The following is a 57,671-nucleotide window of genomic DNA, read 5'->3' as shown; positions in this document are numbered from 1 at the left end:
ATGCGCACCACCTTGTAGGGCGCGAGAAAGCCATCATCGATGCCCTGGCGTAGCGAATATGTGTAAATGGGTTCGCCAAAATAGTCGATATTGGAAACCTCCTTCGTTTCCTTGGGTGTCGCGGTTAGGCCGATTTGCGTGGCGGAATGGAAATAATCCAAAATCTCGCGCCAGGCAGAGTCCGCTGCGGCGCTGCCGCGATGACATTCGTCAATAACGATCAGGTCGAAGAATTCAGGGCTGAACTGTTTGTATATGTTCCGTTCTTCTTCTGAACCGGTGACAGCTTGATAGAGCGACAAGTAAATCTCATACGACTTATTGGCCTGCCGCTTCTGGATCTTGGTCATCGCCGCGCCGAACGGCTTGAAGTCGTTGGTCATGGTTTGATCGACCAAGATGTTGCGGTCAGCCAGGAACAGAATGCGTTTCTTGGCACGCGACTTCCACAAACGCCAGATAATCTGGAAGGCGGTATAGGTTTTGCCCGTGCCTGTGGCCATTACCAGCAGGATTCGTTTCTGCTCCTTGGCAATCGCCTCGATGGTGTTGTTGATGGCGAGCAACTGGTAATAGCGAGGCGTCTTATTGCTGCCGTCGCTATAGTAGTCCTGCGCAACCAAGGCCTGTTGCTGCGTACTCAGCCCCTGATGCTCTGCCCACCATTGCCATAGCGTATCAACGCAAGGGAACTCATCCAGGCTCAATTCGCGCTCGATGACACCGTCCTTGGCGATCTTGTTGTGGAACAGGAAGCCATCGCCATTACTGCTGAACACGAAAGGCACCTGCAGCATTTCGGCATAACCCAGGGCCTGTTGCATGCCCGAGCCGATAGTATGCTTGTTGTCTTTGGCCTCGATGACGGCGATGGGCAGATTGGGTTTGTAAAATAGCACATAGTCGGCGCGCTTGTGCTGGCCACGCGTATGCAGTTTGCCGCGCACGATGATACGCCCCTTGGTCAGCAGAAACTCTTCGCGTACTTGAGTCAAAACGTCCCATCCGGCCTTTTCCAGAGCGGGCGTGATGAACTTGGTGCAAATATCACGTTCGCTGAATGTCAGCTTATCCATAGGATCTAATTCCTTCCATGCTAGCCTGCTGTCGTTCAACGCTTGACCGTGTTGCCCTCGCAGCGATGTTATTCTCTGCATCCATGACACTCAATCCAGCACGACCAGAAATTCGGTCGCCAGCGCGGTCGGCTGAACATCCCGGACATTGCGATGTAGTGAAACCAATCCGTAATCCGCCATCATCCGTAGGGGGCGCGATAAGTTCGGCACCTTGCGCCCGCTGAGTTCAGCCAGCTCTGTCAGAGATTTGGGTTGCTTGTCATGAATTAGGCGCAGCAGGCGGCGATTATCATCCGACAACACCGCTGCCAGTGATGCCAATGAAGGAAACCAAATACTGGGGGTTTCGCTTGCCTGCCCCGGCGAGCCCTCTGGCTGTCGGATACCAACAATGCAGCGCTTCATAATCGGGAAATCCAATGATACGTTAACTTACAATTATATCAGTGTCTGATAATCATCGACGATCACAATTGCCTGCCGCCAAGGAAAAAAACAAGAGGATGGTACTCAAGGAACAACGGCCCTCTCCCAAAAAGAGAAGAGCATCCTACGCTAGGACGGGCTCATACCACTCAATGGTTTTTCTCATAAGTGTCGCCTCACTTCCCAATACAAAAATTCGAAAATATCTCGCCCAGCAAATCATCGCTGGAAAACTGGCCGGTAATACTCCACAGCGACTCGTGTGCAAGCCGCAATTCTTCGGCAAAAAGGTCCAGCACGCGATCATTTTGCGCAGCGTGTTCCTTGGCATTAAGCAAATGTTGCGCTGCTTTTTGCAATGCTTCCAGATGCCGTTCGCGCGCCAGCCAGGGTGATTCGGCGCCGGGGTTCCAGCCCGCAATCTGCAGCAGTTTGCTGCGCAGCACATCCAGGCCGGTTTCATGAACCGCAGAGATCAGAATGCGCGAGACCTCGTGTGTACTGGCTGTATTGCCATTTGCCGGGGGTCTCGCAATTAGTGCCTTCAGGGCTGCCTCATCGAGCAGATCGATTTTATTGAATACTTCCAGTACCGGCGTGCGTTGCGGCAGCCGACGTGTAATACCGACATCCAGCTCGTCGTTTGGCGTACGCGCGTCCTGCAAGTGAATAATCACATTTGCCTTGGCAATTTCCGCCCAGCTGCGCGCGATGCCAATACTTTCCACGGTATCGTCAGTGTCGCGCAGGCCTGCTGTATCCACGATATGAATGGGCACGCCTTCAATGTGGATCTGCTGCGTGACCTTATCGCGCGTGGTGCCGGCAATCGGAGTGACAATTGCAATATCGTCACCTGCCAGGGCATTAAGCAGACTGGATTTACCGACATTGGGCTGGCCCGCCAGCACAACGTGCAAGCCTTCGCGCAGAATCAAGCCCTGACGCGCCTGACGCACCAGTTCTGCCATGTCGCCGAGAATCCCGCCCAGCGTTTCGCGCGCCTGGTATTTTTCCAGAAATTCGATTTCTTCTTCGGGAAAGTCCAGCGTGGCCTCTACCAACATGCGCAGATGAATAATTTGATCTGCCAGATTGTTCACTTGTGCAGAAAAAGAACCGCTTAAAGAGGCCATGGCGCTGCGCGCGGCTGCTTCTGAGGAAGCGTCGATCAGATCGGCCACGGCTTCGGCCTGTGCCAGATCCAGCCGGTTGTTCAGAAAAGCGCGCTGAGTAAATTCACCGGGCTCGGCGTGCCGCATGCGTAATGGTACGCCTACCTGCAGACAACGATCGAGTATTCTTTTCAATACCGCCGGACCGCCGTGCCCCTGCAATTCCAGCACATCTTCGCCGGTGTACGAATGCGGCGCGCGAAAGTAGATGGCGATGCCTTCGTCAATGGACTCGCCCTTGCTGTCGCAAAATGGCAGAAAATAGGCATGGCGCGCCGCCAGTTCCCGCCCAAACAGCTGTGAGATCAGACCGGTTAGATCGGGTCCCGAAATACGGATGACGCCTATACCGCCGCGCCCCGGCGCGGTTGCGATAGCTGCAATAGGATCGTTGGCAGGTGCGGACATAGGCGAAACATCAGTGAAGTTAGCCTATTATATCGGTTATTTCAGGACTGATCCGCAAACTTGAAGGCCGTAGCGGCTCTCGTGCAGCGCCGCAAGCTGCGCAAATCAAGCCACTTGTGCCCAGGAGGTCCAGCCCCGGTTCCCATTTGAGTTATATCCAAACGCAGTGAACTACGCAATCGCTACAGGACAGGCACTGCGAGGCAAGCACACTGGACGACACGGCGCCTCGCCCGATGCGCGGCCATGCTCAGAAATATATTTAAAACATGAAACCATGGACTTTTTTGCAAATGGTGATAGAATTAAATTTCAGCCACTTGCCCGCACATTGTGCGGGCATTTTTTTCGCCTGTATTCGGTTCAGAAACGTGTCGCAGGCTGCAGCGCCTCTCGTGCGCTGTTTAAACCTGTTGTTTACAACATAACTGCAGCATGGATTTTCTGCGGTACCAGAGGGTCGGCACAGCAGGATTTACAACGGCTCATTTGTCATTGCTGCGAATGCTGCAGCGGCGACGCCGCCCATAAGACGCCTTCCCGTAATGCCTCTGTCCCCTTCCTTCCCTTCAAGCGCTTTGATACTACAGGCCAAGCCTACACGCCGACATGTCCCGGCCCGTCGCCGGGATTCAATTTTTTACTTGGCAAACAACTGGCTCATATCCCTGAAGGCCTTGAATTCCAGTGCGTTACCACAGGGGTCAAACAGAAACATGGTGGCCTGTTCACCAACCTGACCTTTGAAGCGAATACCCGGTTCTATCACAAACTTGGTATTGCGCGCTCTCAGGCGCTCCGATAGCGCTTCCCACTGGTTCCACTCAAGCACGACGCCAAAGTGCGGCACAGGCACGTTATGGCCGTCTACGGCGTTGGTATGCGCCTGCTGCTGGCTCGCCGTTTGCGGATGTTCGTGAATCACCAGTTGGTGTCCGTAAAAATCAAAGTCCACCCATTGCTCGCTGGAACGTCCTTCGGCCAGGCCGAACACTTCGCCATAAAAATTGCGGGCAGCCGCCAGATCGTAGACGGGAATGGCTAGATGAAAAGGTGACAGACTCATTGGTTTTCCTGGTTGGTATAAGTGGTATGGGTTTAGCAAAATCCCTACTGACAACGCTTATTGCAAATGCCATTGCCTTGGGGAAGTGCCAGCGTGTCCGGCACGGTAATGATATTTTTTATTGTAGGCCCGACGTTAAAAAAATAAAATCAATATATATTTGTAATATACACAAATATTATTTATACATTGAGAATGCAATGATCCGGGAACTCAAAACATTTATTGCGGTGTCCCGCGAGGGCACGTTTGCCAGCGCCGCGCAAAAAATAGGCCTTACTCAGGCAGCCGTCAGCGCCCAGATGCAGCGCCTGGAGGCTGAGTTGGGATTTGCGCTGTTTGACCGGCAGGGGCGATCGGCAAGGATCAATGCAAAGGGGCAACAGTTGCTTTTGCAGGCGCAGGAATTGATCCAGCTATACAGCAATCTGGGTGCCACGCCTGTCGCTGACGCCAAAGCCATGCATATCAACGTGGGTGCCATCGCAACGCTGCAACGAACTGTCTTGCCCGATGCGCTGGCGAACTTTCACAGCACCCGTCCAGGTTGCCATACCCGCATCATTCCCGGCGTATCCATGGACATGGTGAACCTGGTCGATGCTGGTGACGTAGACATGGCGGCTATTATTCGTCCGCCATTTCATCTGCAAAGCGAATTGCAGTGGCAAACACTGGCACGCGAACCCTTCAGGCTTATTGTTCCTTCTTATGCTGCCGGTAGCGATTGGGCTCAATTGCTGTCTGAGCAGCCATTTATCCGCTACGATCGTACTTCCTTCGGTGGACGGCTGGTTGATCGTTTCCTGCGGCAAATGCATATTGGCCTGCACGAAATCTGCGAATGTGATGAACTTGAAACGATCGTCAAGCTCGTGGCAAACGGTGCAGGCGTCGCCCTGTTTCCGCAAACCGCCGCTTTCACGCGCTGGCCTGCCAAAGTTCGTGCCATTGATTTGGGCGTCCATACCTTCTATCGCGAGACAGGATTGCTTCATCGACAGGAACAAAGCCTGGCCGAACCGGTTCGCCAGCTTATCCAGTTCATCATGAAGTGTGCACCCGGCCAGCAAGTCATGAGCGCGTCCCCGCCCACACCCAAATGATCAATTTGATTGGCCACTAAACCGCCGCAAGCCAATGCCATAGACTCAACACGAACAGCATCAGCACAAGGCAATGTCACGACACTATCCATAAAAGACTATGAATGCCATCGCAGAAATCGTTAACGCTACCGGAATTGACGTTGCCCGGACATTGATAGATGTCGCAGCGCATGCCACTTTGTTGCCCTAAGACCACCTGATGGTCCTGGGCGCGCAAATATTGGCATCGAGCATGAAGCGGATCCAGGCTCGCCCTGGCGCAGCGGACCAAACCTGCGTGGTGGTGTATTCGTTGAACGCATTCATCGGGCATATTCATTTTGCGCACTCGTTGGGCGTAATTACTGGACATATTTACTGAACCAGGCGGATCCGGTTACAGACAGCCGCGTTCATGGCGTGTAAACGACATTATGGATCAGGTCTTATATAAGACTTTTAAATATAAACAGTTTTCCTTCGCATTTTTTCTTTTGAAAACGTACAATGAATGCCTAAAGTATGTCAATTGTCTTCGGAATATGATGCAGCGCTATTTAGCCGGATTTCTGTTCGCACTTGCTGGCGCTTTGCTGGCGAACTGGCTGCATCTGCCCTTGCCGTGGATGATCGGGCCACTGCTTATCACCGCGATAAGCAAGTTGCGCGGCGCACGCACACAATCGCATGTGGCCTTCCGCAGTATGGGCCAGTGGGTGATCGGCACCTCCCTGGGTCTGTATTTCACCGAAGAAGTCCTGCACATTGTTCTGGATAACACAGTTGCTATTGTGCTGGGCATGCTGTTCGCCCTGTTTCTGGGCAGCGCAGGCGCGTTTGTCCTGCGCCGCTGGGCCGATGTGGATTTCAAAACGGCCTGGTTTGCCTCGGCTATCGGTGGCGCCAGCGAAATGGCCAATCTTGCCGAACGCAATAATGCGCGTATAGACAGAGTGGCTTCCGCCCATAGTCTGCGTGTATTGCTCGTCGTGATAACCATTCCATTTGTGTATAAGTTTCTTGGGCTACACGGCCTGACTGTGAACACAACGGCTGCGATCGCGTTTTCCTACAGCGGCTTTTTTCAAATGATCGCCATTACCTGCGCGTTTGGTTTTGCGTTCGGCAAACTGCGTATTCCCAATCCCTGGGTGCTTGGTCCACTGTTTATCATGACTGTGCTGACAAGCAATCATATTGAGCTGTCTGTCATTCCCCCGGAAGTTCAACATGCCGGGCAGATGTTCATCGGCTGGTCGTTGGGTGACAAATTCGGGCCGGATTTTTTCAGGCGCGCACCAAAATACCTGGGCGTGGTGGCGCTGGTCTGCATCGGATCGCTCTGTCTGGCACTGGTTTTTTGCGCCCTGCTGACACTGATTTCCGATATTCCGCTGGCAACGCTGTATCTGGCAAATAGTCCGGGGGGCATCGCAGAAATGACCATTACGGCAAAAGTGCTACAACTGGGTCCACCGGTTGTCACGGCCTTCCATGTATCACGAATGGTATTTGTGCTACTCGTTACCGGGCCGCTATATCGGTTACTTTCGAAAAAATATCAACTCACATGAAAAGCCACGCTCCCGTCCAGCAAGATATCGCCGTCAAATTAATACCATTTATCGTCGGCTGCGCGTTGTTCATGCAAATGCTCGACGCAACTGTGGTGGCTACCGCCCTTCCCATGATGGCCGTGTCGCTGCAGTCCACACCGGTTCGCATGAACGTGGCCATTACCTCCTATTTGCTGGCGGTAGCGGTATTTGTTCCGATCTGCGGCTGGGCTGCCGACCGGTTCGGGGCAAAGCGCCTGTTTCTCTTCGCCATTACCCTATTTGCGCTAACTTCACTGACCTGCGCATTGTCATGGGATCTGACTTCCCTGACGGTGTCCCGGTTTATTCAGGGTATTGCAGGTGCAATGATGGTACCGGTAGGCCGTATTATCATGCTGCGTACGATTCCACGTAACCAGATCCTGAAAGCGACATCATTTCTCTCCATTCCCGCTCTGCTCGGCCCGATTCTTGGCCCGCCTCTGGGCGGCTTTCTGGTGACCTATGCCTCCTGGCACTGGATATTTCTCATCAATATTCCAATCGCCATTATCGGTATTACACTTGTGCTCAGGTATGTGCTTGAGTATCGCAGCGAAAAAAAGCCCCGGCTGGACTGGCTCGGTTTTCTGCTCAGCGGCGTAGGTATGGCGACGTTTGTTATTGGCATCGAAGCCATCGGCAACCACACCCATGGGTATCTGTATCCGCTGTTGCTGCTGACCACCGGGCTAATATGCACACTGCTGTACATACGCCACGCCCGGCGCCACCCAGAACCCATCATAGATCTGTCGCTTCTAAAAATTCCCACTTTTTCGGCTGCGGTGATTGGCGGCAATATGACGCGCCTGTCGGTTGGCGCAATGCCCTTTCTGCTCACCCTTCTGTTCCAGGTCGGTTTTGGCTACTCGGCGCTGGCCAGCGGCATGATCACCTTTTCCATGGCCATAGGATCGCTGATGATGAAATTTATCGCGACAGCGGTATTTGGACGGTGGGGCTTTCGCAAGGTGCTTTTGATAAACGGCACACTTACCGGGTTAATGACAATCACAAATGCATTTTTCATTGAGAGTACGCCGGTGCTGCTTATGGGCACCGTGCTTTTGGTGGGTGGTTTTTTCCGCTCATTGCAATTCACCGGTGTAAATAGCCTTGCCTTCGCAGACATTGAGCCGGAACAGATGAGCCAGGCAAGCTCATTTTCTGCCACCGCGCAGCAGATCGGCATCAGCCTGGGCATGGGTATTGCCACCGTTACGCTGGACCTGAGCATGCAATTTAGAGGCGCCAGCCACGTTTCAATTGACGATATCCATACCGGGTTCTGGGTAATCGGACTGCTGTCCATTGTCGCCGCCTACTGGTTTTATAAACTGGACCCCAAGGCTGGCGAAGGGATTACCGTTCACAAGGAAAGGAAAAACCGGGTCAGGTTCAAACGCCGGCGTAAATCGGTCACGATATCGGATCGCCAATCACAAGCGAAACCAGCACGGACCGGTAACATAAAGCTGTAGACGCAATAGACAAGCGCGTGGGAACAGGTGCCAGGCGTTCAATCAACTAGAACTTCGCTCAGCCCGCCAGTTGGTTTCCTCACTCATCATTGCAGCCCGTTGTTCATTCGTTCGTTCAGGGAACAGGACTGGCAAGCCGTGCGACCATTTCCAGAATATTTCAATTGAAATATTTTAGTAAAATCCAAAGCAACCTTCCTGCAGCCCTGAGGGTCTTTACTACATATCCAACATTGTCAGGAACAAATGCGTCAAAGCGCAGCAGGACCAGGCTCAAGGCGGATACACTGATGACAAACCTCCTGATTCTGGATCAGTGAGCCGAACATATCCTGCCCAAGTATACAGACCAATTTAAAGTACGCTATCAACTGCCCGGTGTCGTCTCTTATGAACAGCATTCTTTCGTTGCCCAGACCTTTCCTTCTTTGCGTGCTCGCCTGCCTGCTGGCAGGCTGCTCTTTGCCGTCCCTGGACAGTAGAACAGGCAGCAAGGCATTGAACGAAGCGCAGGTCAGCAATACGGCCTTAGGGCGAGCCCTATTGCCCCTGGTCCAGGCACATCCAGGCAAAAGCGGTATATATGCACTAGCCGACGCCCATGAGGCTTTCGCCGCACGCACGCTGCTGGCACGTGCCGCACAAAAATCGCTGGATGTGCAGTATTACATTTGGCATGACGACATCACAGGAACTCTGCTTCTTGAAGAACTGCGCACAGCAGCCGACAGAGGCGTCCGTGTCCGCCTGCTGCTTGACGACAACGGCACGGCAGGTCTGGATGAAGCGCTTGCTGCCCTGAATAATCATCCGAATATCGAAATTCGGCTGTTCAATCCGTTTATCGTACGCTGGCCAAAATCCACAGGCTTTGTTACCGACTTTATGCGTGCAAATCGCCGCATGCACAACAAATCGTTTACCGCAGACAACCAGGCAACAATTATTGGCGGGCGCAATGTGGGTGATGAATATTTCGGGGCGGGTGAATCCGTTTTGTTTGCCGATCTGGATGTTCTGGCTATCGGCAAAGCTACAGGCGACGTTTCCACCGATTTCGATCGTTACTGGGCAAGCAAGTCATCTTATCCTGTCGACTTGATCTTGCCGCAGGTCGACGCAACAATCCTGCCACAGCTCAAAGCCAGGGCCGAAAGCCTGCTAAAGTCCCAGGCGGCCGCCCAATATACGCAAGCGATCAGAACCTCGCCGTTTATCTCGAAGATGCTAACGGGCAATCTAAGTTTCGAGTGGGCCGATGTTCGGATGGTCAGCGATGATCCAGCCAAAGGCCTTGGCAAGGCAACATCAGACGGCTTGCTGATCTATCAACTGGCTGACGTGCTTGGGCGCCCAACCCGTACCATTGATCTGATATCGCCGTACTTTGTACCCACTGCCGCCGGCGTCGAGGTATTTACAAAAATGGCCCAGGGCGGTGTAAAACTACGAGTTTTGACCAATTCACTGGATGCCACGGACGTTTCTGCCGTCCACGCTGGCTACGCCAAACGGCGTAAAGATCTCCTGGCTGCCGGTATCAAACTCTATGAGTTGCAACGCGTATCCACCACCGACAAGCGCAATGATAGCGCCGGGCCTTTAGGCAGTTCCGGATCCAGTCTTCACGCAAAAACATTTGCCGTTGACCATAAGCGCGTATTTGTCGGATCGTTCAACTTCGACCCCCGATCAACTCATCTTAATACCGAAATGGGTTTTGTCATTGAGAGCCCCAACCTGGCATTGCAGATGGAAAGCTACTTTGATAAAGAGATCGCCAAAACATCGTACGAAGTTCGCCTATCTGAAGCGGGTGACGTGTATTGGATAGAGCACCGGGACGGCAAACTGATCCGCTACAACTCGGAACCCGAGACCAGCCTGCTCAAACGCGGCATTGTCTGGTTTCTGTCGATACTGCCCATTGAGTGGCTATTGTAATAGCGAGAGATTATGAAATTTTAAGATCTATAGCTCTGACCAGAATGATCTTGTCGGGTCAGATGATGGATTTAATGAAGGGTTCTACCCGATCTACAGTATTGTCGTGCAAGCATTGCCCCGACCGTACAATTGAATGCCGGGGCCGGACAAATTACTTAATGGCTGCAGCAATTTGCCGGGCAAGTGCTGCTATCTCGTCCATATCCCCTTTTACACGACCATGACGTTCCACTGTTTGCCCAATATACCGGGGGACCAGGTGAAAATGCACGTGGTCAACGGTTTGTCCGGCGATCTCCTTATTGAACTGTGACAGGATAAAGCCGTCAGCTTTGGTCACTTCCAGCAGCGCTGGCGCGATTTTTTTTGCAGTGGCCACACATGCCTGAGCACCTTCCAACGACAAATCGAGTAGCGTTTCTGCCTCTTCCTTGGTCAGAATAAGCAAGTGTCCTCGCGTTTGCGGCATGATGTCCATCATGGCGTATGTCTTGTCGTCTTCATAGATTTTGAAGGACGGCGCCTCCTCCCGAAGAATTTTCGCGAAAATATTCTGACTATCGTAGGCCATGTTTGCTCCTCTATCGCCTGGTTGAAAACGGATATGGTCCCGTCAATGGGGTCCTGGGCATTGCTGCAACGCGGCACAATATGCACTCACGCTGGATTATCTCGAATTATAAGCAGGAATTGTGAACAACGTGATTGAAGCTATTGGGAAACCGTAATTTTCCGCCAAAGAGAGATAGACCTCTGATGTACAAGGTCCTGGTGAATCGACGTGCTGAGTGAAGATACGCTGGAGTCGGCTTCATTGGCCGCGAGAATAAAGATAAAACGTGATTTTCTCCAACGCTGCCACGGCGTCAGATTGTTTGTTTTCAAGCGGTTGGTTAAACGTCTCCCTGTTTTTCTGGCAGCACCCCTCCGCTCGTTACGCCAGCACGCTCTATTTCGCGCGATCAGATCTGTTTCTTCCGTAAATGGCGTACCGTCTGCGCTCATCTTGCCTGCTTTGCCCCTTCTTTGGGATATTGCCAGTGTACGCCAGCTGGCGTGGACCACCGCCTGCCCTCCCCCGTTTGGGACATAGAGAACTTAATTAGTTCCCCGCTGACGCCAGTCAGACTTCCCTACCCGACCATCCTTCAGTGAGGCTTTCTCCTATACACCGCTCGAACGACGCAAATTTTATTCAGAAGGCCTTTATACCCGCTAACGATTTTTCCGTGCGGCACAACCCGGAGGGGTCCCTATCCCGTCTATATTCCCAGGGGAAATTTCGCTATTTGTACCGATCAGGCGAGCAAAACCGCGGGCAAAAGACCGGTTAAAAATTATCCAAAACCGTGTTTTTTTCAGATATTTGCCTGTGGATAAGCTCTGGGCGAGTCATTGTGAATAACTTATGTATCAAAACTTGATAAATAGCGGGAAACTGCAAGGTGCCCAAGTTGTTCATTTTTATACACCGGACAAAAGCCAGGTATTCACCAGCCAAATTTCCCGCTAAGTTCATGAATAAACGCGTAAATTCATCCGTTTCAACATATCCACAGAGTATCTATCTCTTAATCTTTTATATATTCAAACAGTTTAATAACTAGAGGTGCTTAAGCACCGAAAGTGCCTGTTGCAGGGTTTCCTGTTTTTTTGCAAAACAGAAACGAACCAGGTTATGGTTTGATCCAACATCATCGGGATTTCGGTAAAAAGCAGACACTGGAATCAAAGTCACTTTCTTTTCCTGAGTCAACCATTTTGCGAAAGCAAGTTCATTGTCCTGAGAGATTGCCGAATAATCGGCCAGAAGAAAAAAGGTTCCCTGGCTACGTATCGGTTTAAACCGGGTATTTTTCAGACCTTCATAGAGAAAATCGTGTTTTTCCTGGTAAAAAGCAGGCAATGTCAGATAGGTTGACGGATCAGCTGTATAAACACCCAGCGCAACTTGCATGGGAGAGCTCACTGTAAACACCATGAACTGATGCACTTTTCGTAATTCAGCAGTCATAACTGCAGGCGCACAGCAATACCCTATTTTCCAGCCAGTCGTATGATAGGTTTTGCCAAATGAAGATATGTGAAAGGTTCGTGCTGCCAAAGCGGGACGGCAACTCAGGCTCAGAAATGGTTTTTCGTCAAAAACAATATGCTCATAGACTTCGTCGGCCAACAAAAGCACGTTAGTGTCAGCAATAATGGTTTCCAGCGCATCCAGGTCGCTAGTAGCCAGTGTAATACCGGTAGGATTGTGAGGGAAATTCAGTATCATCAATCTTGTTTTGGGGGTAATGGCCTCCCCTACCCTGTCCCAATCCACTGAATAACTGCTGTGTTCATCCCCAGGCGCCACAAGTGGTACAAAAACCGGGACTCCACCGGCAAGACGGATTGCTGGTACATAGGAGTCGTAACTTGGCTCCAGCACAATTACTTCGTCTCCAGAATTGACCACGGCAAGAATTGCTGCCATGAGCGCTTCGGTTGCACCACTGGTAACGGTAACTTCGGTATTCTCGTCATATTGGTGGCCATATAGTGTCGCGACTTTTTTTGCGATATTGCTGCGCAACAACTGGTCACCAGGCATATACGGATACTGATTGTGGCCAGTTTTCATTGCCTGGGTCACCAGATCAGTGAGTTTTGGGTCAGGATCGAAGTCCGGGAAGCCTTGACCAAGGTTTGTTGCCTTGAAATCGGCAGCCATTTTGGTCATAACGGTAAAAATTGTGGTTCCAACTGCGGGAAGTTTTGAGGAAATGCTTGTAATCACTTTTTGCGTCTCTTACTGTATTAATTTTATTAACAGGGCTATAATTCTTATTATGCCTGAATGTCGATGATCTTATACACAAACTATACCTATATATTCACAGCATATTCACCGCGTTATCAACATACTTATCCACAATTGTTCCACGTGGAACAATTTAGATAATGTCTTTTATGTGCTATTGCGTTTAAAATAGCATTCCATAGAATTCCTTTTAATGTTCCACGTGGAACATTTCGCTATTCCTACGATTGAAAGAACAAAATGAACTACCCAGACGAATTTGACGTCATTGTTGTTGGTGGAGGCCACGCCGGTACTGAAGCGGCGCTCGCTGCTGCGCGTTCCGGATCCAAAACTCTCTTATTGACCCATAATATTGAAACTTTGGGGCAAATGTCCTGCAATCCTTCAATTGGCGGAATAGGGAAGGGGCATTTGGTTAAAGAAATTGATGCCTTGGGCGGTGTCATGGCCATTGCTGCGGACGAGGCAGGGATTCAATTCAGAATCCTGAATAGTTCAAAAGGCCCGGCAGTACGGGCGACGCGTGTGCAGGCTGATAGGGTGCTCTATAAACAGGCGATTCGTTCTCGATTGGAAAATCAGCAGAATTTGTGGCTTTTTCAACAAGCGGTAGATGATCTTGTTCTTGAAGGGGATAGGGTGATTGGCGCCAAAACTCAGATTGGGGTGGTGTTTCATTCAAAAACCGTTGTCTTGACCGCCGGAACCTTTCTGAATGGCTTAATCCACGTGGGATTGAATAATTATTCAGCGGGCAGGGCGGGAGATCCCCCTGCGATTAGTCTTGGGCAACGTCTTAAAGAAATGAATCTGCCGCAGGGTCGGCTTAAGACCGGCACGCCACCACGTATCGATGCTCGCAGTATTGATTTCAGTAAATTGGAAGAGCAGCCTGGCGATATAGACCCTGTTCCGGTATTTTCTTATATGGGGTCGGTGCAGATGCATCCGCGCCAGGTGTCGTGCTGGATTACGCACACCAATAGCCGAACGCACGATATTATCCGCAATGGGTTGGATCGTTCCCCCATGTATACGGGCGTGATCGACGGGATAGGGCCAAGGTATTGCCCGTCTATTGAAGATAAAATAAACCGTTTTGCCGACAAAGACTCTCATCAGATATTTCTGGAGCCAGAGGGTCTGCTTACCAATGAAATTTATCCCAACGGGATTTCGACCAGTTTGCCCTTTGATGTGCAGCTGGAATTGATTCACACCCTGCCAGGCCTGGAGCACGCGCACGTGCTGCGCCCTGGCTATGCCATCGAGTATGACTACTTTGATCCACGTGGACTCAAACGCAGTCTTGAAACGAAAGTGATTTCTGGTCTGTTCTTCGCAGGGCAGATAAATGGCACTACCGGCTATGAAGAGGCTGCCGCGCAAGGCTTGCTTGCCGGGCTTAATGCGTCCAGGCAGGCAAAAGGGCTTGAATCGTGGACACCGAAACGCGATGAGGCTTATTTGGGGGTGTTGGTAGACGATTTGGTGACGCGAGGCGTGACCGAGCCGTACCGGATGTTTACCTCACGGGCAGAATATAGACTAAGCCTGCGCGAAGATAATGCGGATTTTCGTTTAACGGAAATAGGGCGGCAGTTAGGGCTGGTCGATGATGCCCGTTGGGACTTCTTCAGTAATAAGCGTGATGCCGTTCAACGGGAGGTCTCCAGGCTGGCTGGCACTCGCGTATCTCCCAGGACATTCAACGCTGATCTATCCGAAAAGCTGCTTGGTACGCGCCTGGAACGGGATTATTCGCTTGCGGATTTGTTGAAACGTCCATCGGTGACCTATGACACTCTGACGAATGCAGCTACCGAAGATGGTTCGGTGCTGGCGCCTGCAGATAACTTGTCTGACGCGGTTAAAGAGCAGGTCGAGATACAGGTGAAGTATGCCGGTTATATTGCCCGTCAGCAGGAAGAAGTAAAGCGTCAGAGTCATCTTGAAGAACAGAAAATCCCCGCTGACCTGGACTACGATGCAGTGGCCAGCCTGTCATTTGAAGTGCGGCAGAAACTGAAAGACACACGCCCCGAGACCGTAGGTCAGGCGCGCAGGATTTCAGGGGTAACCCCGGCCGCTATTTCCATTCTGCTGATCAATCTGAAACGTTTGCAGCTGTCGACAAAAACGCTGCGCAAAACAGCACCCGTGGCAGTTGAAGAATGAGCAGGTGGGCATGAGCGAGCATGACAGAGCAGGGCGGCAAGACCGCATTGCAGATGCAGCCACCAGCCTGGGGCTGTTCATTACCGATACGCAGATCCAGCAGTTGATTGGCTATCAGGATCAGTTATTGCGCTGGAATAAAGTGTATAACCTGACTGCCCTGAGGGACCCGGATAAAGTGCTGATTCAGCATGTTTTTGACAGTTTGTCAGTGATCGGTCCCCTGAGTGACAAGTTTGCCCCAAAGCGGACAATTTCTGTACTGGATGTGGGTTCCGGTGGTGGTCTGCCGGGGGCTGTCATGGCTATAATGAGACCTGACTGGCAGGTATGCTGCGTAGATGCCGTTGAAAAGAAAACGGCCTTTATCCGGCAGGCTGCCGGCGTACTCAAATTGCCCAATCTGGTATCTGAACATGTCCGTATTGAACGAAAGCCATCGGCCCAGGTCGACTTGGTTATTTCGCGGGCGTTTGCCTCACTGGTCGATTTCAGTGAGTGGTCAGGCATGCATGTGGGTAGCGGCGGGCACCTGGTAGCAATGAAAGGGCGGCTGGCATCTGAAGAAGTGTCACAGCTGGAAGAAAAGGGCGCGTGGTCGGTTGCGCAGGTTCAGAAACTGAATGTGCCGGAACTGGATGCTGAGCGTTGTCTTGTATGGTTGCAGCAAGTAGGAAAATATGACAAATGAAATAAAATCACCTCGCGTATTCTGTATTGCAAACCAGAAAGGAGGGGTAGGTAAAACGACGACGGCCATTAATCTGGCTGCCAGTCTGGCATTACACAAAAAGCGGGTGTTGCTGGTGGATCTGGATCCGCAGGGCAATGCAACCATGGGCAGCGGCATTGATAAAAATAGTTTAAGCTTAAACATTTATCAAGTGCTGATCGGCGAGGCCAGCATCGCTGATGTACGTGTACGCTCGGAAACCGGCGGCTACGATGTGTTGCCAGGCAACCGCGAACTGTCGGGCGCAGACTTCGATCTGTTTGAACTGGACAATCGCGAGCATCAGCTGAAAAATGCGATTGTCCAGGTCGCTCAAGATTATGATTACGTTCTGATCGATTGTCCGCCCACGCTGTCGTTGCTGACCCTGAACGGGCTGGCATGCTCAAATGGCGTCATCATTCCGATGCAGTGCGAATACTTTGCGCTGGAAGGGCTTTCGGACCTGGTCAACACCATCAAGCGGGTGCACAAGAACATTAACCCGGATCTGAAAATGATCTGGTTATTGCGCGTGATGTATGATTCCCGCGTGACATTGCAGCAGCAGGTATCGGAACAGCTGATGGAGCACTTTGGCGACAATGTGTTCAAAGCTGTCATCCCGCGCAATGTACGGCTGGCCGAAGCGCCCAGTCATGGCGTACCCGGCGTCCTGTACGATAAGTCGTCACGCGGCGCCAAGGCCTATCGGGAATTCGGGCTCGAAGTCATCAAGCGCGTCAAAGCAATGGATAAGGAATAACAGAGGAAATCATGGCAACAGCGTCATCGAAAACGGCCAGCAAAACAGCAGCCAAAAGCACCACCAAAACGCCCGCAAAATCAGCTGCAAAAACGGTATCCCGGGCAGCGCCTGCAGCGGCAAAGAAGGCCAAGGGCCTGGGCCGCGGATTGTCTGCGTTATTGGGCAATGATATCAATGTCATCGAGGACCTGTCCCGTGACGAGGACAAGGGGCCGGAGTTGCCCTCTAGCGTGCCGTTGAATCAGATTCGTGCCGGTAAATACCAGCCCAGAACGCAAATGGACGAGACGGCGCTGAACGAACTGGCCGAATCAGTGCGCAGTCAGGGCATCATGCAGCCGATCCTGATTCGTCCTATTGCCGGCGACCAGCCGGAGAAATACGAAATCATCGCCGGCGAGCGGCGCTTCCGGGCAGCCAAACTGGCCGGCCTTGCCGAAGTGCCGGTGCTGGTGCGCGAGGTAGCCGACGAAAATGCGGCTGTCATGGCGCTGATTGAGAATATTCAGCGCGAAGACCTGAACCCGCTTGAAGAAGCCCAGGGGGTAAAACGGCTGATCGACGACTTTCAGTTCACCCATGAGCAGGCGGCTCAGGCAATTGGACGTTCTCGCTCGCTGACCAGCAACCTGCTGCGTCTGTTGAATCTGGCTCAGCCGGTCCAGAACTTCCTGTTGCAGGGCCAGCTTGACATGGGCCACGCACGGGCGCTGCTGGCCGTGGATTCGGCCACCCAGATCATTCTGGCCAATCAGGTCGTGGCGCGCAAGCTTTCCGTGCGAGAAACCGAGAGGTTGGTCAACAGCGCAGGGCAGAGTAAGGCGCAGCCCAAGCCCAAAGCGGCGAACCGGGATGTGGAACGCCTTGAAGAGGCCCTGTCGGACCACCTGGGTACTCGTGTCAGCCTGAAAATGGGCAGCAAGGACAAGGGCCAGTTGCTGATCGACTTTCATGGCTGGGAGCATCTGAACTCGTTGCTGGAAAAGCAGGGATTGAGCAATATTCTGGAAAGTTGAGGGCGCTGATTTTGCGGACCGATTGCGGCAATTTTCCGACAGTTTGGAAAAAAATTGCGGTAAATCGGGTTAATCATCGCTTTGGTCATAATTAGTACTTGACAGCAAATCGCAAGTACTACATAATCCGTAGTTCTCTTGGTGGAGTGCCCGAGTGGCTAAAGGGGGCAGACTGTAAATCTGTTGGCTTACGCCTACGTTGGTTCGAATCCAACCTCCACCACCAGCCGAATTTGTTCTTTGTGAAGGCTTTTGTTAGTCATTGGCTGCCGGAGTGAGTGATTTGCCCAGATTTGCTGTTTTGCATCTGTGGCAACGGGTCACCCTCCTGCTGTAACAGTGGTGATACTGGTATACGAATATTACCGCCTCAACAATAACAAATTGCGAATGCAGGGAACGTTCCAGGATCCTGCGGGTGTAGCACAATGGTAGTGCAACAGCCTTCCAAGCTGATGATGAGGGTTCGATTCCCTTCACCCGCTCCATCCCGCACCGGTTTCCTAATGTTCAGGCCATATGTACGTTAATTTTTATATGGCCGGGACAAGTTGTTAGAAAGAATTTGCCCATGTGGCTCAGTGGTAGAGCACTCCCTTGGTAAGGGAGAGGTCGCGGGTCCGATTCCCGCCATGGGCACCACAAGCGTTTTAATTATTTATCCAGCCCCAATCTTCAGGAGTCGGTAATGGCAAAAGGTAAGTTTGAACGTACCAAACCACACGTAAACGTAGGTACGATTGGTCACGTTGACCATGGCAAAACAACGCTGACAGCGGCGATTACAACGGTATTGTCTCTGCACTTTGGCGGCGAAGCCAAAGGTTACGACCAGATTGACGCGGCGCCTGAAGAAAAAGCGCGTGGTATCACGATCAACACGTCTCACGTTGAGTACGAAACCGAAGCCCGTCACTACGCACACGTAGACTGCCCAGGCCACGCCGACTATGTTAAAAACATGATCACTGGTGCCGCGCAGATGGACGGCGCGATCCTGGTGTGTTCGGCCGCTGACGGCCCGATGCCTCAGACACGTGAGCACATTCTGCTGTCACGTCAGGTTGGCGTGCCTTACATCGTTGTGTTCCTGAACAAAGCGGACATGGTTGACGATGAAGAGTTGCTGGAATTGGTCGAAATGGAAGTGCGCGAGCTGCTGTCCAAATACGACTTCCCAGGCGACGACACACCGGTCATCAAGGGTTCAGCCAAACTGGCGCTGGAAGGCGACGAAGGTCCGCTGGGCAAGCAAGCTATTATGGCGCTGGCCAATGCACTGGATACGTATATTCCTACACCAGAGCGTGCGATTGACGGCACATTCCTGATGCCAGTAGAAGACGTATTCTCAATCTCCGGTCGTGGTACTGTGGTTACAGGCCGTATCGAGCGCGGTATCGTCAAAGTAGGCGAAGAGATTGAAATCGTGGGTATCAAAGACACGGTCAAAACTACTTGCACGGGCGTGGAAATGTTCCGCAAGCTGCTGGACGAAGGTCGTGCGGGCGATAACGTAGGTATTTTGCTGCGTGGCACCAAGCGTGAAGACGTCGAGCGCGGTCAGGTTCTGGCCAAGCCCGGTTCAATCAAACCGCACACCGGCTTTGCAGCCGAGGTGTATATTCTGTCTAAAGACGAAGGTGGTCGTCACACACCATTCTTCCAGGGCTATCGTCCTCAGTTTTACTTCCGTACAACGGACGTAACCGGTACGATCAAGCTGCCAGAAGACAAAGAAATGGTTCTGCCTGGCGATAACGTCTCAATGGACGTAGAGCTGATTGCACCGATCGCCATGGAAGAAGGTCTGCGCTTCGCGATTCGCGAAGGTGGCCGTACCGTCGGCGCCGGCGTGGTTGCCAAAATTACGAAGTAATTGCAGTAATCGCCATTGCAGTACAACGCGGTGCCTGGGTAGTGTATAGTAGTACATGCATTACCCTCCGCTTCTGAACCGCGCAGAAGACAGGTTTACAGGGGTATAGCTCAATTGGCAGAGCGTCGGTCTCCAAAACCGAAGGTTGTAGGTTCGATTCCTACTGCCCCTGCCACCCATTTGTGGGGCTGTAAACAGCTCAATTTAACATGTCAAATAGCAGTGTAGAAACCGTAACAACACCGTCAGACAAGTATAAGATCGTACTGGCGGTGGTAATTATTGCCGCCGGCATTTTTGCGTATTCATATTTTTCCGATATGAATATCTATGCGCGTGTCGGCATGTTTGTCGGTAGTCTGGTTGTTGCTGCTTTGATTTTCTGGTTCAGCGAGTCAGGCCGTCGCTCAGTCGATTTTGCGACCGGGGCCTATTCGGAGCTCAAGCGGGTGGTTTGGCCAACACGTGCCGAAACCATCCAAATGACCGGAATCGTATTTGCCTTTGTCATTGTCATGGCCATTTTCCTCTGGCTTGTTGACAAACTGATTGAATGGATCATCTACGGCGTGTTTTTAGGCTGGAATTAAAGGACAGGCGATGAGTAAACGTTGGTACGTTGTGCATGTCTTTTCTGGCATGGAAAAAAGTGTTCATAAGGCCCTGCTTGAGCGTATCGAGCGGGCTGGCCTGCAGACCTCATTTGGGCGCATTCTGGTTCCTTCCGAGGAAGTGATCGAAATGCGTGGCGGGCAAAAAGCCATTACTGAACGTCGGATCTTTCCTGGCTATGTGCTGGTTGAAATGGATCTGACAGACGAAACCTGGCATCTGGTCAAAAACACCAATCGTGTGACCGGTTTCCTGGGTGGATCGGGCAATCGTCCGGCGCCTATCTCTGAAAAAGAAGTGGAAAAAATTCTTTCTCAGATCGAAGAAGGCGTTGAGAAGCCCCGTCCGAAAATCCTCTTTGAAGTGGGCGAAATGCTGCGCGTCAAGGAAGGTCCGTTTGCCGATTTCAATGGCAACGTGGAAGAAGTCAATTACGAGAAAAGCAAGGTGCGTGTCAATGTGACCATTTTTGGTCGTGCCACCCCTGTTGAGCTGGATTTCAGCCAGGTCGAAAAAACCTGAGCGGTTCTTTTTCATTAACCCCGGGGAGCAGCACAAGCTGCGATTGAACCCGTAAGGAGCATAGCATGGCGAAGAAAATCGTCGGCTTTATTAAACTGCAGGTACCTGCAGGGAAAGCCAACCCATCACCCCCAATCGGTCCTGCGCTGGGTCAGCGCGGCCTGAATATCATGGAATTTTGCAAGGCCTTCAATGCCAAAACCCAAGGCATGGAACCCGGTCTGCCAATTCCTGTTGTAATTACTGCGTTTGCTGATAAATCTTTCACATTTATCATGAAAACGCCGCCGGCTACGATTCTGATCAAGAAAGCCACCGGTGTCCAGAAAGGTTCAGCACGTCCGCACGCGGACAAAGTTGGCACGCTGACACGTGCTCAGGCTGAAGAGATCGCAAAAACAAAAGAACCTGACCTGACCGCTGCCGATCTTGACGCAGCAGTACGTACGATTGCCGGCAGTGCCCGCAGCATGGGTATTACGGTTGAAGGAGTGAACTAATGGCTAAAGTATCCAAACGCGCGGCGGCTATTGCTTCCAAAATCGATCGTAACAAGCTGTACCCTGTTGCACAAGCCCTGACACTGGTCAAGGAAACAGCAACTGCCAAGTTCGATGAGTCTATCGACGTGGCCGTTCAGCTGGGTATTGATCCCAAGAAATCCGACCAACTGGTTCGCGGCTCTGTTGTGCTGCCTGCTGGCACCGGTAAATCCGTTCGTGTGGCTGTATTTGCCCAGGGCGAGAAAGCCGAAGCCGCCAAGGCTGCCGGCGCCGATATCGTTGGCATGGAAGACCTGGCAGACCAGATCAAGGCTGGCCAGTTCAACTTTGATATCGTGATTGCGTCTCCTGACACAATGCGTATTGTCGGTACCCTGGGTCAGATCCTGGGCCCACGTGGCCTGATGCCTAACCCTAAAGTAGGCACCGTGACGCCAGACGTCGTAACGGCAGTGAAAAACGCCAAGGCCGGTCAGGTTCAGTACCGTACCGACAAGGCAGGTATCATTCACGCCACGATCGGTCGCGCATCTTTCGACATCGACAAGCTTCAGTCAAACCTGGCTGCACTGGTTGACGCCCTGAACAAAGCCCGTCCGGCTACGTCAAAAGGCGTTTACCTGCGTAAGCTGGCCGTTTCATCCACAATGGGTGGCGGAGCGAAAATCGAGGTTGCCTCTCTGGCAGCCTGATAACAGAACTTTGGGCTGTGCCTGATCGCGCATCAGGCATTGCTGTCAAAGACCGCTGGAGCGGCCTGCTCGTCACTCTGTGATGTCCCAGGCTGCTTAAAACCGGAGTAATTTATCCGGATCCTGCGTAGACGGCGTCCCATGGAAGAATTCTTAGCAGAGCTCGACCAGAGGTACGCCGCATATGGTTGACGCAATTGGGAACTGTTCCCAGCCGCGTCTTTAGATGGAGTGTTCAAACCGTGAGTCTCAATCGTAATGAGAAAGCGGCAGTAATCGAGGAAGTATCCGCTCAGGTAGCGAATGCACAATCCATTATTGTTGCTGAGTACCGTGGTATTGACGTTGCTTCTGTCACCGTATTGCGCAAATCTGCACGTGAATCAGGTGTTTATCTGCGTGTTCTGAAGAACACGCTGGCCCGTCGCGCGATCAATGGCACGCCTTTCGAAGGCTTGTCCGATCAACTGACTGGTCCATTGATCTATGCAATCAGTGAAGATCCTGTTTCTGCATCAAAGGTACTTTCTACATTCGCTAAAACGAATGACAAGATCGTACTCAAAGGTGGTGCCCTTCCAGGCAGCATCCTTGATACCAACGGCGTCAAAGCCCTGGCCACCATGCCTTCTCGAGAAGAGCTGTTGTCCAAACTGTTGGGTACCATGCAGGCACCTGTTACACAATTTGTGCGTACGCTTAATGAAGTTCCAACCAAATTCGTTCGTGGCCTTGCTGCCGTGCGCGATCAGAAGGAAGCCGCTTAAGGCGCCCGTTGGTTCTTTCTTAAAGACTAAGCGATACAAAACCCTGGCAATTATTTAAATTTATTCGGAGTTCTAAAATGGCTTTAAACAAAGCAGAAATCCTCGACGCTATCGCCGGCATGACTGTGCTGGAACTGTCTGAGCTGATCAAAGAAATGGAAGAAAAATTCGGCGTGTCAGCTGCTGCTGCCGCTGTTGCTGTTGCTGCTCCTGCAGCCGGTGGCGAAGCTGCTGCTGCCGCTGAACAAACTGAGTTCACAGTCGTTCTGACTGAAACCGGTGCTCAGAAAGTGAACGTCATTAAAGCCGTTCGCGAACTGACAGGTCTTGGCCTGAAAGAAGCGAAAGATCTGGTTGACGGTGCACCAAAACCAGTTAAAGAAGGCGTTTCCAAAGCTGAAGCTGAAGAAGCGAAGAAAAAACTTGAAGACGCTGGCGCTAAAGCTGAACTCAAGTAATCATCTAACGATGATACCCGGAGTGGCTTTAGCCACCTCCGGGTTTTTGCGTTTCTAGGAAAGACGACCTTTTCACTGTCTTGTTGGCAGAATAAATTGAAAGAAGGCGTTTTTCGTGGAGTCGTAAAACCCCATGGATTATGGACAACCCCATAATTCTTACAACCCTCTCGAGTCGGAGTGCTCATGCCTTACTCGTACACAGAACGAAAGCGTATCCGTAAAAGCTTCGCAAAACGCGAAGATGTCCAGGACGTACCTTATCTGTTAGCTACACAATTACATTCCTACCGTACTTTTCTGCAACAGTCGGTTTTTTCAAGCCAGCGCAAGGACGAAGGTCTGCAGGCGGCGTTTAAATCCATTTTCCCTATCGTCAGCCACAATGGCATGGCGAGGCTGGAGTTCGACAGCTATATGCTGGGCGAGCCGGTGTTTGATGTCAAAGAGTGTCAGTTGCGTGGACTGACCTTTGCCTCACCACTGCGTGCCAAAGTCAAATTGGTTCTGATGGACCGTGAAGTCAGCAAACCTACCGTCAAAGAGATCAAGGAACAGGAAGTCTACATGGGTGAAATTCCCCTGATGACTGACACCGGTTCTTTCGTGATCAACGGTACTGAGCGTGTAATCGTATCACAACTGCATCGTTCTCCCGGCGTGTTCTTTGAACACGATCGCGGTAAAACGCACAGCTCGGGCAAATTGTTGTTTTCTGCCCGCGTTATCCCTTACCGTGGCTCATGGCTTGACTTTGAGTTCGATCCGAAGGACGTGCTGTTCTTCCGTATCGACCGTCGCCGCAAGATGCCCGTGACCATCCTGCTCAAGGCCATTGGCCTGACACCGGAAACCATTCTGGCGCATTTCTACGAATTTGATAATTTTGATATCAAATCCGAAGGCGCGCTGATGCAGATGGTGCCTGAGCGGTGGAAGGGCGAGGTAGCCCGTTTCGATATTACCGACAAGAACGGCACTGTGCTGGTCGAAAAAGACAAGCGTATCAACAGCAAGCACCTGCGCGAACTGGCAAACGCCAAGATCGAACGCATTTCTGTGCCTGAAGACTATCTGGTTGGTCGTGTGCTGGCCAAGAATGTGATCAGTGCGGACACCGGCGAAGTGATTGCCAATGCCAATGATGAGATCACCGAGTCCCTGCTGGCCAAGATCCGTGATGCGAATGTGCATGAAATCCAGACCCTTTTCACCAATGAACTGGATCGTGGCGCGTTTATTTCACTGACCCTGCGCACCGATGAAACGGCAGACCAGATGGCTGCCCGCGTAGCGATCTATCGCATGATGCGTCCTGGTGAGCCGCCGACCGAAGAAGCGGTCGAGGCACTGTTCCAGCGTCTGTTCTATAGCGAAGAGTCTTACGATCTGTCCCGCGTGGGCCGGATGAAAGTTAACAGCCGTCTGGGCCGTGGTGACGATATCACCGGTCCGATGACACTGACCGACGAAGACATTCTGGAAACCATCAAGGTGCTGGTTGCGCTGCGTAACGGCCAGGGCGTAATCGACGACATCGATCACCTGGGTAACCGTCGCGTGCGTTGTGTGGGCGAACTGGCAGAGAACCAGTTCCGTGCCGGTCTGGTGCGCGTCGAGCGTGCAGTCAAAGAACGCCTGGGTCAGGCCGAGGCCGATAACCTGATGCCGCACGATCTGATCAACTCCAAGCCTATTTCGGCAGCGATCAAGGAGTTCTTCGGTTCAAGCCAGCTGTCGCAGTTCATGGACCAGACCAATCCGCTGTCCGAAATTACCCACAAGCGTCGTGTTTCTGCATTGGGCCCTGGTGGTCTGACGCGTGAACGTGCCGGTTTCGAGGTGCGGGACGTGCATCCGACGCACTATGGTCGTGTATGCCCGATCGAAACGCCCGAGGGTCCGAACATCGGTCTGATTAACTCCATGGCGCTGTATGCCCGTCTGAATGACTATGGCTTCCTGGAAACACCTTACCGCAAGATTATCGATGGCAAGGTCAGTGACCAGATCGAGTATCTGTCGGCCATTGAGGAAAGCAACTATGTGATCGCCCAGGCCAATGCGGTGCTGGATGCAGAAGGTCGCTTCCAGGATGACCTGATCGCCTGCCGTGAAGCCGGTGAAACCATGCTGACTGCACCTGAAAATGTGCACTACATGGACGTGGCGCCATCGCAGATCGTTTCCGTGGCGGCCTCGCTGATTCCGTTCCTTGAACACGATGATGCGAACCGGGCGCTGATGGGCGCCAACATGCAACGTCAGGCTGTCCCTTGCCTGCGTCCTGAAAAACCACTGGTTGGTACTGGTATTGAACGTACCGTGGCGGTTGACTCGGGCACGACAGTGCAGGCAACACGGGGTGGTATCGTCGATCATGTTGATGCCGATCGCGTCGTGATCCGGGTCAATGACGACGAGAACCAGGCGGGTGAAGTCGGTGTGGATATCTACAACCTGATCAAGTACACGCGTTCCAACCAGAACACCAACATCAACCAGCGTCCTATCGTCAGACGTGGTGATCACGTTGCCCGTGGCGATGTGCTGGCCGATGGTGCGTCGACCGATCTGGGCGAACTGGCCCTGGGTCAGAACATGCTGATCGCGTTCATGCCATGGAACGGCTATAACTTCGAGGATTCGATCCTGATCTCCGAAAAAGTTGTGGCCGACGACCGTTATACGTCTATCCATATCGAAGAGCTGACCGTCGTTGCCCGTGATACCAAACTCGGTAACGAGGAAATCACACGCGACATCAGCAACCTGGCAGAAACCCAGCTGAACCGTCTTGACGAGTCTGGTATTGTGCATATTGGTGCAGAAGTGCGCGCCGATGACGTACTGGTCGGTAAAGTCACGCCAAAAGGCGAGACCCAGCTGACACCGGAAGAAAAACTGCTGCGTGCGATTTTCGGTGAAAAAGCCTCTGACGTAAAAGACACCTCGCTGCGCGTGCCTTCAGGCATGGTCGGCACCGTGATCGACGTTCAGGTCTTTACGCGTGAAGGCGTTCCCCGCGACAAGCGTGCCGAGGCCATCATCAATGATGAGCTGAGCCGCTACCGTCAGGATCTGAATGACCAGTTGCGTATTGTTGAGAACGACACCTTCGATCGTATCCGCAAGCTGCTGATCGGCAAGACTGTCAACGGCGGCCCGAACCGTCTGCCAAAAGGCTCGGTCATTACCGAAGAATATCTGGACGGCGTAGAGCGCTGGCATTGGTTCGATATCCGTCTGTCTGACGAAGGCGCCGCAGTGGCCCTGGAACAGACCAAGGAATCGGTCGAGCAGAAACGCCATGAGTTTGATCTGGCCTTCGAAGAGAAGCGCAAGAAACTGACGCAGGGCGATGAACTGCCACCGGGCGTGCTCAAGATGATCAAGGTCTATCTGGCCGTGAAACGTCGTCTGCAGCCAGGTGACAAAATGGCCGGCCGTCACGGTAACAAAGGTGTGGTATCGCGTATTACACCTGTGGAAGATATGCCTCACATGGCTGATGGTACTCCTGCCGACATCGTGTTGAACCCGCTGGGTGTGCCATCACGGATGAACGTGGGTCAGGTGCTTGAAGTGCATCTGGGCTGGGCTGCCAAGGGTGTGGGCCACCGGATTGCCGACCTCATGAAAGATGAGCGTACGGTCCAGGTTGGACAGATCCGCGAATACCTGAACAAGGTGTACAACACCACCGGCGCCAAGGCGCAGATTGATACCCTGACCGATGACCAGATCATCGAAATGGCACGCAATCTGCAAAACGGCGTGCCGCTGGCAACGCCGGTATTTGACGGCGCCACCGAGGAAGAAATTACCAGTATGCTGGAACTGGCCTATCCTGACGATGTGAAAGCGCATCTGCAACTGACAGACTCTCGCACCCAGGCTTACCTGTTCGACGGTCGTACGGGCGAGCGCTTTGAGCGTCCCGTTACTATCGGCTACATGCATTACCTGAAACTGCATCACCTGGTCGACGACAAGATGCATGCACGTTCTACTGGTCCGTACTCTCTCGTTACGCAGCAGCCATTGGGCGGTAAAGCCCAGTTTGGTGGCCAGCGCTTCGGTGAGATGGAGGTGTGGGCACTTGAGGCCTATGGTGCTTCGTATACGCTGCAGGAAATGCTGACCGTTAAATCGGATGACATTGCTGGCCGTACCAAAGTGTATGAGAACATTGTTAAGGGCGATCACGTCATCGACGCAGGTATGCCTGAGTCGTTCAACGTGCTGGTGAAAGAGATTCGTTCTCTGTCACTGGACATGGATTTGGAGCGTAAAGAATGAAGGGATTACTAGGTTTATTCAAACAGATTTCCCCGGATGAGCAGTTCGATGCCATCAAGATTGGGATTGCCTCTCCTGAAAAAATCCGTTCATGGTCCTATGGCGAAGTCAAAAAGCCAGAAACCATCAACTATCGGACATTCAAGCCGGAACGTGATGGTTTGTTCTGCGCCAAAATCTTTGGCCCGATCAAGGATTACGAATGTCTTTGCGGTAAATACAAGCGCCTGAAACATCGTGGCGTGATCTGCGAAAAATGCGGCGTTGAAGTAACTGTGACCAAAGTGCGTCGTGAACGCATGGGTCACATTGAACTGGCCAGCCCGGTTGCGCACATCTGGTTCTTGAAAAGCCTGCCATCCCGTCTGGGTATGGTGCTGGACATGACCCTGCGTGATATCGAACGCGTACTGTACTTTGAAGCATGGTGCGTGATCGAGCCAGGCATGACGCCGCTCAAGCGCGGTCAGATCATGTCCGACGACGATTTCCTGGCCAAGACCGAAGAGTACGGCGACGACTTCACGGCCCTGATGGGTGCGGAAGCCGTGCGGGAACTGCTGCGCACGATCGATATCGATCGCGAGGCGGAGTCTTTGCGCGCCGAACTGAAGGCAACCAGCTCCGATGCCAAGATTAAAAAGATCTCCAAGCGTCTGAAAGTGATTGAAGGCTTCCAGAAATCCGGTATCAAACCGGACTGGATGGTCATGGAAGTGCTGCCCGTGCTGCCGCCGGACTTGCGTCCGTTGGTGCCATTGGATGGCGGCCGCTTTGCGACCTCTGACCTGAATGACCTGTACCGTCGCGTGATCAACCGTAATAACCGGCTCAAGCGTCTGATCGAACTGAAGGCACCAGACATCATTCTGCGTAATGAAAAACGGATGCTGCAGGAATCGGTTGACTCGCTGCTGGATAACGGTCGTCGCGGCAAGGCAATGACCGGCGCCAACAAGCGTCAGCTCAAGTCCCTGGCCGATATGATCAAGGGTAAAAGCGGTCGGTTCCGTCAGAATCTGCTGGGTAAGCGCGTGGACTACTCTGGTCGTTCCGTGATCGTGGTGGGCCCGCAGCTCAAACTGCACCAATGCGGTCTGCCCAAGCTGATGGCGCTGGAACTGTTCAAGCCGTTTATTTTCAACCGTCTTGAGATTATGGGTCTGGCGACCACGATCAAGGCCGCGAAAAAACTGGTTGAAGCTCATGAGCCTGTGGTCTGGGATATCCTGGAAGAAGTGATTCGCGAACACCCTGTCATGCTCAACCGTGCGCCTACGCTGCACCGTCTGGGTATTCAGGCATTCGAACCGGTCCTCATCGAAGGTAAGGCGATTCAGCTGCACCCGCTGGTGTGTGCTGCCTTTAACGCCGACTTTGACGGTGACCAGATGGCTGTTCACGTGCCCCTGTCGCTCGAAGCACAGCTGGAAGCCCGCACTCTGATGCTGGCCTCCAACAACATCCTGTTTCCTGCCAGCGGCGAGCCTTCCATCGTACCTTCCCAGGATATCGTGCTGGGTCTGTACTACGCGACCCGTGAACGTATCAATGGCAAGGGCGAAGGTCTGTTCTTTGCCGATCTGGCAGAGCTGATTCGTGCCTATGACAACAGTGAAGTCGAGCTGCAGTCACGCGTGACTGTGCGTCTGAACGAATATGAAAAAGACGACCAGGGCGAATGGCAGCCTGTACTGCGCCGCTTTGAGACGACCGTTGGCCGTGCGATCCTGTCGGAAATTCTGCCTAACGGGCTGCCATTCAGCGTGCTGAACCGTGCCCTGAAGAAGAAAGAAATTTCGCGCCTGATCAACCAGTCGTTCCGTCGCTGTGGTCTGCGCGATACCGTGATTTTTGCCGATAAGCTGATGCAGTCCGGTTTCCGTCTGGCCACCCGTGGTGGTATTTCAATTGCCATGGGCGATATGGTTATCCCGACTGTGAAGGAAGAAATTCTGACGCAGGCCAGCAATGAAGTCAAAGAGATCGACAAGCAATATTCGTCAGGTCTGGTGACTTCGCAGGAACGGTATAACAACGTGGTCGACATCTGGGGCAAGGCCGGTGATAAAGTGGGCAAGGCCATGATGGAACAACTGGCGACAGAGCCGGTTGTAACCCGTCTGGGCGAAAATGCCCGCCAGGAATCGTTCAACTCCATTTACATGATGGCCGACTCCGGCGCCCGTGGTTCAGCAGCGCAGATTCGTCAGCTGGCCGGTATGCGTGGCCTGATGGCCAAGCCTGATGGCTCGATCATTGAAACGCCCATTACCGCGAACTTCCGTGAAGGTCTGAACGTACTGCAGTACTTCATCTCCACCCACGGTGCACGTAAAGGTCTGGCCGATACCGCGCTGAAAACGGCGAACTCCGGTTACCTGACTCGTCGTCTGGTTGATGTGACCCAGGATCTGGTCATCACTGAAACCGATTGCGGCACAAGCAACGGCTATCTGATGAAAGCCCTGGTTGAAGGCGGTGAGGTTATCGAACCGTTGCATGACCGTATTCTGGGTCGTGTAGCGGCTGCCGATATCGTTAATCCTGATACACAGGAAACGGCGATTGCTGCCGGCACCCTGCTGGATGAAGATGCGGTAGAGCTGATCGATCGCATTGGCGTGGACGAAGTCAAGATCCGCACACCGCTGACCTGCGAAACCCGTCATGGGCTTTGCGCACACTGCTATGGCCGTGACCTGGGTCGCGGCAATATGGTCAACACCGGTGAAGCCGTGGGTGTTATTGCTGCCCAGTCTATTGGTGAACCGGGTACCCAGCTGACCATGCGTACGTTCCACATTGGTGGTGCGGCCTCACGTGCAGCCATGGCCTCTTCGGTTGAGACCAAGTCTGCCGGTACGGTTGGCTTTGCCGGTTCCATGCGGTATGTGACCAATGCGAAGGGCGAGCGTGTGGCCATTTCCCGTTCCGGTGAAATCGTGATTTTCGACGATAGCAACCGTGAACGTGAACGTCACAAGATTCCTTATGGCGCAACCGTGCTGGTGGGCGATAACGATACCGTGAAAGCCGGTACACGCCTGGCTTCATGGGATCCGCTGACCCGTCCGATCGTGTCCGAATACTCGGGTGAGGTCCGCTTCGAGAATATCGAAGAGGGTCAGACCGTTGCCAGACAGGTTGATGATGTAACCGGTCTGTCCACGCTGGTGGTCATTACACCGAAATCACGCGGCGGTAAAACGCTGATGCGTCCTCAGATCAAGCTGATCAACGAGGCCGGTGAAGAGGTGAAAATTGCTGGTACCGACCACTCCGTGAATATTTCATTCCCGGTTGGCGCACTGATTACCGTGCGTGACGGACAGCAGGTCAATATTGGTGAGATTCTGGCTCGTATTCCACAAGAATCACAGAAAACCCGCGATATTACCGGCGGTCTGCCTCGTGTGGCCGAGCTGTTCGAAGCCCGTTCGCCGAAAGACGCCGGTATGCTGGCAGATGTCACAGGTACTGTGTCGTTTGGTAAGGATACCAAGGGTAAACAGCGTCTGGTCATTACCGAGACCGATGGTACGGTGCATGAGTTCCTGATTCCGAAAGAGAAACAGGTGCTGGTACACGACGGCCAGGTGGTCAACCAGGGTGAGATGATTGTGGACGGTCCGGCTGATCCTCACGATATTCTGCGTCTGCAGGGCATTGAGAAGCTGGCGATCTACATCGTCAACGAAGTTCAGGACGTGTACCGTCTGCAGGGCGTGAAGATCAATGACAAGCACATTGAAGTGATCGTGCGTCAGATGCTGCGTCGTGTGAACATCGTGGATGCGGGCGATACCTCGTTCATCACAGGTGAACAGGTTGAACGTGCCGAATTGCTCAACGAGAATGATCGTGTGGTTGCCGACAACAAGATTCCGGCGACCTACGATAATATCCTGCTGGGTATCACCAAGGCATCACTGTCTACCGACTCGTTCATCTCTGCGGCTTCCTTCCAGGAAACCACAAGGGTGCTGACTGAAGCGGCCATCATGGGTAAACGTGATGATCTGCGCGGTCTGAAAGAAAACGTGATCGTGGGACGTCTGATTCCTGCCGGTACCGGTATGTCTTTCCACCTGGCCCGCAAGGCCAAAGAGGAAAGCGAACGTGCCGAACGCGCTGCCGTGCGTGCCCAGGAGAATCCTTTCGAGGAGTCTGCTCCGGTTACGCTGGACAATGTGTTTGCACCTTTGGGTACCAACACCGACGAAGAGCCGCCTGCTGCCGAATAAGCGGATAGGTCATCTGTTGTCATCCCGGCTTCGGCCGGGATACCGAAGCGCCTTGCAGCTGTCACGCAAGGCGCTTTTTTTTCATGCAGGCAATTCATGTCCACATGAAAAAATTAACCTCTGTTTAAGTAAGCAAGCAGTACATTTGAACTGTTCGGTGGCTTTGCAAGACGCCACCAGCACATTTCGATACAATAAATCTCCCCCACATCCTACTGTCTAAGCGAAGAAACCCATGGAAAAAGTGTCCCTTGATAAGAACAAGATCAAAATTGTATTGCTCGAAGGTGTTCATCAGAATGCGCTGGATGTGCTGCATGCATCGGGCTACAGCAATATTGATTACCACAAGAAAGCATTGGAAGGCGATCAGCTCAAGCAAGCCGTTGCCGATGCACATTTCGTAGGGATCCGCTCGCGCACCCAACTGAGTGCAGACGTGTTGCAGTCGGCCAGGAAACTGGTCGGTGTTGGCTGTTTCTGTATCGGCACCAACCAGGTGGACCTGCAGGCGGCCAAAAAGCTGGGTATTCCGGTCTTTAACGCACCCTTTTCCAATACCCGGTCTGTCGCCGAACTGGTCCTGGCCGAACTTATTTTGCTGATGCGCCGCGTGCCTGCCGCCAATGCCGAAGTACACCGCGGTGAATGGGTCAAATCGGCAGCGGGCAGCCATGAAGTGCGGGGCAAGAAGCTGGGGATCATCGGTTATGGCCACATTGGCACACAGTTGTCGGTCCTGGCCGAGGCGCTGGGCATGGAAATCTATTTCTATGATGTCGAAAGCAAGCTGCCGCTGGGCAATGCCCGCGCCGTCAGTTCGCTTACAGATCTGCTGAATATTGCAGATGTGGTTTCGTTGCACGTTCCGGAAAATGCCAGCACCAAGAACCTGATGAGCGCAGAACGCATTGCGCAAATGAAGGTGGGCGCGCATCTTATCAATGCGTCGCGCGGTACGGTAGTCGATATCGAGGCACTGGCCCTGGCGCTTGAAGAAAAACGCCTGGCCGGCGCGGCCATTGACGTCTTCCCGTCAGAGCCCAAGTCGAACAATGAAGAGTTCGTTTCACCGTTGCGCAAGTTCGATAACGTGATCCTGACGCCGCATATCGGTGGTTCCACTTCCGAAGCCCAGGAGAATATTGGCATCGAAGTGGCCAGCAAGCTGGTCAAATACTCCGACAATGGGTCTACGCTGTCTGCCGTGAACTTCCCAGAGGTATCGCTGCCAGAGAACAAGAGCGCCCGTCGCTTTCTGCATATTCACGAGAACCGTCCTGGCGTGCTCACGGCAATCAACCAGGTGTTTCAGCAGGATGGGGTCAATATTGTTGGTCAGTACCTGCAGACTGATCCGCAAAATGGCTATGTGGTCATCGATGTGGAAACGCCTGAGGTGGACAAGGCGCTGGAGCAGCTCAAGGCGATCGCCGGTACCATCAAGGCGCGCGTTCTGTATTGATCCTGCAGTAGCAGACAATTGAAGGCAATGAGTCAGGCCCGCCGCAGCGCAATGTTGTGGCGGGCCTGGTTTTTTTCAGACAAGGGCAGACGGACTCTATGTGGGGCAACGGCCCGATTGCGCTCCACTAGCGTTATTGCGCTCTGAGCTGGCGCGGCGCGGCAGTCATGCCAGCGTGATCAATGTGCCGGCCGCTGCTGCCTGGCCCGCAGACGGCAGCCCGGTTTAGTTTTGCAAGCCGAGGCGAATCAGCTTGCCATCCCCGGTATCGGTCAGGACATAGACGTAGCCATCGGGACCCACTTTCACATCGCGAATGCGTTCGCCTTCGAAGATCACCTGCTCATCCTTGAGGGTGGCGCCATCCACTTTCAGGTTTAGCAGGCGTTGCTGCGCCAGCGCGCCAATAAACACAGACTGCTTCCATGGCGCAAAACGGTCGTGGTCGTAAAAGGCCATGCCGCTGATTGCCGGTGAGACTTTCCAGGCGTAAATGGGTTGGGTTAGCCCGGCGCCATCGGTGCCTTTGGCTTCGGGAATCGGCAAGCCGGAGTAATTGATGCCATAGGTGGCCAGCGGCCAGCCATAGTTCTTGGCGGGTTCGGGAATATTGACTTCATCTCCGCCGCGCGGGCCATGCTCATTGGTCCACAATGCGCCAGTCCATGGATTGAGGGCAGCGCCCTGCTGATTGCGATGTCCGTAAGACCAGATCTCGGGGCGCACGCCCTGTTTGCCCACGAATGGATTGTCTTGGGGAATGCGTCCGTCAGGGAACAGCCGCACAATCTTGCCTTGCAACTTATCCAGGTCCTGGGAAGTAGGGCGTTGGTCGTTCTCGCCCAGCGCAATGAACATGTAGCCCTTGCGATCGAAAATGATGCGTGAGCCGAAATGGTTACCCACAGACAGCTTGGGCTCCTGGCGGAAAACGACTTTGAAATTTTCCAGCCTGGTGTTGTCCTCGGACAGACGGCCGAAGCCGACGGCCGTGCCCGCTTTACCGTCTTTGCCTTCTTCGGCATAGCTCAGATAAATATGACGGGTTTTGGCAAAATCCGGAGCCAGGACGACATCGAGCAAACCGCCCTGACCGTTGGCCCAGACCTTGGGACTGCCGCTGATCACAACCGGTTTGTCACTGCCCTGTTTCCAGTAATTGAGATGGCCGCTGCGCTCGGTAATGAGCATGCCGGCATCGTTCGGCAAAAAGGCCATCGACCAGGGATGCTCCAGCCCCTTAAGAAGCGTTTCGGTAGTGACGTTCTGGGCAACGGGTGCTTTGTCCCCCGGCGACATGATGGTCGTCTGTGCCTGTGCCGTGGCCACATGCACACCGCTGACGGCTACGGCGGTCATCAATAGACTGGCGAGCATGCTGCGCGACAGCAGGCGGCTGGCGGGCTGGGGCGCGAACGACAAGGGGAGGGACGGTAAGCGCGACGTAGCGGGAACGGCTGGATTCATGCTGAGCTCCTTGGCAGGGTGAAAATGGGTGCCCCGGCTGGCGACTGCGATGCAGCGGCGCAATGCCAGGGACATGCATGAGACAGATACAGTTTGAAGATGACAATTGGCTGAATGACAAAGATGATTAGAATATAAACGAATATGCGTGCAACTGGCAGAAGATGGTTATGAGGATTGAAAATCGATGTGGTGTATGAGCAGGCTGGCATACACTGAAGCGGTCAGACGGCGTCGGGAAAAAGGGACGATGTCAGGGTTTGGGCACTACCAGGAAAGCGAACCTGGGCGTGTTGGAAGCTGCGGCAGAATTACGCTTGGAGCGTGCGCGCAAAGCGTAGCGTCAAGCCAGATTCAACAAAAGCGCACACGCGATGGCATGGTTATTGCTTTGGCTATAGTGACTCTATTGATTATTACGATTCTACGCAGGCGAACAAACCCCATGGAACATTACGCTTTTTCCACCGTCGCCAGACTGGCCAGCCAACTGAGCCGGCAAGGTGTGACTTCGGAGTTGCTGACGACGTTTTTTCTCAGGCGTATTGAAAAATACAATCCAATGCTCAATGCCTTTGTGGCCGTATTTGGCGAGCAGGCGATCCGGGATGCGAAGGCCTCCGATGCCAGGCGAGCGGCCGGGCAGTCCTTGGGGCTGCTTGACGGCATTCCCGTGGCGGTCAAGGATCTGATTGATGTTGCCGGTACGGTGACCACCGGGGGATCTGCCGTACACGACGGCCAGGCCAGTAGCCAGACGGCGGCGCTGGCGCAACGATTGAAGGCGCAGGGCGCGATTGTGATCGGCAAGACCCAAACGGTTGAATTTGCCTTTGGCGGCTGGGGCACCAATGCGCATCTGGGAACGCCACTTAACCCCTGGGACGCCAATCGCGCCCGTGCGCCGGGCGGCTCTTCCAGCGGTTCGGCGGTCGCTGTGGCTGCCGGTTTGGTGCCCTGCGCCATTGGCACGGATACAGGCGGCTCGGTGCGGATCCCCGCGGCTTTCTGCAGTCTGACGGGTTTGAAAATGACCGCCGGACAGACGGATATGAGCGGCATTCTGCCCCTGGCGCCCATGCTCGATAGCGTTGGGCCGATTACGCATACCGCCGATGACGCCGCCATTGTGTACCGGGCGCTCACCTGTGCACCGGGCGAGGTGCTGGATGAGTCGTGCCATCGGCTGCTGGATGACGGCAGTGGGCTGGATGGCATGACACTGGGCGTCATGCCGGACGAGCAATACGATACGGATGTGCAGCGTTCTGTGCGGCTGGGCGTGCGCGACATGGTGCGCATGGCCGAAATGGCCGGGGCCAATATTGTGCGGGAGCGGCCGCCGCTATCGTTTAACACGGTTTTTGAGCAAAGCGGGCTGCTGATGGCGGCGTGCGCCTGGCGTTTACATGGCGCCCTGGTGCAGGACCACGATGCGCATATGGACCCGTTTGTACGCAGGCGAATGCTTGCCGGCCAGGCGGTTTCACAAACGCAATATCAAGACCTGCTGGCGCAGCACCAGGCTGCCATTGGTATATGGCAGGCCTGGATGACGGACAAGGATGCATTCATGATTCCCACGGTGCCCGCGATTGCGCCGTTACTGGCGCACTTGGATGAAGCCGCGAGCCCGGCCTTCTTTACGCGTCTTGCCAATTGGACCGGCGGCTGTGCACTGGCGTTGCCGGCCGGTTTTGACCCGGGCAACATGCCGGTGAGTGCGCAACTTGTGGGCAAGCGGCAAGACGAGCGCCGGCTGTTGCAGATCGGCAGCGTGATTCAGTCACTGACCGCCTGGCATTCCTATTCGCCAACCCTCCCTGGGTAGGCGCAGCTGCAATGTGCAGGCGTCACCACCGTGCAATGGCAACGGCGTTGGCAACAGCAATGTGCCTTTGCAATGGCCAGGGCTACCGATAGCTCTTCAGATGTATGCTGGTTTCTGAGTTGCTGATATTGCGGATCAGCCGGATCCGCTCCAGTGCCTGACCCAGCTCGGCCAGTGAGCCGGCTTCCAGTTCTGCCAGCAGGTCCCAGCGACCATTGGTGTCATGCAAGGCCACGATGCAGGGTTCGCCCAGCAGGCTGGCGATCACCTGGCGGCTCATGTTCCCTTCAATGGCAATGCTCATCCATGCGCGGATGGTTTGTGTCTGCGTGTCCGGACGCAATTGCACCGTGTAGCCGACGATCACGCCGGCGTCTTCCAGCCGTAGCATCCGGTTGCGTATCGTGCCGCGCGAGAGGCCGAGTTTTTTGGCCAAATCGGCGACCGTATACCGCGCATTCTGGCGTAACAACGAGATAAGTGCTTGGTCAGTCGAGTCCATATTTGCTCATTCAGGCAGTTTATATTGTCATTATGGCAAAATAATGGACAAAAGTGTGCAAAATTGCCGATATGCGTTGCCGCGAGAATGCGGCACACTTAAGAAACAAAGACACACATTAAATATAGTGTCGGCACAGGACACCACCCGGTTCAGCACGGCGCATTTTGAACATGGCTTGCAGAACACATCATCTGCCGACAGCCTTGGTTGTCGGTGATGGGATGAAAAGGGTGGGACGGGCTGGATCAAGGGTGCGCGAGCGTACCCGGCATTGCTCCCCCTGTTATTGGCGCCGGCAACGCATAAAACGGAGATAACCATGAGTCATTTGACACAAACGAATCTGAATACCGGGCTGATCCGTCCGCAGGACGTGGCCCGCATCGTGCAGCGGCAGGGTATGAAGCAGACGCTTGAGGGCGTGATGAACTATATCCTGTCAGACTATTTGCGCTGGGATGAATTTGACAAGTCATCCCGAGTTGCCAAATATGTGCAGGATGGGGTGATGGAATTGATGCCCATTGCGGACAAACAGAATTATTCGTTCAAGTATGTCAATTGTCATCCCCATAATCCTCAGGAAGGCTTGTCCACGGTGCTGGCATTTGGCGCGCTGGTTGACAATAGCACCGGCAAGCCCGAGGTCATCTGTGAATTGACGTTGACCACAGCGCTTCGAACGGCAGCCATGTCGGCATTGGCGGCAAAGCACCTGGCGCGCAGCAACAGCCGCCGGATGGCTCTGATCGGCAATGGCTGTCAAAGCGAGTTTCAGGCGCTGGCCTTTCATTATCTGCTGGGAATCGAGCATTTGAGCGTATATGATCTTGATCGTGCCGCGTCACAAAAGCTGGCCGATAATCTATGCCACACCGGCATGACGGTTGACATTGCAGACAGTGTGGCCGATGCCGTCCGGGACGCCGACATTGTGACAACGGTGACCGCCGAATATTCGCGGGCACATATCCTGACCCCCGAGATGATCAAGCCAGGCATGCATATCAATGCTGTCGGCGGCGATTGCCCGGGTAAAACTGAGCTGCATCCCGACATCCTGCCATTGGCCACCGTGTTTGTCGAGTTCGAGCCGCAAACTCGCGTCGAAGGCGAATTGCAGAATGTGGGCGCAGATTTTCCTGTCCGGCATTTGTGGCAGGTCTTTCAGGGCCAGGCCAAAGGCCGTGAAACCGATACACAGATTACCCTGTTCGATTCCGTCGGTTTTGCCCTGGAAGACTTCTCGGCGCTGGTCTATATGCGGGATACGGCGCACAAGCTGGGTCTGATGCAGCCCATTTCGCTGGTGCCCGAACTGGCCGATCCGAAGGATCTGTTTTCCTATCTTGGTGTGGGTCAGGTCCAACGGGAAGCCGAACCGATTGCCGCATTACCCTGAGTGGAAAGGGGGCCGGCCAAAGCGCCGGCCGCAACACCATCGAGCCAAGCTATTTGGCAAAGCAACGATGCTCAAGCAGAATGAGCGTTGGTGAAAATTACCTAAACCGCGGAATTAGTCATTGGCCAAGGACGGGAAGCGCGAACATGTTAGGTTTTATGCCATTAGTGGCTCTACTTATATCCTGAGTTGTTTGTGGCGTGATGGCGGATGCTTTTTTATCGACTAATTTTCATTGTTAAGCCGATCTGCCAGTCGTGTCACGAGATCCATGCGCTCATGGAAAATAGCTACGACCAAAGCGGGGCGTGTTCACGCGGCAGGCAAAAGAGGTAATGATGCTCGAAATGGGCCATTCGTAACGCAGGATAAAGTTCGTCCACGACTGTGAATGGGCCTTTACCTGCAGCGAGACTGGCAATGCCCTGTTCCAGTTTGCCGATATAGCGCCGTACTTGCGCGGCGCCCCATTGCTTACGAGTGTATCGGATGATGTCGCGCAAATCAGCTTCAGCATCTTCAGTAAGAATGTAGGCCCTCAACTGCGGTCCTTGCCTAGTTCTTCATCAAGGATTTCGCTGATGTTCTTTGTCGATACCTTCCCGGCAAGCCCATCGTTGATGCGAGATCCCAGCACGGTCTTTAGTTCCTGCCATGCCTGTTCGGCATCAGCATCGCCGGGGAACAAGCGTTCGAGGGCGTATTGTTTAATGGTTTTGCCTTGTAAGGCGGCCAGCGCCTTCAGGCTTTGGTGTTGCCGGTCAGATAGGTCGATTGTGAGACGGCTCATAGGGTAATTCCTATAGATTTACACAAACCCACATTAGCACATATGTGGGAAAAAGACGATGGAATGGGCCAGTGATAGGTAAAAGTCATACTTCTATTACAGGTATAACATTGCTTCACTGCTACAAAATAATATTGCTCGCAATCAAAATTATGAAACAGTCTCCCGGATGCCTGTCCTGCATTGGGAGACAAGCTACGGCGCGCCAACTCCATGTCGAGTCCGCCTCGACTGTTGACCAAGCGTGCACCATGCAGCCGGCAAGCCGGGGGTCAGCTTGGAATCCATCAAAATCATTCATCAAAGATGCGCCCGCCCATGGCATGAATACGTACAATGGCAACATTGCCATTTCGGTTGCGTGATTCATGCCATTTTCCGTTTCAGATCGGCCGGCGTTGCTGCAACTGTGGTTTGCCGGCCCCGCCTTGCAGGTAGAGTACGACTCGTTGGCGCTGAATCCAGAGGATCGCGCCCGCGAGGCGGCTCGCCTGAGCGCGCGTAAAGCCTACGAGTGGCGTGTCAGTCGCGCCCTGCAGCGCCGTCTGCTGGATCCCTATCGATCATCGAGCCTGTCGCACAGTGCCGGCCACGCCCTGTGGGCGGCATCATCGCTGCATGAGCACCTAGGCGTTGATCTGGAGCGGATACGCGCCATTGATGAGCTGGCCCTGGCCGAGCTGATCGCCCATGATGATGAAAAGCGGCTATTGCGCACGCTGCAGGGGCAGGACAGAACCCGCTTTTTTTTCCGACTGTGGACGCTCAAGGAAGCGCTGGTCAAAGCGGTGGGCGGCGACTTTCCGGCAGACATGCTGCGGGTAGGGATCAGGCCTGGCGCATGCATCACACCGGCAGCGGGGGGTGTTGCTGCTGTCGCAGCCGGGACATGGCCCGATGACGTTGCCCGTGCGCTGCAGATGCCATTGCCCAAGGCATCCGAGGCCGCTGGAATGGGCGGGCAACAGGTCGCGCAACAGTCTAATCTGGCGCACCAGCATTCGTGGCGCCTGATCGGCCTGGGAGACTGGCACTGGCACGGCCTATCGGCCATGATCGGTGATAACTGGATGACGGCGGTCGTGTGGCCTGGTCAGGATGTTCCGACGCCGGTCAGGATGTTCGCCAGGCAGGCAACGCCGGGCCAAGCGCGTAGCCTGCCGCTTGAGCAGTCTGTGGTTTTTGGTGTCGGGCTGCAGCCCGAGGTTTGATGGTAGCGCCCTGTTGGCGCATCTGTTGCGATGGACCAGCGCAGCGGTTGCAATCTCCAGTCTTCAGTCTGGCCGGCGGAATATCAGCGAAGTATTGATGCCGCCGAAAGCAAAGTTGTTATTCATCACATATTCGGTGTCAATGTCGCGCCAGTCATGCTGCAGATAGTCCAGCTGCGCGCAGCGTGGGTCCACATTGTCCAGGTTCAGGGTGGGCACAAACGCGCGGTCGTGCATCATGGCAATGGAGAACCAGGATTCCAGTGCGCCGCAGGCGCCAAGGGTATGGCCCAGGAAACTTTTTTGCGAACTGATGGCTGCGCGCTCGCCAAACAAGGTTGCCGTGGCATGTGATTCAGCAATATCGCCCTGTTCGGTTGCCGTGCCGTGTCCGTTGACATAGCCGATCTGTTCGGCGTGAATACCTGCGTCTTCAATGGCAAGCGTCATGGCCCGGTGCATGGTGTCGGCCTGGGGGCGGGTGATATGGGCGCCATCTGAATTGCTGCCGAAGCCGACGATTTCTGCGTATATGCGGGCGCCTCGTGCCAGGGCATGATCACGCTCTTCCAGGACGAACATGCAGGCGCCTTCGCCGATAACCAGCCCGTCGCGATCCCGGTCATAGGGGCGCGGCGAGGTGTGCGGCGCGCTGTTGCGCTGACTGGTGGCGTACAGGGAATCGAACACATAGGCTTCGCTGGGGCACAGTTCTTCACCGCCGCCGCCGAGCATCAACGGGATCAGCCCGTATTTGATGGCTTCATAGGCATAGCCGATGCCCTGGCTGCCTGAGGTGCACGCACTGGAGGTGGGGATGACTCGTCCTTTGAGGCCGAAGAAAATACCAATGTTGGCAGCCGTCGTGTGCGGCATCATGCGAACATAGGTGTTGGCATTGACCCCATGCGATTCGCCATGCATGAGCAGGGCCGCCAGGGCTCTGACGTCTTCGGTACTGCCCGTGGACGACCCGCAGGCCACCCCCATGGCGCCGGACTGGATGAGCGGATCGCCCAGCAGGCCGGCATCGGCCAGGGCGCGCTCGGCAGCGTCGACACACAGCTGCGATACCCTGCCCAGGCTACGCAACTGCTTGCGCTGCCAGTGCGATGGACAGCGATAGTGGGCAATGGGGGCGGCCAGGCGGGTATTCAGTTCAGTATAACGATCCCATTCGGGCATGACGCATACGGCGCTGCGGCCCTCGGTAAAGGCTTGCCGGATCTGTGGCCAGCTGTTGCCCAGGGCAGTAATGCCGCCCATGCCCGTTACAACCACACGCTTCATCAGCACAACCCTCCATTGACCGAAAGCACCTGGCGGGTAATGTAGCCGGCTTTTTCGGACATCAGGAAGGTCACAGCAGCAGCCACTTCCTCGGGATTGCCGGCACGCTGGGCCGGAATCATTTTCAGTATTTCCTCGACGGGCACCTGCTGGTCAAGCATATCTGTATCAATCAGCCCGGGCGCCACGCAATTGACGGTAATGCGACGTTTAGCCAGTTCCACGGCCAGCGCCTTGGCTGCCCCGATCAGGCCGGCTTTAGAGGCGCTGTAGTTGACCTGTCCGCGGTTGCCGATAATCCCGGATACCGAAGCCATGCAGACGATGCGACCAGGCTGGCGCCGACGAATCATGGGCATGATCAGGGGATGCAGGACGTTATAAAACCCACCCAGGTTGGTGTCCAGCACCTGGTCCCAGTCTTCATCGGTAAAGGCAGGGAAGGCGTTATCGCGGGTCAGCCCGGCGTTCAGGACAACCCCATAGAAGGCGTCGTGGCTTTCCAGATACGTTTCCAGTGCCTGCCTGCAAGCAGGGCGATCGGACACGTCGAACTGCAAGATGTCGGCGTTGCGACCCAGGGCCTGGATTTGTTTGGCGACCTGTTGCGCCTCTTGCCGCCGCTGGCGGCAGTGCAAGGTGATATCGAAGCCTGCCTGCGCCAGATCAAGGGCGATGGCTTTGCCGATACCCCGGCTGGAACCGGTGACAAAAATACGGGAAGCGGTCACGCTGTTTGCTCCTGTAAGTAGTGTTCAATATCCGGCGGACTGAATACGCTCAGTCTTGCGGTGGCCACCGTTTGTGCACGGTCGGTGTTGGCATCGTCTGGTTCATCCAGCAGGGACAGGCTACAGTCGAAGACACCGAAGCCGCTGGCCTCGTCACGGGTCGAGGCCTCGACCCGTACGCATAGCAGGCTGCCTCGCGCCACATTGGGACGCAGGATGTCAATCTGGCGGCTGCCGAGCAGAAAGCCCAGTTTTGGTGGCTGGCCGGCATCGTGGGCATGACAGCCGGCCAGCGCAGCCACGCCCTGCGCCATGATCTCTATAGCGCACCACATAGGTAACTGCCCGTTCTCATCCTGGAAGAGGTGATCGGGTCCAATGCGGGCCAGGGCCTGCAACTGCGAGTCAGAGTAGGCGATGATTTCGTCAAGCAGGATCATGCTGCCGGCATGCGGCAGTAAAGGCGCAAGATGGCGTATGGGGGTCTGCATCGTCAGGCCTCTCCCAGTATCAGAACGGCGTTGTTGCCGCCAAAAGCAAAGGACAGGCTCATGCCGATGCGCGGCTGCTTTTGCCATCTGGATTGGCTGTTCGTAAGGGCAATCGCAGGCAGCGCCGGATCTGCTTGTTCGTCCCAGAGCTGTGCGGGTAGCCGTCCGGCCTGATTGTACTGGTGATGGATGACACCCCACAGCAGCGCCGCTTCCAGCGCGCCGGCCGCGCCCAGGGTATGGCCGGTGAGCGGTTTGGTGCTGGTGCAGGGAACGCCCTGCGCAAAGCAGGTTGCCATGGCCAGGCTTTCCATGCTGTCGTTCAGCTCGGTGGCCGTACCATGCAGATTGACCCAGCCGATATCTTCCGCTTCGCACCCGGCGTGTGTCAGCGCCTGGCCGATGGCAAGAATGGCGCCTGTGGCCTTGGGGTCGGGCGAAGACATATGCCAGGCGTCGGCGCTGTTACCATAGCCCAGCAGGGGCAGGCCATCGCTGGCTTGCCGGGTCATCACAAAAAGGGCGGCCGCCTCGCCAATATTGATGCCCTCGCGGTTGATCGAAAACGGATTGGCAATGCCCGCGGACAGCGCCTGCAGGGAGTCAAAGCCGTTGATCGTGAGGTGGGCCAGAGAATCCACGCCGCCGCAGATCACGGCATCGCACAGCCCACTGGCCAGCAGGCGATGCGCCGTGATAATGGCGCGGGCGCCGGAGGTGCAGGCGGTGGAAATGCTGTAGACCGGGCCGCTCAGGCCGAAATGATGGGCCAGGAAGTCGGCCGGCGCCGACAGCAGCTGGCGTTCGTGCCGGTATAGATCCTTGTCCCAGTGCCCGTCGCGGGCAAAGGCGTGGAACGCCGGGTAGTTATCGTCGACGCCCGTGGTGGTGGTGCCGATAATGACGCCGACCCGTGGCCCGCCGTACTGTGCGCGGGCGCGTTCGATGGGCTCCTGCAATTGGCTGGCTGCCTGCCACAGCAGGCGGTTGTTATGTGTATTGAAGTGCGCCGGTGTGCCCGCCGGCAGCGGCGGGGGCGCGACAGCCGGGCGACCGGTATAAATCGTCTTGCCGGGCACCCATTGGGTTTCCGGCGCCAGTGGCGATATGGTCGTGTCAAACAATGCCTGCATGGTGTCTGCAAAGGTCAGCCCCAATGCGCTGACCGTGGCGGGCGGGCTCAGGTAACTTCTCATGGTCTTGCGGGCAGAGGGGTCAGATTCCATTGGCTACGGTCAGGCAGGGTAATCCCGATGGCCGCTGCTGCAGAGGTTGTTCCGGAGGCCCCGTGCGCTGGCGGCGGTTGCAGCGACCAGAGCGTTTGCCCCTGACGACTGAATGTGTAGATTGCGCCGGCGCTGTCGGCTGTCTCGCGGATGTCAACACCCGGATAGGCGGCAGGCCATTGCGCCTGGGGAATCTGCGCGGCGATAATGGCTTCGAACAGCTGGCGAGCACGAGGGTTGGGCGGGGCAAAGCCGTCGGTCGTCCATTGCCCATCGCGCAGCGACAGGCGGGCCAGCGGCGCGCCCAGGGCATTGGTCTGGATCCAGCGGCTGGCGCCCCCGGCTTCGGGCTGCACGATCAGCAGGCTGTCCTCGGTCTGTCCGGGCGTCGTGACCAGGCTCAGCTTGTAGGATCGGACCTGTGCGGGTTCGTTGTATTGGCGCGGCAGTATCGACGTGGCGGCGCAACCGGCCAATAGCAGCACCAGCAGCAGCATGCTCAGCCAGGCGCCGGCATGGCTGCGATCAGGTATCCAGTTGTGCTTCACCACATATCTCCGCCAGCGCCTTTAAGCGCCGTTCTGATTTTTCAACATAGGGGTTGCGCGTATCCCACGCATACCCGGCCAGGATGGCAGCAATCATGCGCCGGATATCCTGGTTGATTTGTCTGGAGTATATAACATCCTGAAAGCTGCAGTCGTACCAGCCGGCAACATAGGTTCTGAAGGTGTCGATGCCCACGCGCAGGGCGTCGGCAAAGTCTGCTTGCCAGTCTGCTGCCTGGCCGCGCAGGGTTTTGTCTACGAGCGCAGTAGCCAGTTTGGCCGAGTGCATGGCAATGGTGACACCCGAGGAGAAGACCGGGTCGAGAAATTCGGCGGCGTTGCCCAGTAGTGCAAAGCGCTGACCATACAGGCTTGTCACATTGGCCGAATAGCCGCGCAGCGGATTGACCGGTGTATCCCATCGGGCATGGGCCAGCAGGTGGCGCAGACGTGGTATTTCATTCGTCATGGCCTGCAGGAACGGCAGCGGCTCCCGTCCATTCATTCCCAGGTGGCTGGGTTCGCCTACAACGCCGATGGAGCAGCGGCCATGGCTGAACGGAATCAGCCACATCCAGATGGCACGGTCTTGCGGGTGGGTGGCAATGACAATTTTCTCGCGGTCGAACCCGGGATCGCTGATATTGTCCTGGATATGGGTGAACCAGGCTTCACGCACGGGAAATGTCGACGGTTGTTCCAGATCCAGCAGGCGTGGCAGCACGCGCCCATAGCCACTGGCGTCAAGCACGAAGCGGGCCTGCAGCGTATAAGATTCGTCCTGATCGGTGCTGACCGAGAGCGTGGCGTGCTCTTGCCTGCTTGTCATATGGGTGACCGTATGGCCGAACCAGACCTGTGCGCCCTTTCTTTGCGCTTCCTGGATAAGAATCTGGTCAAATTTCGCGCGCTCGACCTGAAAGGTGGTGCCCGGTCCTGCGGTGAATTTGTCACGAAAGTCAATGGCGCTTTCCCGATCACCCCAGGTAAAGACCGCACCGTTTTTGACCTGGAAGCCGGCATCATTGACGACCTGCAACAAATCGGCTTCCTTCAGGATGTCCATGCAATAGGGCAGCAGGCTTTCGCCTATGGAAAAACGCGGGAAATGCTGGCGTTCGAGCACGCACACCTGCCAGCCGCGCTGGCGTAACAGGGCGGCGGCAACCGATCCGGATGGTCCTGCGCCGATAATGGCTACGTCGGTACTGGCGGGTAAGCTGGATGTTTTCATAAATAATGACTCATTCAGGATTCTGGTTCGGGTGTGAGAAAGGCGCGCATATACCAGAAAGTATATATGACGTTGCATAGCACCCCCAGCACCACACTCAGACCGAACGTGGCCACCGCCGGGGTGGAACTGAAGTAGAGCAGGCCGAAAGTAATCATGGTGGTGACCGAGGTCATGAAGATTCCGGCGGTTTTTTCTTCAGCCGGCAGCGTGGGCGTATAGGCGTAGACGGCGTAATCTATGCCGATGGCGGTCACCAGCAGCAGGCCGAAAATGCAAAACAGATTCAGGGGCATGCCGATCAGTCCCGACAGGCTCATGACTGTTAGCGAGGCCGATAGGGGCACCAGTAAAATGCGCAGCGCAGGTCGGGTGCCAAAGACGCGATACAGGATGAGAAACCCCACGGTATAGGAAAGCAGTTTCAGCACGATCGCTTCCAGGCGGGTCTGGGCAAAGAGGGTGTTGATGTGACTGCGCTGGTCCACAAGTGTCACATCCGGGATGTTTTGCATGAGCGCCGGCAACACAGAAGGATCCTGCAGGCCGTTCATGGTGATCATGCTGCTGGGCCGGCCTTGTTCGTCGGGTCCCAGCCATAGGGCGCGCCAGGGTTCGGCCAGGGTGCCGCGCAGCGACTGTTCGATGGTCAGCACCGGCTGGTCCTGGCGGCGCTTGAGTTCGGCTTGCAAGGCCCTGTCTGGCACACCCAGCGCGTGCAGCGGCGCCCATGCCTGGGGCTGCTGCGACAGTGTTGCCAAGGTGGCTTTGAGCGCTTGCTGCTCGCTCGCCGGATTGACCCACTGGCTCAGGGCGCGGTAGTTGCGCAGCTGCCCCTGGGCGACCAGCGTGTCCAGCCTGGTGGCCAGGCGCTGTTCGGTGCGTAGCAGGCTTTCCTGGTCTGCGGCCTGCACAATGAAGTACTGGCTGGTGGGTTCGATGCCGGTCAGGCGGCCCACTTGTATCGCCTGGTTCAGTAGCGATTGCGGTGTGTTTACCCAGTTGCGGATGTCGTCCTGCCAGTTGCTCAGATACAGCCCGCTTGCTGCAACGGCCAGCAGCAGTAGCGCCAGCAGGGGTGTGCGGCCGATGCGCTCGCCGGCGCTGCGGATAAAGCGGCGCAGGCCGTCCAGAAGCGGCATCAGCCCCGGGATCGGGCGCGGCTTCCAGTGGTCGAACAGGGCGGGAAGCAGCAGGCGCGTAAACAGAAAAGTACTGATGACGGCTGCCGACGAGAAGATTGCTGTCTGTTGCAAGATAGGCAGCGGGGTCAGCAGCAGAAACAGGTAACCGGTAACGGTGACTGCCAGGCTGATAATAAAGGGACGGGATACGCGCCTGACGGCTGACCAGGGCTGCCACCGGGTATCAAGCGTGGCGTGGCTGAGCCAGTGCAGTGGAAAATCGACCACTAGCCCGACCAGGCTGGTGCCGATAATGAGCGTGAGAATGTGAATGGAGCCCAACAGGGCAATGCAGGCGGCAAAACCGGCCAGCAGACCGGCGGCCACCGGCAGCGCCAGCAGGAGAATGCGCGTTGAGCGGAACATCAGCAGCAGAAACAGGATGGTCAGAGTACTGCCGGTGATACTCATCCAGGTGCTTTCCTGACCGCCTTCGGCTTTACCCTGTGCGCTGTAGATCGCGCCGCCAGCCATCAGTACGCGGACATCCTGCTGTGCGGCCTGCTGTTGGGTCTGATCGATCAGCGCCAGCAGCTGTTCATCCCGACCACTCTGGTCTGTGGCGTCCAACTGCGCGCGCATCACATACCAGATGCGATTGTCGGCCTCCAGTTGCATGGTATTGCTTGCCATATCGTAGTGAACGGCAGAGCTTGCCTGCAGTTTGCCTGACAGCTGGGAAGCAAACCCCAGCCAGTCCTGATCGGCGGCAATAAGCGTCTGCTCACCCAGTGGTGACATGATGCGCTGAGCGCGCTGGCCAAACCATGCCTGCGGGTCGCGCGCCAGGGCTTCCCGCGCCTGCGGTGGCAGGCCCGCCTGATCCATGCGACGCAACTCCTGGCGTAACTGGTCCAGATCGGCAGCCACGTGCAGGTCCACGCGCTCGAACAAGGCGCTGGTGGACCATTGCTGTGCCTGTCTTTGCGCGGCAGCCAGGGCCCTGGCCGGGTCGGTGGCGCCGGTCAGCACAATAATCTGCCGGTTCAGTGTCTGCCGGATGGTGTCTTGCGCCCTGGCCTGTACTTCGCTTTGTGCGCCATCGGGCGGCAGCAGCGTCAGCAGGTCGGTGTGCACCGGCTGGCGAAATGCGAGCTGCCAGGCCGCATACAGCAGCAGCCCGAGCAGCCCCAGGATATATAGCGCTGCCCAGCCTCGTTCAGCGTTCAAGCGCATCTTGAGCGGCGGCCGGCAGGGGTTGGTTGATGCGCAGATTAGAAAACAGGATCTCGGTCCTGTCGCCCTGTGTCTCGGCCAAGGTGACCTGATCGACCGAGCGTCCTCCTCTGATCGTAATGCGCTGGAAAATCTGTTTCAATACGGCCGATGCCGGGTCCAGCGTCAGTGTCCAGCGCTCGGCGTCGCCTTGCAGGCTTTGCGTAAATTGTCCCGACAGGCTGCGGGTGTTGCCCGAGAGCAGATCCATGAACAGCCGGATCTGGGTCTGGTTGCCCGCCCCCTGTTGTTGCAGCGGCTGCCAGCGTCCCGCACTATCCTGGTGCATCATGCCCTGCGGTGTAATGCGAATCAGGCTGGCTATCGGACTGCGTGTCTCCCAAAGCAGCCCCTTGTCCGCAACCATCACGAACCGGCCCTGGCTCAGCAGCGGCTGTTCAAGCGAGCGCAGGAAACGTTTTTGCTGCACGTCGCCCTGCACCGTCTGGTGGGCCGACAGCTGTTTTTGCAGATCTTCCAGCGAGAAGGCCTGTGCGACGTGGCACAACAGGGTCAGGGCCAGCACGACAGTCATGCGCGATAGGGACAACAGGGACTTGATGGTAGACATAAAAGCAATACTCTCTACAAAAATTCAGGCTTCGGACTGCATCGCCCGGCGGATGATGTCCTGCCAGTCTTGCGGGGTGTCAAATTGCATTTCGCGGTTCTCCAGCAATACGGCCACCTGCGTGGTTTCGGCCTGGGTCAGGCGCTCGCCCGAGACCGCGTCGGTAATGACATACACAATGCGCAAGCGTGACTCCCACTCGCGAATGTGGGCGTCAACCAGCACCTGCTGGCCAAAGACGGCGGGGCGTACATACTTCAGTTGCATGGTCACGATCGGCCAGACATAGCCGGCGGCACGCATGGCGTCGTAGTTGTAGCCCAGTTTGTCGAGCAGGGCGCAGCGGGCAATTTCCAGGTATTTCACATAATGCCCATGCCAGACGATATGCATCGCATCAACGTCGAAAAACGGAATGGTCATTGGCACGCAAATGCTCAGGCCCGGATGCTTAGTCATTGTGCTTCCAGAAATCGTAGAAATTGAACCACTGCAGCGGTGCCTTCACGCAGACCTGTTCCAGACGCTGCGCGTAACGCTGCACCCATGATCGAATCACTTTATCGCGATCCTGGCGCGTCCATTGAATGCGATCGCTCATGCGTTCAATATGCAATGCGTAGCGGCCCTGCTGGCGCGTGCAGAACAGCGTATTGACGCTGGCCTTGAGCAGGCCGGCCATCAGCCAGGGACCCTGCGGAAATGCAACGGTATCGCCCAGGAATGAAACCGAGACCACCTTTTCGCCACGCACAGGCTCGCGGTCTGCCGCAATGGCGATCCATTCCCCGTTGTCAATCCGCTGTTGCAGCATCATCATGGTATCGATGTCCAGCTCGGTCACCTGCAGCAGGCGGATGTCGTTGTCGGCCCCCAGATCGGCCATGACCTCGTTGTACCTCTGGGCATGCTTGCTGTGAATCAGGATATTGAGCACCAGGCCCTTGTGATGGGACACCAGTGCGCGGCTGATTTCGGTGTTGCCCAGGTGCGAACAGATAAGTATCTGGCCCCGCCCTTGTGCATAGAGCATTTCCCTATGGATGCCTTCGGGGTCTTCAATGACGATATGTTCGTAGCGCAGGCGCCCCTGCCAGACGGCAAAGCGATCGACCAGCGCCTGGCCGAAAGCGACAAATTGCCGGTAAACCGGCGCAAAGGCGGGCAGCAGATCAGGTCTGCCGGACCATGATCGCAAATGGTGCTGATAGTCACGGATATTGCGGCGTTCTGCGGGAGAAGTAACGAAGAAGTAAAGCACAACGATATGCGACAGAATACCCAGCAGCCACATGGGGCAGTACCGGATCAGCCGGACAACCAGCCTGAGCGCAAAAAGATTGCCCCGTTCCTGTTTGGTGGCCCAGTGTTCGCTCATGATGCACCTTTGGTGAAGGCGCGTCGCAATAGCGAGGGCAGAAACGGCAGCATATGCAGGCAACTGCGCGTATGCATGCGCGTAATGAGCAGATTGTCGCGCACCATGCGGTAGTGCGAGATGCCATCGGCCGCATAGGAGACCGAGGTTGGGATCCAGCGCAACGGTGTTTGGCGCCAGTACAGGTGCATCAGAATTTCTGGGTCAAAATCCATCCAGTTGCCCAGATAAGGGGTGTCGCTGACGAACCGGACCGCGGCCAGCGGATACAGCCGGAAGCCGCAAAGCGCGTCGGGAATGGAACGCGACAGCGTCTGCAGGTGCACCCAGAACAGGGTCACCTTGCGGCCGTGCAGGCGCGCTGGGGGGATGTCATCGCCATACACAGGCTGCCCGCATATGGCGGCATCGTGATGCTGCTCGGATAGTGCCAGAAAGGCGGGGACGTCGTCCAGATGATGCTGTCCATCGGCGTCCACCTGCAGCGCATGGGTATAGCCCATTGCGTCGGCCAGCTTAAAGCCGGTCTTCACGGCGCTGCCCTTGCCGCCGTTGGCGGGCTGGCGATGGACATGCACGTGCGGCAAGGTTTTGAGCGTGTCCAGCACTTGTTGCGAGGGCGCATCGGAGCCGTCATCGACAATGAGCACGGGCAATCCGTGGCGACGCAACTGCCCGACCACCGATTCGATGGTGTTTGGGTGGTTGTAGAAAGGAATCAGGGCAATCGTGCGATTCATAAGTATTTACCGTAGCACGTCTGTACTGGCTGTTTTGGTGTTGTCATGGCAGCGGTTCCAAAGATAGGCACGGGATCAGGCTGAATCGGCAAATGCAATGCGTCCCGACGCAGTCATGGTCGCGCCGGTGCGCACGGTGAAATAAAGTTTACGCTTGTCATTGTCCCATTTTAACGTCATTGTGCAGGGATCGGCCGGGCGTAAAAAATGCTGAAACTTCAGGTTTTCAATTCGGTGCGTCTGGCCACTGCACAGATTGTGCGCGCGGGCCTGCGCCAGTGCCCAGCCCAGCTGCACGACGCCGGGAACCAGCGGAAACGAGGGGAAATGCCCCTGGAAATAGACCAAGTCCATGGGAATGCGGGCGCTCAGGCACCGTTCCGTGTCCGGCGCCGTCGGTAATGGGTTTTCCGATGGGTCGGCTGCGCAGCGCTCCCACAGGGGGCTGCGCACCTGCTGTGTGAAGCAGTCGTGGACCTGTTGCCGGGTGATTTTCGATTGCGCATTGCGCGGCAATGCCAACGGAAACCGCCAGTGGCGCGGCACGGCCAAGGGGTCTACCGCCTCACGCGCCAGGGTAGAAACAGCCTGGATCACTTGACGACGCCCATGCTGCCGAAACGCCGCGATACCTTCGGCCGAGAGTTCGACCATCGCACACAACCGGCCTGCCAGCGGACTGGGCGCACAATGGATGTCGCTGACATAGGGGTGGGACAGGGCGGCCTGCTCCACACGGTTCAGGGAGATCCGCTTGTCTTCCAGCTTCAGAATACGGTCGGTGCGGCCCAGCAGTGTGAAGCTGTTTTCGTCGCTGCGACTGATGACATCGGCCGTCTGTTCGGTACCCTCCGTCCATGGCGAGCAAACCGCAAGCCGGTTTTCGCTGTCGGTTTCCAGTCTGACACCGGGCAATGGCGTCCAGCACGATTGCCTGTGTCGCGTGGCGATGACGCCGGTTTCAGTACTGCCGTAAATTTCGTGCAGGGGCCATTGGCGTTGCAGCAAACCCTTGCGGGTTTCCTCTGCCAGCACGCCTCCGGCAGATACCACGCGGGACAGGCGTGGCCGCAGTGCGGACCATGGCAGGCTGTCGGGTAGTCGCTGCAGTAGGGCCGGACTGGTGATCCAGATGCATTGCTCGTACATCTGCGTCTGCTCGGCCAGGGTTTCGGGGTAGCGCGATGGCATCCGGTCCAATACCAGGCCGGCATGCAATGGCACCATGACACGGAACGTCAGGCCGTACATATGCTGGTGGCTGACGCTGGCGATCAGCGTGGCCGGCAGCGCGTGCAGCGACCAGGCGCGAATCAGAGTGAGTGCTTCGGCGTGCAACTGACCAAAGCGCTTGCGGATCACTCGGGGCGCGCCGCTGGAGCCCGAGGTGCGCAAAAAGGCGCAGGCATCGGCTGGCAGGGGTAAAAACAGTCCCTCTGCGCGCTCCTGGAACACGCTTGGCACCGCATCGGCGGCGGCTGGTACGGCGCGGTCTGCCCGCTTGATGGCCTGGGTATCCGCTTGAGTATTGGCCTGAGTTTCGCTCAGCGGGGCGGCCGGCGTGTGAGTTAAGGCGTCAAGCCGCAAGACCGGCATGGCCGGGTCGGACAGCGCCTGGTCGCTGATCCACAAGGCCGCATCAGCCTGTGCCCAGGCGCGGGTATCGCCCAGCAGATCCGGCGCCAGCAGCACCCGAACGCCCGCGGCCCAGCAGCCGAGCAGGGCACAACTGAACAGGGCGGTATCTTCGAACCACAGGGCGGCATGCGTGCAGCCGCGGGCCTGCAATTGCCGCTGCAGTTGATTGACAATGGCCTCGAACTGGGCTCGGCTCATGGCCGGGCGCGTTGCGACCAGCGAGTCGGCATGGGGAAAAGGCAAAAGGATGCCGCCGGTAGCTTCGCTCATGCTGCATGCTTCCGTTTGTAATGCTGTCGATAAATCCATTCACCGGCAAACAGCAGCCCCATCAATACATAGGAAATAAAGCCGGTATACAGTGACCAGGCGTGAAAATAACCTGCTTGCCACAGCAGGTAAATGGTGCTGCCATTCAAGATGAAAAACACGATCCAAATCTTCGTTACCGCTCGGGTGTATTGAATGGCCGATTGTGGCAGATCAGGTTCCTGGCTGCGTGCGATGCGTTCGACGACACTCATGGAGGTAAACAGGCTGCCGGCAAATACCGCCAGCAGCACCAGATTGATGACAACCGGATAAAAATAAAGGAAACCCGACTTGTCGGCCAACTGGAACAACATGACGCAGACCAGCAGCGCCAGGACAACGATCTGCTGCCAGCGCTGGCGGCTTAGCAGGCTTTTCACGCCCCAGAGCAGCAATAGACCGGCAGTAATCCACAGGGCCCCGATCCGTTCCTTGCCGTAATAGACCAGAAACGGATAGGCGGCCAGGGCCATCACCACCAGCAGATTGAACAGGCGCAGTGCACTGCGCGGCAATCGAAACGACACCGGCCCGCTTCCTTTATGCAGGGGTAAGTTTGCGGTTTACGGCATCGACGACATCCTGCACCGTGCGGACACTGCGGAAGTCTTCAGCCAGCAGCTTGTGGCCGGTGACGCGTTTGATATGGTCTATCAGATCGATGGCGTCGATGCTGTCGATGTTCAGATCAGTGTACAGATCGGCATCAGGCCGGATACGCTCGGGTTCAATTTCAAACAACTCAACCAGTGCAGTCTTTAGCGTCTGATAAATGTGGTCTGATGGATTCATGGTCGCCCCTCAGGTACGTGGATTGTTTTTCAGTTCATTGACAAACGCAGCAAGTGTATTGATATCTTTGAAATGTTCCCGCAAATTCTGTGTCTTGGTGTTGAACTGGATGCCAAAGTGCTTTTGCAGCGCCAGGCCCAGTTCCAGGGCATCGACCGAATCAAGGCCGAGACCTTCGCCGAACAAGGGGGCGGCGTCTTCGATATCTTCCGGCGCAATATCTTCGAGTCCAAGGCTGGAGATAATTAATTCTTTGATTTCCAGATTGAGCGCTGTGGTCATTTCTGTAGTTCTCGTTCAAAATAAGTCTGTAGATAGGCATTCAGTTGCCGGGTTGCCGCAGGCATATGTTTTCCCGCCTTCCAGTGGGCCGGATCAATGTCATCGCCGATGATGAATTCATAATTAACTTTTTCATGCGGGATGTGATACCACGGCTGATTCCGTTTAAAGCAACGGGGATGCATCCGGATTATAACAGGGGTGATCACCGTCGCGCCGCGCAGGGCGATGGCACAGGCGCCACGGTGAAAGCGGATGGCATTGTCGTCGCCGGTACGCGTACCCTCGGGAAAAATAAGAACGGACTGCCCGCCCTGCAAGGCAGCAACGGCATGGTCAATGACCTGGGCAGAACCATCGTTGGAGATGAAGCCGCAAGCGCGGATGGCGCTGTTCAGGAAGGGATTGTCCAGCAGGCCCTGCTTGACGATACAGTTGGACTGCCGGGCATGGGCAAGCATGAAGACCACGTCGAGCAGCGAGGGATGGTTGGCGATAATGACCTGTCCAGGGCGGCCCAGCCGATCCTGATCGGGGAAGTGGTAATTGAGCCCGCCGATGAGCCGGACGTATCGCAGGAACTGGTACCACAAAAATTGAAGGATGCTGCGGGCCCGCTTCTGGTTCGCCGGCCGGGATTGATCCAGCAGCCCGCTGGAGAACGGCAGCAGGACAATCTTGAGGACAATGCCAAACAGACCAAAGACGACATAGCCGCTGGCAATGGCCAGCCAGCGCCATTTGTGCCAAAGGTATGCGCTGATCCGGCTCATGCCTGTCGGGTCCATGTCCAGCGGGCAGGCGGCTGGGAAGTGAGCGTTGCCCACTGCGTCTGGCCGCTTAGCAGACGTGCACACACCCCCGCGCTGCCGTCTTCGTTCAGCGGGGCGCCGGTGTTGGTGTCGCAGCATAGACGCCAGTCTGACCCCTTTTGTACGAGCAGGGCACAGGCCAGTGCAAAAGGCCCCCGTTCAATGTCGATGTCGTATTGGGCGTCCAGCGGATCGTTGGCGTAGAGTACCAGCGCCTGGTCGGCACCATCCTGCAGCATAAGCCAGGCGTCGAGGATGGCGTTTTCCAGGCCGTTGCTGTTGGCCGAAATGGCCGACTGTTCGGCGTAATTGCCGTGATGAATGGCCAACTGGCCGGCAATGGCATTATGTACCGACAGGCCAAACGAGGTGGGGGAAACGCCGTTGCCTTTGGCCAGTTCAATCAGAAGCTGAAAACTGCGGTTGATTTCGCCATTGCGCGACGAAAACACCACAGGGCATTGCGGATGTTTTTCCAGAATGGGCCAGGCTGCCGCAAAGACCAGTCGGGATAGCGCGCTTAAGCGGCGTCGCTGCATGGCCGGCAGAAAGCTGAGCGCCGGCGGCTCTTGCGGGTTCTGTGCCCGGCTATGCTCTTTTTCCTGCGGGCCGTCTGCCTGCAGCCACCGTGTCCACTGCGATGCAGTGGACAACCCCGGGGCAAGCGCGTTCTGTTCGGAAATGGTCAATTCAAAGGCGAGCATGTGAAGTTATTGATTCTCAGAGTGTCGGCTGAAAGAAAAACTATTATAATATGTTTCCTATTGTGACAATGGTTAACATATCCTGGCTTGAAAACGAAAACCTGCAGTATGGCTCCTGCCGGACAACGACGGGGTGATGCTCCGACCTCACGGTCAATATGCAGCAGCCCCGGTTCGCCGGGGGATTCAGAAATATAGTACACATTCGGGTGCTTGCGGCGCTGTACTGCCTGTATATGTCGCAGTTGAATTCAGATCGTTTCAGGTCGGTGCACGGTTGTTACATTCTGCCTGAGGGCAGTGTAGTGGTTTCTAGTATTTTGCTTTAGGAGAATTGCGATGCCAGGTAAAATTTCAATTGCATGTCTGACCGCTCTGCTGGCAGTAGCAAGTATGCAGGCGCATGCCCGCGATACGCGCTATGATCTGCCGATCGCACAGGCGTTGGCCGTCCCGGAAGCGGCGGACATCATAGACCCGTCCATCAAAATGACATTCGGACGCAGCGGGCCAGGGCAGGTGATTCAGGCCAATGCCGTTACTAACAAGAAAACCAGCCGGGTCGGCAAGGGGAGCGATGAAAAAGCCTGCGCCTGGGCATTTCTGTCTGCCTACAAACAGTTGCAGCAGCGGGCCAGGGAGCTTGGTGGTACGGGGGTGAGCAATATCGTCAGCTATTACAAAAAGAACGTGAATTCGAGCACGGTTAATTATGAGTGCCATGCCGGTGCATTCGTGACGGGCGTGGCGCTCAGGGGTGATATCGTCCGCTGACTGGCTGATCGTTCGGGCCGTCGTCCGTGGGCGTGTTTGTCTTCTTTGGATAAGACAAACACGCCTGCATCACTCGATCATCGCCGCCGCGCCTACAACGCGATGGTAAAGCCACCATCCACGGCCAGCGTTTGGCCGGTGACAAACGATGCTTCCCGTGAAGCCAGGTAGCACACGGCGTTGGCAATATCGTCCGGGCTGCCCCACTTTTGCTGGGGCACGCGATCAAACAACCACTGGTTAAAGTGCTCATCGTTTTGCAGCGCCTCATTGAACTCCGTGGCAATGTAACCGGGCGCCACCGCATTCACGGTGATGTGATGCGGGCTCAGTTCCACGGCCCATTGCCGAGCCAGTGCATGCAGGCCGGCCTTGGCGACGGTGTAGGCCGAAATGTCCTTGCGTCCCTGCAGGCCGGTGACCGAGCCGGTCACAATCACGCGCCCGTATTTTTGCTGCACCATATGGGTGGCCAGGTGGCGACCCAGCGCCCATTGCGCGGTGAGATTGAGCCAGAGCACTTCTTCGAACTTTTCCTGAGGGAAAGTCAGCAGGCTTTCACGATGCTGCATGGCAGCGTTGGCCATGAAAATCTGGATGGGCCCATGTTCCTGGATCAGGCGGTCAACGGTGGCAATCGACTGATGGATATCTGCCGCATCGAAAGGCGCTTCAATAATCTGCAGTCCTGCCTGGCGCAGGGTGTTCGCGGCCTGCGACACTGTCTGCGCTGATCGACCATTGATGATGACCCTGGCCCCCTGCTCGGCCAGCGCGCGTGCACTGGCCAGCCCGATGCCCCGGCTGGAGCCGGTTACCAATGCAAGCTGTCCGTCCAGAGAGAACCGCACAGGGCCCTTAGAAATTGACATTAGCCGCACCTTTCAATTGCAGGATCTCTCGAGCTTCATCAGGGCTGGCAATTTGCAGATTCAGGCCTTCGAGCACCTGGCGTATTTGTGAGACCTGATCGGCATTGGACTCGGCCAGCCGTTTCGGTGCAATCCATAGCGAGTCTTCCAGACCAACCCGTACATTGGAACCCATGCTCGCCCCCATGGACGCCAGCGGGATTTGATTACGCCCTGCACCCAGGATAGACCACTGGTAATCCTGCCCGAACAGTCGGTCTGCCGTGCGCCGCATATGCATCAGATCTTCCGGATGCGGGCCAATGCCGCCCAGCAGCCCGAATACGGACTGAATGAACGGGGGAGACTTGACCAGGCCGCGATCCATGAAGTGGGCCAGGTTATACAAATGGCTGATGTCATAGCATTCAAATTCAAAGCGCGTACCGTTATCGTTGCCCAGGCGCAGGATGGTTTCAATATCCTTGAAGGT

Annotated in this window: 51 protein-coding genes and 4 tRNA genes (2 of these 55 cut by a window edge); 26 read left to right on the top strand and 29 right to left on the bottom strand. The window is 55.3% G+C overall.

Features of this window, described 5'->3' with window-relative positions:
- The 4 genes from hsdR to INT32_RS06505 form a co-directional block, all read right to left on the bottom strand.
- Window positions 1–1,076: the beginning of an EcoAI/FtnUII family type I restriction enzme subunit R gene (gene hsdR / locus INT32_RS06520; protein WP_193087921.1), read on the bottom strand. 1,315 nt of this gene lie to the left of the window's left edge; 1,076 of the gene's 2,391 nt are visible here — the first part of the coding sequence; its start codon is at window positions 1,074–1,076; its stop codon lies off the left edge, out of view.
- Between the two features lie 90 nt (window positions 1,077–1,166).
- Entirely contained in the window at window positions 1,167–1,484 is a 318-nt protein-coding gene (locus INT32_RS06515) for a helix-turn-helix domain-containing protein (protein WP_193087920.1), read from the bottom strand.
- 197 nt (window positions 1,485–1,681) lie between these two features.
- A complete protein-coding gene (mnmE, locus tag INT32_RS06510) occupies window positions 1,682–3,088 on the bottom strand; it encodes a tRNA uridine-5-carboxymethylaminomethyl(34) synthesis GTPase MnmE (RefSeq protein WP_193087919.1) in 1,407 nt (468 codons plus the stop codon).
- Window positions 3,089–3,728: 640 nt separating this feature from the next.
- Window positions 3,729–4,154: a VOC family protein gene (locus INT32_RS06505; protein ID WP_193087918.1), complete on the bottom strand. Its 426-nt coding sequence runs from the start codon at window positions 4,152–4,154 to the stop codon at window positions 3,729–3,731.
- A gap of 200 nt (window positions 4,155–4,354) precedes the next feature.
- Here INT32_RS06505 and INT32_RS06500 point away from each other — a divergent pair, with 200 nt between their 5' ends.
- The 4 genes from INT32_RS06500 (at window position 4,355) to INT32_RS06485 (ending at window position 10,268) form a co-directional block, all read left to right on the top strand.
- Complete coding sequence (locus INT32_RS06500) at window positions 4,355–5,260, top strand: LysR family transcriptional regulator (protein ID WP_193087917.1); 906 nt, start codon at window positions 4,355–4,357, stop codon at window positions 5,258–5,260.
- A 524-nt stretch (window positions 5,261–5,784) separates the two neighbouring features.
- Entirely contained in the window at window positions 5,785–6,816 is a 1,032-nt protein-coding gene (locus INT32_RS06495) for an AbrB family transcriptional regulator (protein WP_370540185.1), read from the top strand.
- Complete coding sequence (locus INT32_RS06490; protein WP_193087916.1) at window positions 6,813–8,324, top strand: DHA2 family efflux MFS transporter permease subunit; 1,512 nt, start codon at window positions 6,813–6,815, stop codon at window positions 8,322–8,324. The genes INT32_RS06495 and INT32_RS06490 overlap by 4 nt, the downstream gene beginning before the upstream one ends.
- A gap of 390 nt (window positions 8,325–8,714) precedes the next feature.
- Complete coding sequence (locus INT32_RS06485; protein WP_193087915.1) at window positions 8,715–10,268, top strand: phospholipase D family protein; 1,554 nt, start codon at window positions 8,715–8,717, stop codon at window positions 10,266–10,268.
- Window positions 10,269–10,422: 154 nt separating this feature from the next.
- Here the strand turns inward: INT32_RS06485 and INT32_RS06480 are convergent, their stop codons facing one another.
- A complete protein-coding gene (locus INT32_RS06480) occupies window positions 10,423–10,842 on the bottom strand; it encodes an HIT family protein (protein WP_193087914.1) in 420 nt (139 codons plus the stop codon).
- Between the two features lie 1,032 nt (window positions 10,843–11,874).
- The gene (locus INT32_RS06475; RefSeq protein ID WP_370540184.1) at window positions 11,875–13,050 is read right to left on the bottom strand and encodes a methionine aminotransferase; all 1,176 of its coding nucleotides are present in this window, start codon (window positions 13,048–13,050) and stop codon (window positions 11,875–11,877) included.
- 264 nt (window positions 13,051–13,314) lie between these two features.
- Between INT32_RS06475 and mnmG the strand changes: the two genes are divergently transcribed.
- The 18 genes from mnmG (at window position 13,315) to serA (ending at window position 33,199) form a co-directional block, all read left to right on the top strand.
- Entirely contained in the window at window positions 13,315–15,255 is a 1,941-nt protein-coding gene (gene mnmG, locus INT32_RS06470) for a tRNA uridine-5-carboxymethylaminomethyl(34) synthesis enzyme MnmG (protein ID WP_193087913.1), read from the top strand.
- A 10-nt stretch (window positions 15,256–15,265) separates the two neighbouring features.
- Window positions 15,266–15,946, top strand: a complete 681-nt coding sequence (gene rsmG / locus INT32_RS06465) for a 16S rRNA (guanine(527)-N(7))-methyltransferase RsmG (protein ID WP_193087912.1) — start codon at window positions 15,266–15,268, stop codon at window positions 15,944–15,946.
- Window positions 15,936–16,733, top strand: coding sequence for a ParA family protein (locus tag INT32_RS06460; RefSeq protein WP_193087911.1), 798 nt, complete (start codon window positions 15,936–15,938; stop codon window positions 16,731–16,733). The genes rsmG and INT32_RS06460 overlap by 11 nt, the downstream gene beginning before the upstream one ends.
- 11 nt (window positions 16,734–16,744) lie before the next feature.
- Window positions 16,745–17,752: a ParB/RepB/Spo0J family partition protein gene (locus INT32_RS06455; protein WP_193087910.1), complete on the top strand. Its 1,008-nt coding sequence runs from the start codon at window positions 16,745–16,747 to the stop codon at window positions 17,750–17,752.
- Between the two features lie 140 nt (window positions 17,753–17,892).
- Window positions 17,893–17,978, top strand: a tRNA-Tyr gene (locus INT32_RS06450).
- A 188-nt stretch (window positions 17,979–18,166) separates the two neighbouring features.
- Window positions 18,167–18,240 (top strand) — tRNA-Gly (locus INT32_RS06445).
- Between the two features lie 79 nt (window positions 18,241–18,319).
- Window positions 18,320–18,394, top strand: a tRNA-Thr gene (locus tag INT32_RS06440).
- A 46-nt stretch (window positions 18,395–18,440) separates the two neighbouring features.
- Complete coding sequence (gene tuf, locus INT32_RS06435) at window positions 18,441–19,631, top strand: elongation factor Tu (protein ID WP_193087855.1); 1,191 nt, start codon at window positions 18,441–18,443, stop codon at window positions 19,629–19,631.
- Between the two features lie 99 nt (window positions 19,632–19,730).
- Window positions 19,731–19,806 (top strand) — tRNA-Trp (locus tag INT32_RS06430).
- Window positions 19,807–19,840: 34 nt separating this feature from the next.
- A complete protein-coding gene (gene secE / locus INT32_RS06425; RefSeq protein WP_193087909.1) occupies window positions 19,841–20,221 on the top strand; it encodes a preprotein translocase subunit SecE in 381 nt (126 codons plus the stop codon).
- 10 nt (window positions 20,222–20,231) lie between these two features.
- Window positions 20,232–20,765: a transcription termination/antitermination protein NusG gene (nusG, locus tag INT32_RS06420; RefSeq protein WP_014752667.1), complete on the top strand. Its 534-nt coding sequence runs from the start codon at window positions 20,232–20,234 to the stop codon at window positions 20,763–20,765.
- A gap of 65 nt (window positions 20,766–20,830) precedes the next feature.
- Entirely contained in the window at window positions 20,831–21,265 is a 435-nt protein-coding gene (rplK, locus tag INT32_RS06415) for a 50S ribosomal protein L11 (RefSeq protein ID WP_193087908.1), read from the top strand.
- On the top strand, window positions 21,265–21,960 hold the full coding sequence (gene rplA / locus INT32_RS06410; RefSeq protein WP_193087907.1) for a 50S ribosomal protein L1: 696 nt from the start codon (window positions 21,265–21,267) through the stop codon (window positions 21,958–21,960). The genes rplK and rplA overlap by 1 nt, the downstream gene beginning before the upstream one ends.
- A gap of 242 nt (window positions 21,961–22,202) precedes the next feature.
- Window positions 22,203–22,727, top strand: coding sequence for a 50S ribosomal protein L10 (gene rplJ, locus INT32_RS06405; protein ID WP_193087906.1), 525 nt, complete (start codon window positions 22,203–22,205; stop codon window positions 22,725–22,727).
- Window positions 22,728–22,804: 77 nt separating this feature from the next.
- Window positions 22,805–23,185 carry a 50S ribosomal protein L7/L12 gene (gene rplL / locus INT32_RS06400; RefSeq protein WP_014752663.1) on the top strand — a complete coding sequence of 127 codons (381 nt, stop codon included), beginning with the start codon at window positions 22,805–22,807 and terminating at the stop codon, window positions 23,183–23,185.
- A gap of 186 nt (window positions 23,186–23,371) precedes the next feature.
- Window positions 23,372–27,487 carry a DNA-directed RNA polymerase subunit beta gene (gene rpoB / locus INT32_RS06395; protein ID WP_193087905.1) on the top strand — a complete coding sequence of 1,372 codons (4,116 nt, stop codon included), beginning with the start codon at window positions 23,372–23,374 and terminating at the stop codon, window positions 27,485–27,487.
- On the top strand, window positions 27,484–31,734 hold the full coding sequence (gene rpoC, locus INT32_RS06390; RefSeq protein WP_193087904.1) for a DNA-directed RNA polymerase subunit beta': 4,251 nt from the start codon (window positions 27,484–27,486) through the stop codon (window positions 31,732–31,734). The genes rpoB and rpoC overlap by 4 nt, the downstream gene beginning before the upstream one ends.
- Before the next feature lie 235 nt (window positions 31,735–31,969).
- A complete protein-coding gene (serA, locus tag INT32_RS06385; protein WP_193087903.1) occupies window positions 31,970–33,199 on the top strand; it encodes a phosphoglycerate dehydrogenase in 1,230 nt (409 codons plus the stop codon).
- A gap of 225 nt (window positions 33,200–33,424) precedes the next feature.
- Here the strand turns inward: serA and INT32_RS06380 are convergent, their stop codons facing one another.
- The gene (locus tag INT32_RS06380) at window positions 33,425–34,576 is read right to left on the bottom strand and encodes a PQQ-dependent sugar dehydrogenase (RefSeq protein WP_370540193.1); all 1,152 of its coding nucleotides are present in this window, start codon (window positions 34,574–34,576) and stop codon (window positions 33,425–33,427) included.
- Between the two features lie 535 nt (window positions 34,577–35,111).
- Here INT32_RS06380 and INT32_RS06375 point away from each other — a divergent pair.
- Complete coding sequence (locus tag INT32_RS06375; protein ID WP_193087902.1) at window positions 35,112–36,497, top strand: amidase; 1,386 nt, start codon at window positions 35,112–35,114, stop codon at window positions 36,495–36,497.
- A gap of 82 nt (window positions 36,498–36,579) precedes the next feature.
- Here INT32_RS06375 and INT32_RS06370 read toward each other — a convergent pair whose 3' ends face one another.
- The gene (locus INT32_RS06370; RefSeq protein WP_193087901.1) at window positions 36,580–36,999 is read right to left on the bottom strand and encodes an Lrp/AsnC family transcriptional regulator; all 420 of its coding nucleotides are present in this window, start codon (window positions 36,997–36,999) and stop codon (window positions 36,580–36,582) included.
- A 322-nt stretch (window positions 37,000–37,321) separates the two neighbouring features.
- On the opposite strand from INT32_RS06370, the gene INT32_RS06365 reads away from it, so the two are divergent.
- Complete coding sequence (locus tag INT32_RS06365; protein ID WP_193087900.1) at window positions 37,322–38,404, top strand: ornithine cyclodeaminase; 1,083 nt, start codon at window positions 37,322–37,324, stop codon at window positions 38,402–38,404.
- A 290-nt stretch (window positions 38,405–38,694) separates the two neighbouring features.
- Here INT32_RS06365 and INT32_RS06360 read toward each other — a convergent pair whose 3' ends face one another.
- Window positions 38,695–38,946: a type II toxin-antitoxin system RelE/ParE family toxin gene (locus tag INT32_RS06360; protein WP_226816615.1), complete on the bottom strand. Its 252-nt coding sequence runs from the start codon at window positions 38,944–38,946 to the stop codon at window positions 38,695–38,697.
- Window positions 38,943–39,194 carry an antitoxin gene (locus tag INT32_RS06355; protein ID WP_193087899.1) on the bottom strand — a complete coding sequence of 84 codons (252 nt, stop codon included), beginning with the start codon at window positions 39,192–39,194 and terminating at the stop codon, window positions 38,943–38,945. Before INT32_RS06355 ends, INT32_RS06360 begins: the two co-directional genes overlap by 4 nt.
- 368 nt (window positions 39,195–39,562) lie before the next feature.
- Here INT32_RS06355 and INT32_RS06350 point away from each other — a divergent pair, with 368 nt between their 5' ends.
- Window positions 39,563–40,405, top strand: coding sequence for a 4'-phosphopantetheinyl transferase superfamily protein (locus INT32_RS06350; protein WP_193087898.1), 843 nt, complete (start codon window positions 39,563–39,565; stop codon window positions 40,403–40,405).
- 63 nt (window positions 40,406–40,468) lie between these two features.
- Here the strand turns inward: INT32_RS06350 and INT32_RS06345 are convergent, their stop codons facing one another.
- The 17 genes from INT32_RS06345 to INT32_RS06265 all read right to left on the bottom strand — a co-directional run bounded on the left by INT32_RS06345 (window position 40,469) and on the right by INT32_RS06265 (window position 55,553).
- Window positions 40,469–41,695 (bottom strand): beta-ketoacyl-ACP synthase, encoded by a 1,227-nt coding sequence (locus tag INT32_RS06345; protein ID WP_193087897.1) that lies wholly within the window; start codon window positions 41,693–41,695, stop codon window positions 40,469–40,471.
- Window positions 41,695–42,426, bottom strand: coding sequence for a 3-oxoacyl-ACP reductase FabG (gene fabG, locus INT32_RS06340; protein ID WP_193087896.1), 732 nt, complete (start codon window positions 42,424–42,426; stop codon window positions 41,695–41,697). The genes INT32_RS06345 and fabG overlap by 1 nt, the downstream gene beginning before the upstream one ends.
- The gene (locus INT32_RS06335) at window positions 42,423–42,917 is read right to left on the bottom strand and encodes a hypothetical protein (RefSeq protein WP_193087895.1); all 495 of its coding nucleotides are present in this window, start codon (window positions 42,915–42,917) and stop codon (window positions 42,423–42,425) included. The genes fabG and INT32_RS06335 overlap by 4 nt, the downstream gene beginning before the upstream one ends.
- 2 nt (window positions 42,918–42,919) lie before the next feature.
- Window positions 42,920–44,143, bottom strand: coding sequence for a beta-ketoacyl-ACP synthase (locus INT32_RS06330; protein WP_226816612.1), 1,224 nt, complete (start codon window positions 44,141–44,143; stop codon window positions 42,920–42,922).
- A complete protein-coding gene (locus tag INT32_RS06325; protein ID WP_193087894.1) occupies window positions 44,110–44,691 on the bottom strand; it encodes a DUF3261 domain-containing protein in 582 nt (193 codons plus the stop codon). Before INT32_RS06325 ends, INT32_RS06330 begins: the two co-directional genes overlap by 34 nt.
- Complete coding sequence (locus INT32_RS06320; RefSeq protein ID WP_193087893.1) at window positions 44,669–45,925, bottom strand: NAD(P)/FAD-dependent oxidoreductase; 1,257 nt, start codon at window positions 45,923–45,925, stop codon at window positions 44,669–44,671. Before INT32_RS06320 ends, INT32_RS06325 begins: the two co-directional genes overlap by 23 nt.
- Window positions 45,926–45,939: 14 nt before the next feature.
- Window positions 45,940–48,279, bottom strand: coding sequence for an MMPL family transporter (locus INT32_RS06315; protein WP_193087892.1), 2,340 nt, complete (start codon window positions 48,277–48,279; stop codon window positions 45,940–45,942).
- On the bottom strand, window positions 48,269–48,895 hold the full coding sequence (locus tag INT32_RS06310; RefSeq protein ID WP_193087891.1) for an outer membrane lipoprotein carrier protein LolA: 627 nt from the start codon (window positions 48,893–48,895) through the stop codon (window positions 48,269–48,271). The genes INT32_RS06315 and INT32_RS06310 overlap by 11 nt, the downstream gene beginning before the upstream one ends.
- Window positions 48,896–48,919: 24 nt before the next feature.
- Window positions 48,920–49,354, bottom strand: coding sequence for a thioesterase family protein (locus tag INT32_RS06305; protein ID WP_193087890.1), 435 nt, complete (start codon window positions 49,352–49,354; stop codon window positions 48,920–48,922).
- On the bottom strand, window positions 49,347–50,273 hold the full coding sequence (locus tag INT32_RS06300) for a glycosyl transferase family 2 (RefSeq protein WP_193087889.1): 927 nt from the start codon (window positions 50,271–50,273) through the stop codon (window positions 49,347–49,349). The genes INT32_RS06305 and INT32_RS06300 overlap by 8 nt, the downstream gene beginning before the upstream one ends.
- A complete protein-coding gene (locus tag INT32_RS06295; protein ID WP_193087888.1) occupies window positions 50,270–51,013 on the bottom strand; it encodes a glycosyltransferase family 2 protein in 744 nt (247 codons plus the stop codon). The genes INT32_RS06300 and INT32_RS06295 overlap by 4 nt, the downstream gene beginning before the upstream one ends.
- Before the next feature lie 75 nt (window positions 51,014–51,088).
- On the bottom strand, window positions 51,089–52,921 hold the full coding sequence (locus tag INT32_RS06290; protein WP_193087887.1) for an AMP-binding protein: 1,833 nt from the start codon (window positions 52,919–52,921) through the stop codon (window positions 51,089–51,091).
- Entirely contained in the window at window positions 52,918–53,490 is a 573-nt protein-coding gene (locus INT32_RS06285; RefSeq protein WP_193087886.1) for a hypothetical protein, read from the bottom strand. The genes INT32_RS06290 and INT32_RS06285 overlap by 4 nt, the downstream gene beginning before the upstream one ends.
- A gap of 13 nt (window positions 53,491–53,503) precedes the next feature.
- Window positions 53,504–53,755, bottom strand: a complete 252-nt coding sequence (locus tag INT32_RS06280) for an acyl carrier protein (protein WP_193087885.1) — start codon at window positions 53,753–53,755, stop codon at window positions 53,504–53,506.
- Between the two features lie 9 nt (window positions 53,756–53,764).
- Window positions 53,765–54,037: a phosphopantetheine-binding protein gene (locus tag INT32_RS06275; protein ID WP_193087884.1), complete on the bottom strand. Its 273-nt coding sequence runs from the start codon at window positions 54,035–54,037 to the stop codon at window positions 53,765–53,767.
- Window positions 54,034–54,810, bottom strand: coding sequence for a 1-acyl-sn-glycerol-3-phosphate acyltransferase (locus INT32_RS06270; protein WP_193087883.1), 777 nt, complete (start codon window positions 54,808–54,810; stop codon window positions 54,034–54,036). The genes INT32_RS06275 and INT32_RS06270 overlap by 4 nt, the downstream gene beginning before the upstream one ends.
- Entirely contained in the window at window positions 54,807–55,553 is a 747-nt protein-coding gene (locus INT32_RS06265; protein ID WP_193087882.1) for a beta-ketoacyl synthase chain length factor, read from the bottom strand. Before INT32_RS06265 ends, INT32_RS06270 begins: the two co-directional genes overlap by 4 nt.
- 339 nt (window positions 55,554–55,892) lie before the next feature.
- Here INT32_RS06265 and INT32_RS06260 point away from each other — a divergent pair, with 339 nt between their 5' ends.
- The gene (locus INT32_RS06260; protein ID WP_193087881.1) at window positions 55,893–56,327 is read left to right on the top strand and encodes an excinuclease ABC subunit A; all 435 of its coding nucleotides are present in this window, start codon (window positions 55,893–55,895) and stop codon (window positions 56,325–56,327) included.
- Window positions 56,328–56,419: 92 nt separating this feature from the next.
- On the opposite strand, the gene INT32_RS06255 is transcribed toward INT32_RS06260, so the two are convergent.
- Both INT32_RS06255 and INT32_RS06250 read right to left on the bottom strand, forming a co-directional pair.
- Window positions 56,420–57,199, bottom strand: coding sequence for an SDR family NAD(P)-dependent oxidoreductase (locus tag INT32_RS06255; protein ID WP_193087880.1), 780 nt, complete (start codon window positions 57,197–57,199; stop codon window positions 56,420–56,422).
- Window positions 57,186–57,671 carry the 3' portion of a 3-keto-5-aminohexanoate cleavage protein gene (locus tag INT32_RS06250; protein ID WP_193087879.1) on the bottom strand. 456 nt of this gene lie beyond the right edge of the window, so 486 of the gene's 942 nt are visible here — the last part of the coding sequence; its start codon lies beyond the right edge, outside the window; it ends in the stop codon at window positions 57,186–57,188. Before INT32_RS06250 ends, INT32_RS06255 begins: the two co-directional genes overlap by 14 nt.

The organism is Advenella sp. FME57 (assembly GCF_014897675.1).
In the GTDB taxonomy this organism is placed as follows: Bacteria; Pseudomonadota; Gammaproteobacteria; order Burkholderiales; family Burkholderiaceae_B; genus Advenella.
The sequence above is the reverse complement of the archived record's forward strand: the minus strand, read 5'-3'. Positions and strand labels throughout refer to the sequence as shown.

Coding starts and splice junctions, on each gene's coding strand:
- secE (WP_193087909.1), top strand. CDS start 19,841: ATGTCAAATAGCAGTGTAGAAACCGTAACAACACCGTCAGACAAGTAT.
- INT32_RS06255 (WP_193087880.1), bottom strand. CDS start 57,199: ATGTCAATTTCTAAGGGCCCTGTGCGGTTCTCTCTGGACGGACAGCTT.
- INT32_RS06350 (WP_193087898.1), top strand. CDS start 39,563: ATGCCATTTTCCGTTTCAGATCGGCCGGCGTTGCTGCAACTGTGGTTT.
- INT32_RS06480 (WP_193087914.1), bottom strand. CDS start 10,842: ATGGCCTACGATAGTCAGAATATTTTCGCGAAAATTCTTCGGGAGGAG.
- mnmG (WP_193087913.1), top strand. CDS start 13,315: ATGAACTACCCAGACGAATTTGACGTCATTGTTGTTGGTGGAGGCCAC.
- INT32_RS06495 (WP_370540185.1), top strand. CDS start 5,785: ATGATGCAGCGCTATTTAGCCGGATTTCTGTTCGCACTTGCTGGCGCT.
- INT32_RS06355 (WP_193087899.1), bottom strand. CDS start 39,194: ATGAGCCGTCTCACAATCGACCTATCTGACCGGCAACACCAAAGCCTG.
- rsmG (WP_193087912.1), top strand. CDS start 15,266: ATGAGCGAGCATGACAGAGCAGGGCGGCAAGACCGCATTGCAGATGCA.
- INT32_RS06485 (WP_193087915.1), top strand. CDS start 8,715: ATGAACAGCATTCTTTCGTTGCCCAGACCTTTCCTTCTTTGCGTGCTC.
- INT32_RS06490 (WP_193087916.1), top strand. CDS start 6,813: ATGAAAAGCCACGCTCCCGTCCAGCAAGATATCGCCGTCAAATTAATA.
- INT32_RS06280 (WP_193087885.1), bottom strand. CDS start 53,755: ATGAATCCATCAGACCACATTTATCAGACGCTAAAGACTGCACTGGTT.
- tuf (WP_193087855.1), top strand. CDS start 18,441: ATGGCAAAAGGTAAGTTTGAACGTACCAAACCACACGTAAACGTAGGT.
- rplL (WP_014752663.1), top strand. CDS start 22,805: ATGGCTTTAAACAAAGCAGAAATCCTCGACGCTATCGCCGGCATGACT.
- mnmE (WP_193087919.1), bottom strand. CDS start 3,088: ATGTCCGCACCTGCCAACGATCCTATTGCAGCTATCGCAACCGCGCCG.
- INT32_RS06505 (WP_193087918.1), bottom strand. CDS start 4,154: ATGAGTCTGTCACCTTTTCATCTAGCCATTCCCGTCTACGATCTGGCG.
- nusG (WP_014752667.1), top strand. CDS start 20,232: ATGAGTAAACGTTGGTACGTTGTGCATGTCTTTTCTGGCATGGAAAAA.
- serA (WP_193087903.1), top strand. CDS start 31,970: ATGGAAAAAGTGTCCCTTGATAAGAACAAGATCAAAATTGTATTGCTC.
- INT32_RS06265 (WP_193087882.1), bottom strand. CDS start 55,553: ATGCTCGCCTTTGAATTGACCATTTCCGAACAGAACGCGCTTGCCCCG.
- INT32_RS06375 (WP_193087902.1), top strand. CDS start 35,112: ATGGAACATTACGCTTTTTCCACCGTCGCCAGACTGGCCAGCCAACTG.
- INT32_RS06500 (WP_193087917.1), top strand. CDS start 4,355: ATGATCCGGGAACTCAAAACATTTATTGCGGTGTCCCGCGAGGGCACG.
- rplK (WP_193087908.1), top strand. CDS start 20,831: ATGGCGAAGAAAATCGTCGGCTTTATTAAACTGCAGGTACCTGCAGGG.
- INT32_RS06370 (WP_193087901.1), bottom strand. CDS start 36,999: ATGGACTCGACTGACCAAGCACTTATCTCGTTGTTACGCCAGAATGCG.
- rpoB (WP_193087905.1), top strand. CDS start 23,372: ATGCCTTACTCGTACACAGAACGAAAGCGTATCCGTAAAAGCTTCGCA.
- rpoC (WP_193087904.1), top strand. CDS start 27,484: ATGAAGGGATTACTAGGTTTATTCAAACAGATTTCCCCGGATGAGCAG.
- INT32_RS06330 (WP_226816612.1), bottom strand. CDS start 44,143: ATGGAATCTGACCCCTCTGCCCGCAAGACCATGAGAAGTTACCTGAGC.
- INT32_RS06305 (WP_193087890.1), bottom strand. CDS start 49,354: ATGACTAAGCATCCGGGCCTGAGCATTTGCGTGCCAATGACCATTCCG.
- INT32_RS06380 (WP_370540193.1), bottom strand. CDS start 34,576: ATGCTCGCCAGTCTATTGATGACCGCCGTAGCCGTCAGCGGTGTGCAT.
- INT32_RS06335 (WP_193087895.1), bottom strand. CDS start 42,917: ATGCAGACCCCCATACGCCATCTTGCGCCTTTACTGCCGCATGCCGGC.
- INT32_RS06270 (WP_193087883.1), bottom strand. CDS start 54,810: ATGAGCCGGATCAGCGCATACCTTTGGCACAAATGGCGCTGGCTGGCC.
- INT32_RS06260 (WP_193087881.1), top strand. CDS start 55,893: ATGCCAGGTAAAATTTCAATTGCATGTCTGACCGCTCTGCTGGCAGTA.
- INT32_RS06455 (WP_193087910.1), top strand. CDS start 16,745: ATGGCAACAGCGTCATCGAAAACGGCCAGCAAAACAGCAGCCAAAAGC.
- INT32_RS06345 (WP_193087897.1), bottom strand. CDS start 41,695: ATGAAGCGTGTGGTTGTAACGGGCATGGGCGGCATTACTGCCCTGGGC.
- INT32_RS06290 (WP_193087887.1), bottom strand. CDS start 52,921: ATGAGCGAAGCTACCGGCGGCATCCTTTTGCCTTTTCCCCATGCCGAC.
- INT32_RS06365 (WP_193087900.1), top strand. CDS start 37,322: ATGAGTCATTTGACACAAACGAATCTGAATACCGGGCTGATCCGTCCG.
- INT32_RS06310 (WP_193087891.1), bottom strand. CDS start 48,895: ATGTCTACCATCAAGTCCCTGTTGTCCCTATCGCGCATGACTGTCGTG.
- INT32_RS06320 (WP_193087893.1), bottom strand. CDS start 45,925: ATGAAAACATCCAGCTTACCCGCCAGTACCGACGTAGCCATTATCGGC.
- rplA (WP_193087907.1), top strand. CDS start 21,265: ATGGCTAAAGTATCCAAACGCGCGGCGGCTATTGCTTCCAAAATCGAT.
- INT32_RS06300 (WP_193087889.1), bottom strand. CDS start 50,273: ATGAGCGAACACTGGGCCACCAAACAGGAACGGGGCAATCTTTTTGCG.
- INT32_RS06295 (WP_193087888.1), bottom strand. CDS start 51,013: ATGAATCGCACGATTGCCCTGATTCCTTTCTACAACCACCCAAACACC.
- INT32_RS06460 (WP_193087911.1), top strand. CDS start 15,936: ATGACAAATGAAATAAAATCACCTCGCGTATTCTGTATTGCAAACCAG.
- INT32_RS06275 (WP_193087884.1), bottom strand. CDS start 54,037: ATGACCACAGCGCTCAATCTGGAAATCAAAGAATTAATTATCTCCAGC.
- INT32_RS06515 (WP_193087920.1), bottom strand. CDS start 1,484: ATGAAGCGCTGCATTGTTGGTATCCGACAGCCAGAGGGCTCGCCGGGG.